At 36.2% G+C, this 56,885-nt stretch carries 65 protein-coding genes (2 of these 65 running past the window's edge); 25 read left to right on the forward strand and 40 right to left on the reverse strand.

From position 1 onward, the window contains the following. On the forward strand, positions 1–454 hold the 3' portion of the coding sequence (locus tag ACM9HF_RS11345; protein ID WP_473608046.1) for an LEA/WHy family protein. 26 nt of this gene lie to the left of the window's left edge; 454 of the gene's 480 nt are visible here — the last part of the coding sequence; the start codon falls outside the window, past its left edge; it ends in the stop codon at positions 452–454. Positions 455–472: 18 nt separating this feature from the next. Here the strand turns inward: ACM9HF_RS11345 and ACM9HF_RS11350 are convergent, their stop codons facing one another. Continuing rightward, positions 473–2,536, reverse strand: a complete 2,064-nt coding sequence (locus ACM9HF_RS11350) for an alkaline phosphatase D family protein (RefSeq protein WP_473608051.1) — start codon at positions 2,534–2,536, stop codon at positions 473–475. A 151-nt stretch (positions 2,537–2,687) separates the two neighbouring features. Between ACM9HF_RS11350 and ACM9HF_RS11355 the strand changes: the two genes are divergently transcribed. Together ACM9HF_RS11355 and rsd are read left to right on the forward strand one after the other, a co-directional pair. Further along, positions 2,688–3,593, forward strand: a complete 906-nt coding sequence (locus ACM9HF_RS11355; RefSeq protein ID WP_473608055.1) for a S1/P1 nuclease — start codon at positions 2,688–2,690, stop codon at positions 3,591–3,593. 106 nt (positions 3,594–3,699) lie between these two features. Then, positions 3,700–4,161: a sigma D regulator gene (rsd, locus tag ACM9HF_RS11360; protein ID WP_473608058.1), complete on the forward strand. Its 462-nt coding sequence runs from the start codon at positions 3,700–3,702 to the stop codon at positions 4,159–4,161. A gap of 126 nt (positions 4,162–4,287) precedes the next feature. On the opposite strand, the gene fkpA is transcribed toward rsd, so the two are convergent. After that, complete coding sequence (fkpA, locus tag ACM9HF_RS11365; protein WP_473608063.1) at positions 4,288–5,040, reverse strand: FKBP-type peptidyl-prolyl cis-trans isomerase; 753 nt, start codon at positions 5,038–5,040, stop codon at positions 4,288–4,290. A gap of 164 nt (positions 5,041–5,204) precedes the next feature. Here fkpA and ACM9HF_RS11370 point away from each other — a divergent pair, with 164 nt between their 5' ends. Next, positions 5,205–6,146 carry a WD40 repeat domain-containing protein gene (locus ACM9HF_RS11370; RefSeq protein ID WP_473608067.1) on the forward strand — a complete coding sequence of 314 codons (942 nt, stop codon included), beginning with the start codon at positions 5,205–5,207 and terminating at the stop codon, positions 6,144–6,146. Then, positions 6,131–6,370 (forward strand): SlyX family protein, encoded by a 240-nt coding sequence (locus ACM9HF_RS11375; protein WP_473608071.1) that lies wholly within the window; start codon positions 6,131–6,133, stop codon positions 6,368–6,370. Before ACM9HF_RS11370 ends, ACM9HF_RS11375 begins: the two co-directional genes overlap by 16 nt. A 6-nt stretch (positions 6,371–6,376) precedes the next feature. On the opposite strand, the gene ACM9HF_RS11380 is transcribed toward ACM9HF_RS11375, so the two are convergent. After that, a complete protein-coding gene (locus ACM9HF_RS11380; RefSeq protein ID WP_281253028.1) occupies positions 6,377–6,571 on the reverse strand; it encodes a YheV family putative zinc ribbon protein in 195 nt (64 codons plus the stop codon). 112 nt (positions 6,572–6,683) lie between these two features. Here ACM9HF_RS11380 and ACM9HF_RS11385 point away from each other — a divergent pair, with 112 nt between their 5' ends. From ACM9HF_RS11385 to ACM9HF_RS11405, 5 genes are all read left to right on the forward strand, one after another. After that, positions 6,684–8,603: an ATP-binding cassette domain-containing protein gene (locus ACM9HF_RS11385; RefSeq protein ID WP_473608077.1), complete on the forward strand. Its 1,920-nt coding sequence runs from the start codon at positions 6,684–6,686 to the stop codon at positions 8,601–8,603. A gap of 152 nt (positions 8,604–8,755) precedes the next feature. Continuing rightward, complete coding sequence (locus ACM9HF_RS11390; RefSeq protein WP_473608081.1) at positions 8,756–9,496, forward strand: tetratricopeptide repeat protein; 741 nt, start codon at positions 8,756–8,758, stop codon at positions 9,494–9,496. 142 nt (positions 9,497–9,638) lie between these two features. Continuing rightward, positions 9,639–9,767 (forward strand): DUF3149 domain-containing protein, encoded by a 129-nt coding sequence (locus tag ACM9HF_RS11395; RefSeq protein WP_076417271.1) that lies wholly within the window; start codon positions 9,639–9,641, stop codon positions 9,765–9,767. 393 nt (positions 9,768–10,160) lie between these two features. Continuing rightward, the gene (locus ACM9HF_RS11400; protein WP_473608088.1) at positions 10,161–11,141 is read left to right on the forward strand and encodes a hydrolase; all 981 of its coding nucleotides are present in this window, start codon (positions 10,161–10,163) and stop codon (positions 11,139–11,141) included. After that, positions 11,138–11,374, forward strand: coding sequence for a YheU family protein (locus tag ACM9HF_RS11405; protein WP_473608092.1), 237 nt, complete (start codon positions 11,138–11,140; stop codon positions 11,372–11,374). The genes ACM9HF_RS11400 and ACM9HF_RS11405 overlap by 4 nt, the downstream gene beginning before the upstream one ends. Before the next feature lie 28 nt (positions 11,375–11,402). On the opposite strand, the gene cysQ is transcribed toward ACM9HF_RS11405, so the two are convergent. Continuing rightward, entirely contained in the window at positions 11,403–12,224 is an 822-nt protein-coding gene (gene cysQ / locus ACM9HF_RS11410) for a 3'(2'),5'-bisphosphate nucleotidase CysQ (RefSeq protein ID WP_473608096.1), read from the reverse strand. Beyond that, a complete protein-coding gene (gene nudE / locus ACM9HF_RS11415; protein WP_473608100.1) occupies positions 12,217–12,771 on the reverse strand; it encodes an ADP compounds hydrolase NudE in 555 nt (184 codons plus the stop codon). Before nudE ends, cysQ begins: the two co-directional genes overlap by 8 nt. A 97-nt stretch (positions 12,772–12,868) precedes the next feature. Between nudE and yrfG the strand changes: the two genes are divergently transcribed. Next, a complete protein-coding gene (yrfG, locus tag ACM9HF_RS11420; protein ID WP_473608105.1) occupies positions 12,869–13,558 on the forward strand; it encodes a GMP/IMP nucleotidase in 690 nt (229 codons plus the stop codon). Here the strand turns inward: yrfG and ACM9HF_RS11425 are convergent. Genes ACM9HF_RS11425 through gspC form a run of 12 tightly spaced genes read right to left on the reverse strand, consistent with a single transcriptional unit; the run spans position 13,555 to position 25,131 of the window. Then, positions 13,555–14,298, reverse strand: a complete 744-nt coding sequence (locus ACM9HF_RS11425) for a type II secretion system protein N (protein WP_473608109.1) — start codon at positions 14,296–14,298, stop codon at positions 13,555–13,557. The genes yrfG and ACM9HF_RS11425 overlap by 4 nt on opposite strands. Continuing rightward, the gene (locus ACM9HF_RS11430; RefSeq protein WP_473608112.1) at positions 14,298–14,768 is read right to left on the reverse strand and encodes a type II secretion system protein M; all 471 of its coding nucleotides are present in this window, start codon (positions 14,766–14,768) and stop codon (positions 14,298–14,300) included. Before ACM9HF_RS11430 ends, ACM9HF_RS11425 begins: the two co-directional genes overlap by 1 nt. Further along, entirely contained in the window at positions 14,768–16,048 is a 1,281-nt protein-coding gene (gene gspL, locus ACM9HF_RS11435) for a type II secretion system protein GspL (RefSeq protein WP_473608116.1), read from the reverse strand. The genes ACM9HF_RS11430 and gspL overlap by 1 nt, the downstream gene beginning before the upstream one ends. Then, positions 16,048–17,058: a type II secretion system minor pseudopilin GspK gene (gspK, locus tag ACM9HF_RS11440; protein ID WP_473608119.1), complete on the reverse strand. Its 1,011-nt coding sequence runs from the start codon at positions 17,056–17,058 to the stop codon at positions 16,048–16,050. Before gspK ends, gspL begins: the two co-directional genes overlap by 1 nt. A gap of 7 nt (positions 17,059–17,065) precedes the next feature. Beyond that, the gene (gspJ, locus tag ACM9HF_RS11445) at positions 17,066–17,698 is read right to left on the reverse strand and encodes a type II secretion system minor pseudopilin GspJ (RefSeq protein ID WP_473608123.1); all 633 of its coding nucleotides are present in this window, start codon (positions 17,696–17,698) and stop codon (positions 17,066–17,068) included. Continuing rightward, the gene (gspI, locus tag ACM9HF_RS11450; protein ID WP_473608127.1) at positions 17,698–18,102 is read right to left on the reverse strand and encodes a type II secretion system minor pseudopilin GspI; all 405 of its coding nucleotides are present in this window, start codon (positions 18,100–18,102) and stop codon (positions 17,698–17,700) included. Before gspI ends, gspJ begins: the two co-directional genes overlap by 1 nt. Continuing rightward, a complete protein-coding gene (gene gspH / locus ACM9HF_RS11455) occupies positions 18,095–18,715 on the reverse strand; it encodes a type II secretion system minor pseudopilin GspH (RefSeq protein WP_473608131.1) in 621 nt (206 codons plus the stop codon). The genes gspI and gspH overlap by 8 nt, the downstream gene beginning before the upstream one ends. 22 nt (positions 18,716–18,737) lie before the next feature. Continuing rightward, complete coding sequence (gspG, locus tag ACM9HF_RS11460) at positions 18,738–19,193, reverse strand: type II secretion system major pseudopilin GspG (protein ID WP_473608135.1); 456 nt, start codon at positions 19,191–19,193, stop codon at positions 18,738–18,740. A gap of 55 nt (positions 19,194–19,248) precedes the next feature. Then, positions 19,249–20,472: a type II secretion system inner membrane protein GspF gene (gene gspF / locus ACM9HF_RS11465; RefSeq protein ID WP_473608139.1), complete on the reverse strand. Its 1,224-nt coding sequence runs from the start codon at positions 20,470–20,472 to the stop codon at positions 19,249–19,251. A gap of 14 nt (positions 20,473–20,486) precedes the next feature. Further along, entirely contained in the window at positions 20,487–22,016 is a 1,530-nt protein-coding gene (gene gspE, locus ACM9HF_RS11470; RefSeq protein ID WP_473608141.1) for a type II secretion system ATPase GspE, read from the reverse strand. 2 nt (positions 22,017–22,018) lie between these two features. Continuing rightward, positions 22,019–24,127, reverse strand: a complete 2,109-nt coding sequence (gene gspD / locus ACM9HF_RS11475; protein WP_473608144.1) for a type II secretion system secretin GspD — start codon at positions 24,125–24,127, stop codon at positions 22,019–22,021. Between the two features lie 44 nt (positions 24,128–24,171). Beyond that, on the reverse strand, positions 24,172–25,131 hold the full coding sequence (gene gspC, locus ACM9HF_RS11480) for a type II secretion system protein GspC (RefSeq protein ID WP_473608148.1): 960 nt from the start codon (positions 25,129–25,131) through the stop codon (positions 24,172–24,174). 203 nt (positions 25,132–25,334) lie between these two features. Between gspC and hslR the strand changes: the two genes are divergently transcribed. Further along, complete coding sequence (gene hslR, locus ACM9HF_RS11485; RefSeq protein WP_473608151.1) at positions 25,335–25,742, forward strand: ribosome-associated heat shock protein Hsp15; 408 nt, start codon at positions 25,335–25,337, stop codon at positions 25,740–25,742. 3 nt (positions 25,743–25,745) lie between these two features. Further along, positions 25,746–26,615, forward strand: a complete 870-nt coding sequence (gene hslO / locus ACM9HF_RS11490; RefSeq protein WP_473608155.1) for an Hsp33 family molecular chaperone HslO — start codon at positions 25,746–25,748, stop codon at positions 26,613–26,615. A gap of 71 nt (positions 26,616–26,686) precedes the next feature. Here the strand turns inward: hslO and ACM9HF_RS11495 are convergent, their stop codons facing one another. Next, the gene (locus ACM9HF_RS11495; RefSeq protein ID WP_077342532.1) at positions 26,687–27,427 is read right to left on the reverse strand and encodes a TIGR04219 family outer membrane beta-barrel protein; all 741 of its coding nucleotides are present in this window, start codon (positions 27,425–27,427) and stop codon (positions 26,687–26,689) included. 11 nt (positions 27,428–27,438) lie between these two features. After that, positions 27,439–28,431, reverse strand: coding sequence for a DUF2333 family protein (locus ACM9HF_RS11500; RefSeq protein WP_473608162.1), 993 nt, complete (start codon positions 28,429–28,431; stop codon positions 27,439–27,441). 167 nt (positions 28,432–28,598) lie between these two features. Here ACM9HF_RS11500 and ACM9HF_RS11505 point away from each other — a divergent pair, with 167 nt between their 5' ends. Further along, positions 28,599–29,327: an enoyl-CoA hydratase-related protein gene (locus ACM9HF_RS11505; RefSeq protein WP_473608165.1), complete on the forward strand. Its 729-nt coding sequence runs from the start codon at positions 28,599–28,601 to the stop codon at positions 29,325–29,327. Positions 29,328–29,393: 66 nt separating this feature from the next. Here the strand turns inward: ACM9HF_RS11505 and ACM9HF_RS11510 are convergent, their stop codons facing one another. The 4 genes from ACM9HF_RS11510 to dusA form a co-directional block, all read right to left on the reverse strand. Continuing rightward, positions 29,394–29,741, reverse strand: coding sequence for a hypothetical protein (locus ACM9HF_RS11510; protein WP_473608170.1), 348 nt, complete (start codon positions 29,739–29,741; stop codon positions 29,394–29,396). Positions 29,742–29,788: 47 nt separating this feature from the next. Then, on the reverse strand, positions 29,789–29,998 hold the full coding sequence (locus tag ACM9HF_RS11515; protein ID WP_077342524.1) for a PspC domain-containing protein: 210 nt from the start codon (positions 29,996–29,998) through the stop codon (positions 29,789–29,791). Positions 29,999–30,152: 154 nt separating this feature from the next. Next, positions 30,153–30,815, reverse strand: coding sequence for a phage shock protein PspA (pspA, locus tag ACM9HF_RS11520; protein ID WP_473608176.1), 663 nt, complete (start codon positions 30,813–30,815; stop codon positions 30,153–30,155). Positions 30,816–31,219: 404 nt separating this feature from the next. Further along, on the reverse strand, positions 31,220–32,236 hold the full coding sequence (gene dusA, locus ACM9HF_RS11525) for a tRNA dihydrouridine(20/20a) synthase DusA (RefSeq protein WP_473608180.1): 1,017 nt from the start codon (positions 32,234–32,236) through the stop codon (positions 31,220–31,222). A gap of 110 nt (positions 32,237–32,346) precedes the next feature. Here dusA and ACM9HF_RS11530 point away from each other — a divergent pair, with 110 nt between their 5' ends. Together ACM9HF_RS11530 and ACM9HF_RS11535 are read left to right on the forward strand one after the other, a co-directional pair. Next, positions 32,347–33,414 carry a tyrosine-type recombinase/integrase gene (locus ACM9HF_RS11530; protein WP_473608184.1) on the forward strand — a complete coding sequence of 356 codons (1,068 nt, stop codon included), beginning with the start codon at positions 32,347–32,349 and terminating at the stop codon, positions 33,412–33,414. Between the two features lie 47 nt (positions 33,415–33,461). Then, the gene (locus ACM9HF_RS11535; RefSeq protein WP_473608188.1) at positions 33,462–33,908 is read left to right on the forward strand and encodes a hypothetical protein; all 447 of its coding nucleotides are present in this window, start codon (positions 33,462–33,464) and stop codon (positions 33,906–33,908) included. Between the two features lie 251 nt (positions 33,909–34,159). Here ACM9HF_RS11535 and ACM9HF_RS11540 read toward each other — a convergent pair whose 3' ends face one another. The 10 genes from ACM9HF_RS11540 to ACM9HF_RS11585 all read right to left on the reverse strand — a co-directional run bounded on the left by ACM9HF_RS11540 (position 34,160) and on the right by ACM9HF_RS11585 (position 40,685). After that, a complete protein-coding gene (locus tag ACM9HF_RS11540) occupies positions 34,160–35,527 on the reverse strand; it encodes a zonular occludens toxin family protein (protein WP_473608192.1) in 1,368 nt (455 codons plus the stop codon). After that, the gene (locus ACM9HF_RS11545) at positions 35,527–35,943 is read right to left on the reverse strand and encodes a DUF2523 family protein (RefSeq protein WP_473608195.1); all 417 of its coding nucleotides are present in this window, start codon (positions 35,941–35,943) and stop codon (positions 35,527–35,529) included. The genes ACM9HF_RS11540 and ACM9HF_RS11545 overlap by 1 nt, the downstream gene beginning before the upstream one ends. Beyond that, positions 35,940–37,559 carry a collagen-like domain-containing protein gene (locus tag ACM9HF_RS11550; protein WP_473608198.1) on the reverse strand — a complete coding sequence of 540 codons (1,620 nt, stop codon included), beginning with the start codon at positions 37,557–37,559 and terminating at the stop codon, positions 35,940–35,942. Before ACM9HF_RS11550 ends, ACM9HF_RS11545 begins: the two co-directional genes overlap by 4 nt. A gap of 138 nt (positions 37,560–37,697) precedes the next feature. Further along, positions 37,698–37,922 (reverse strand): hypothetical protein, encoded by a 225-nt coding sequence (locus tag ACM9HF_RS11555; RefSeq protein ID WP_473608203.1) that lies wholly within the window; start codon positions 37,920–37,922, stop codon positions 37,698–37,700. Between the two features lie 30 nt (positions 37,923–37,952). Continuing rightward, entirely contained in the window at positions 37,953–38,312 is a 360-nt protein-coding gene (locus ACM9HF_RS11560) for a hypothetical protein (RefSeq protein WP_473608206.1), read from the reverse strand. After that, the gene (locus ACM9HF_RS11565; protein WP_473608210.1) at positions 38,309–38,509 is read right to left on the reverse strand and encodes a hypothetical protein; all 201 of its coding nucleotides are present in this window, start codon (positions 38,507–38,509) and stop codon (positions 38,309–38,311) included. Before ACM9HF_RS11565 ends, ACM9HF_RS11560 begins: the two co-directional genes overlap by 4 nt. A 3-nt stretch (positions 38,510–38,512) precedes the next feature. Then, positions 38,513–38,842, reverse strand: a complete 330-nt coding sequence (locus tag ACM9HF_RS11570; RefSeq protein WP_473608214.1) for a DNA-binding protein — start codon at positions 38,840–38,842, stop codon at positions 38,513–38,515. A 16-nt stretch (positions 38,843–38,858) separates the two neighbouring features. Further along, positions 38,859–40,232: a replication initiation factor domain-containing protein gene (locus tag ACM9HF_RS11575; RefSeq protein WP_473608217.1), complete on the reverse strand. Its 1,374-nt coding sequence runs from the start codon at positions 40,230–40,232 to the stop codon at positions 38,859–38,861. Beyond that, a complete protein-coding gene (locus tag ACM9HF_RS11580) occupies positions 40,222–40,425 on the reverse strand; it encodes a hypothetical protein (protein WP_473608220.1) in 204 nt (67 codons plus the stop codon). The genes ACM9HF_RS11575 and ACM9HF_RS11580 overlap by 11 nt, the downstream gene beginning before the upstream one ends. A 2-nt stretch (positions 40,426–40,427) precedes the next feature. Then, the gene (locus ACM9HF_RS11585; RefSeq protein WP_473608224.1) at positions 40,428–40,685 is read right to left on the reverse strand and encodes a pyocin activator PrtN family protein; all 258 of its coding nucleotides are present in this window, start codon (positions 40,683–40,685) and stop codon (positions 40,428–40,430) included. A gap of 69 nt (positions 40,686–40,754) precedes the next feature. Between ACM9HF_RS11585 and ACM9HF_RS11590 the strand changes: the two genes are divergently transcribed. Further along, positions 40,755–41,459 carry an XRE family transcriptional regulator gene (locus tag ACM9HF_RS11590; RefSeq protein WP_473608227.1) on the forward strand — a complete coding sequence of 235 codons (705 nt, stop codon included), beginning with the start codon at positions 40,755–40,757 and terminating at the stop codon, positions 41,457–41,459. A 118-nt stretch (positions 41,460–41,577) separates the two neighbouring features. After that, positions 41,578–42,297, forward strand: coding sequence for a DNA-methyltransferase (locus ACM9HF_RS11595; protein WP_473608231.1), 720 nt, complete (start codon positions 41,578–41,580; stop codon positions 42,295–42,297). Here ACM9HF_RS11595 and ACM9HF_RS11600 read toward each other — a convergent pair. From ACM9HF_RS11600 to ACM9HF_RS11610, 3 genes are all read right to left on the reverse strand, one after another. Beyond that, on the reverse strand, positions 42,290–43,549 hold the full coding sequence (locus tag ACM9HF_RS11600; RefSeq protein ID WP_473608235.1) for a DUF6575 domain-containing protein: 1,260 nt from the start codon (positions 43,547–43,549) through the stop codon (positions 42,290–42,292). The two genes, ACM9HF_RS11595 and ACM9HF_RS11600, sit on opposite strands and share 8 nt — an antisense overlap. Continuing rightward, a complete protein-coding gene (locus ACM9HF_RS11605; RefSeq protein ID WP_473608238.1) occupies positions 43,546–43,938 on the reverse strand; it encodes a hypothetical protein in 393 nt (130 codons plus the stop codon). Before ACM9HF_RS11605 ends, ACM9HF_RS11600 begins: the two co-directional genes overlap by 4 nt. A 463-nt stretch (positions 43,939–44,401) precedes the next feature. Next, positions 44,402–44,824 carry a rhodanese-like domain-containing protein gene (locus tag ACM9HF_RS11610; protein ID WP_473608243.1) on the reverse strand — a complete coding sequence of 141 codons (423 nt, stop codon included), beginning with the start codon at positions 44,822–44,824 and terminating at the stop codon, positions 44,402–44,404. Between the two features lie 278 nt (positions 44,825–45,102). Between ACM9HF_RS11610 and ACM9HF_RS11615 the strand changes: the two genes are divergently transcribed. Then, a complete protein-coding gene (locus ACM9HF_RS11615) occupies positions 45,103–45,972 on the forward strand; it encodes a LysR family transcriptional regulator (RefSeq protein ID WP_473608247.1) in 870 nt (289 codons plus the stop codon). A 138-nt stretch (positions 45,973–46,110) separates the two neighbouring features. On the opposite strand, the gene ACM9HF_RS11620 is transcribed toward ACM9HF_RS11615, so the two are convergent. Next, positions 46,111–46,818: a PEP-CTERM sorting domain-containing protein gene (locus tag ACM9HF_RS11620; RefSeq protein WP_473608252.1), complete on the reverse strand. Its 708-nt coding sequence runs from the start codon at positions 46,816–46,818 to the stop codon at positions 46,111–46,113. Between the two features lie 553 nt (positions 46,819–47,371). Between ACM9HF_RS11620 and zur the strand changes: the two genes are divergently transcribed. From zur to ACM9HF_RS11645, 5 genes are all read left to right on the forward strand, one after another. Further along, positions 47,372–47,806, forward strand: a complete 435-nt coding sequence (zur, locus tag ACM9HF_RS11625; RefSeq protein WP_473608256.1) for a zinc uptake transcriptional repressor Zur — start codon at positions 47,372–47,374, stop codon at positions 47,804–47,806. A 172-nt stretch (positions 47,807–47,978) separates the two neighbouring features. After that, positions 47,979–50,348: a M1 family metallopeptidase gene (locus ACM9HF_RS11630; RefSeq protein ID WP_473608259.1), complete on the forward strand. Its 2,370-nt coding sequence runs from the start codon at positions 47,979–47,981 to the stop codon at positions 50,346–50,348. A gap of 3 nt (positions 50,349–50,351) precedes the next feature. After that, positions 50,352–50,852, forward strand: coding sequence for a DUF6702 family protein (locus ACM9HF_RS11635; protein ID WP_473608262.1), 501 nt, complete (start codon positions 50,352–50,354; stop codon positions 50,850–50,852). 77 nt (positions 50,853–50,929) lie between these two features. Continuing rightward, positions 50,930–51,394 (forward strand): chemotaxis protein CheX, encoded by a 465-nt coding sequence (locus ACM9HF_RS11640; protein ID WP_473608266.1) that lies wholly within the window; start codon positions 50,930–50,932, stop codon positions 51,392–51,394. Positions 51,395–51,479: 85 nt separating this feature from the next. Then, complete coding sequence (locus ACM9HF_RS11645; protein WP_473608270.1) at positions 51,480–51,899, forward strand: secondary thiamine-phosphate synthase enzyme YjbQ; 420 nt, start codon at positions 51,480–51,482, stop codon at positions 51,897–51,899. A 30-nt stretch (positions 51,900–51,929) separates the two neighbouring features. Here the strand turns inward: ACM9HF_RS11645 and alr are convergent, their stop codons facing one another. From alr to rpmE, 3 genes are all read right to left on the reverse strand, one after another. Beyond that, on the reverse strand, positions 51,930–53,015 hold the full coding sequence (gene alr / locus ACM9HF_RS11650; protein WP_473618292.1) for an alanine racemase: 1,086 nt from the start codon (positions 53,013–53,015) through the stop codon (positions 51,930–51,932). Positions 53,016–53,045: 30 nt separating this feature from the next. Beyond that, positions 53,046–54,464 (reverse strand): replicative DNA helicase, encoded by a 1,419-nt coding sequence (gene dnaB, locus ACM9HF_RS11655; protein WP_473608273.1) that lies wholly within the window; start codon positions 54,462–54,464, stop codon positions 53,046–53,048. Positions 54,465–54,658: 194 nt separating this feature from the next. Next, positions 54,659–54,871, reverse strand: coding sequence for a 50S ribosomal protein L31 (gene rpmE / locus ACM9HF_RS11660; protein ID WP_077342498.1), 213 nt, complete (start codon positions 54,869–54,871; stop codon positions 54,659–54,661). A gap of 253 nt (positions 54,872–55,124) precedes the next feature. Between rpmE and priA the strand changes: the two genes are divergently transcribed. Further along, positions 55,125–56,885: the 5' portion of a primosomal protein N' gene (gene priA, locus ACM9HF_RS11665; protein ID WP_473608278.1), read on the forward strand. 456 nt of this gene lie beyond the right edge of the window; the window shows 1,761 of its 2,217 coding nt (coding positions 1–1,761); it begins with the start codon at positions 55,125–55,127; the stop codon falls past the right edge of the window.

The following is a 56,885-nucleotide window of genomic DNA, read 5'->3' on the forward strand; positions in this document are numbered from 1 at the left end:
TTTATTTTGTATATTGCTTACCAGTTGCGCCAGCATTAGCCCTATTAAAACCCCTGAAGTAAGCTTGCTGAGTATTGAACCGTCTAAAACAAAAGGGTTTTCTCAATACTTTACGTTAAAGTTATTAGTGACTAACCCTAACAGTTTTGATTTAGCGATTGATGACGTGATGTTTAACTTAACTGTGGCAGATAAAAAGGTGATGACGGGTTCGTCTAGCTCAGTACCTTTATTAAAAGCCAATAGTGAAACAGCTGTTGCGTTAAGTGCCAATGTCGGTTTATTTGATTTACTCAAGTTGCTGGCTTATTTTAGCGAACATCATCAGCAAGAAATACGCTACAACTTAGCGACTACAATCGACCCAAGTGGTTTTATTCCGTTAACAGTGAATCGTGAAGGCGTGTTAAGCGATGAGTTGTTGTCAGGCATTAAACGAGCTAAAAAAAGATAGGTAAGCTTTGTTTAACCGCTAATCTTCATCTGAATCGTATTCGATAAACTCGATAGTTCTACCTTGCGAAGTGATAAATTCTGTTATCACTTCGTCATTTTCTTTATTCAACCTTAATACACCAATACCACTACCGTTAAATAAATGCCTATTAGTTTTGGTGTTTGGTTTTCGGACACGTATTTTCATGCGTCTACGTTTAGTAAACCAGTTAAGTGGCGAGTAAGTTGAATACAGTACTTTGTTTAGTTTTTCTAATACCGTGAGTAAAGTATCAGGAAAAGTATTTTTAATGCCGCTGCAGGTTACTTGTATTATTTTAGCGCTGTTTTTTCTGAATCGGTGAGTTACTTCGTATACAAACGAATAATGTACATCGCCTGATAAAATAATAAAGTTAGGTGGTGTTTTAGGGTTTCGGAATATGTTTAATATTACATTGGCAGTACCTGAGTGGGCCATCCAGTTTTCAGCATCAACCGCTAGTGGCTTGCCACATAAGGTAAATATACGTTGTACGGTTTCAATAAGCTTTACGCCGTAAATAGGCGCAGGAGAAACTACAATAACACTCGGTTCTTTTATAAGTTCTTGCTGAAAGTCTGACAGTGTTTCCCAATCCATTAATCCTGAAGGTTTGTTCTCATTACTTTCTGATCGCCAGCGTTGTGTGCGTGTGTCTAACACTACAATTTTAGGTGTGGTGTTTAGGTTGTAGTTCCACTGTTCAAAATCAAATAAAGCGTCTATTAATTCGGTTTTATGCTCACGTTTTTTAGAGCTAAAGTATTGCGTTTGATTTGTCAGCAGGTCTGTAAATTTATCGGGCGCGTTGCCCCAACCTTGGCATAACCAATAGCCGATAAGGGCGTTCCCAATAATTTGTTTAGCAAATGGGTTAGTGTAAGCGGCCTCTTCCCAGCCACGCGTTAGGTTCCAATCATCGGTAATGTCGTGATCATCAAATATCATATATACCGGTACATGCGCCATTGCCCTTCTTACTTCGTACAGTCCTTGATGAAAATCTGTGATCACCTCAAGCTCTTTGCTATAAACCGCTTGTAGTGCTTGCGATAAATTAGGCGGCGGTGTGGCTAACTTTACTTTTTCCCATAGTTCTGGCGACCACGTTAACAAATACATCGCCATAACTTCTGATAAGGTCATTAAATGATTGTTTACATGTACTGAAGTAAAAATGAGCTGTATTTTTTCACCAAACAGTGTGCGCTTTGTATATGTGGGTAAAAGATGTTGTCGTTGATAATAACAATGCTGATGTTTAAACAATGATTCGCTATTAGTTACTGTGCCCTTATTTAGCTCGGCATCTAACTCAAACTCTTCGTTGTACAAACCTAACATCTCGATAACTTGATGAATAGCGTTAAGTGTTGGCCCAGCCACATCGTCGGCATAGATTTGATCGCCCGACATAATGAGCATTGAAGGTCTATTATCAACGTCAGACGCTTGTAAAACACAATCAACTTGTTTTAAACCGTCTTCACTTTTGTAATGGGGTTTTCTACAAGAACCATGTAAAAGGTTTTCAATGCTTGGCTTAATAACCAAGTGAGGCAGCTTTTGATCTGGGTATAACAAATGAGATAACTCGGTAATACTTTCTGTTTTACCGTTAAGTGCCGAAGTTATAATGTCGTACGATAACAAGGTGTTTTCTGGAAAAGCATATTCAGAACAATGTTCTTCAGCCACTATAGTAATTAAGTTAATAAATGCTGATTCACCTATTTGGATTTGCTGTAACTGGCTAGCATTTACTTTTTTATTGGGGGTTGTACTCGTTGATTCTGTTTTAGATGAATCTGTTTTTGAAGCGCTTAGTTTAGTTTCAAGTAATAACTGGTGTGAGTGTTCACTTACACCTTCAACATTCTCTGTTTTTACTTCATTACTACGATACAGCTTAAACTTAAAATCGTAAGCTTGCGTGGTTACCAACCAAAAGTTAAGCTGCGATACATTACAATGTCGTACAACAGGGCCAGCGATAATTGAAGAGTTCAATTGCGTAGGTTCAGTAGTTAAAGGTTCTGGTATAGAAGAAGCAGCCAAGTTATTCACTTTGTAAAATTTAGTTCATCATATAAGGTTAACTTTAGCTATATTACGTTCGATATAAATTTTGTCTACGTAAGCTAACGGTTTTCTTGTAATATTTAATCCATTAACTGTTCTCAATTAAGATCGTAAAGGAATATACCCCATGCAAGTTCGTTCAAAAATCAACTTACCTGTAACACTAGTATTAAGTTTTTTCTTATTATTTACTCAACAGGCTTTTGCGTTAGGTAAAGTTGGCCATAAAGTTATTTGTCAGGTGGCTTTCGATCATTTGTCGCCTAGTACACAGGGTAGAGTTAATGCTTTATTAGAAGAACTACCCAAGCATGATCAAAAGCTGATTAATAAGTACAATTATAAAAGTGCAAATTCTGCTATTTCATTTGCAGACACATGTACTTGGGCTGATGCGATTAAAAAAGACAAGTCTTACGACAAATACAAAAAATGGCATTACGTGAATGTGGCCCGAAATCAAACCAAGGTTACGCCTGAAACTTGCCAAACAAACTGTGTTACTTCAGCCGTAACACTACATACAAAACAGTTAAAAGAACTACCTACCTCGTGGAGAAAGCTACAAGCCCTTATGTTTTTAGGCCATTGGCTTGGCGATATTCATCAGCCTATGCATGTTAACTTTGCGAGTGATATGGGCGGTAATCGCACTAAAATTTCAATCGAACATGCTAAATGTAATAACATGCATTGGTTATGGGATGAATGTTTACTGTATCCAAAATCAAAGGCAAATAATGCAGCGCTATTTACGCGCTTACATAATAGCTTGTCTAACCAATGGGAAAAGTCGCCTATTGCTACATGGCAAAAAGATTCGGTTTATACATGGGCAACTGAATCGTTAACCATTACTCGTTTACCGAGTGTTTTATATTGCGCCATAGATGAAAATAACTATTGTACAGCGACAACTAAAGGCACTATAAAGTTACCTAATAATTATCAACAAAAGCATAAAATAATATTAGAAACTAGAATGTTACAAGCCTCTGCTCGCTTAGTGAATGTATTAGAACAATCTTTGTAATAAAGATTGTTCCTCTATTCACTCATCTGATCAGATGTTATTTTGTTGCTTTTTTCAACTATGTGAACAATGCTTACTTTTCTATGGCAATAGTTAAGGACGAAGTATGCAAATTAAAACAGAGATTATTAATCAGGTTTTGGAGCTAAATGAGCAAACAATTAATAACTGGCTATTAGAAAGACATAAAGTACTAATAGCATATTGTGACCTCGCTGGACTTACTCCTAATGAACAAAATGAGGGCGCGTTACCACAAAGCTTTTACATTAAACATTTTTGTCAAATATTGATGGACTACATTTCAGCGGGCCATTTTGATATTTTTGAGAAAATAATAAGCGCGTATCAGTATTCCGCTTACGACAGCTCTCCTTATTTACATGAAATTTATCCTAAAATACTTGTATCAACTGATTTAGCCTTACAGTTTAACGATAAATACGCCGAAACCATTCTAGAAGAACACCTGAATGCGTTTGACGACAATTTATCACTTTTAGGTAAACATTTAGAACAACGGTTTGAATTAGAAGACAGTCTTTTACAAAGTGCTTCAAGAAGCTAAATATCAATAAAGCATGTATTAATGCATTTGGTATAAAATAAGTAAAAGCGCACAAAAAAACGAGCTATTAAAGCTCGTTTTTTATTGTAGAACATAATCTTAAAGCATTATGTTTACACTACAGAATTACTCACCTACTTGCGCTGGAGCTTCTGCTTTTTGAATTTCTAATAATTCAATTTCAAATTCTAATACTGAGTTACCAGGAATACGTGGAGGGCTACCTGCTGGTCCGTATGCTAAGTCTGACGGAATAGTAAATTTGTATTTAGAACCTACAGTCATTAATTGTACGCCTTCAGTCCAACCTGGAATTACACGGTTTAATGGGAATACAGCTGGTTCGCCACGGTCGTATGAACTATCAAACTGTTCGCCATTAATTAACGTACCTTTGTAATGAACTTTTACAGTATCTGTAGCTGCTGGCTTATCGCCTTCACCTTCAGTGATTACGCTGTATTGAATACCTGATTCAGTAACCATTACGCCTTCTTTTTTAGCGTTGGCTTCTAAGTAAGCCACACCTTCAGCTTTGCTTGCTTCAGCTTCTTTAGTTGCAAGTTCTTGCTGTTTAGCTTTCATCTGTTGATCTAAGCCCATCAAAATAGTTTGAATTTCTTCTTTTTCTATTTGAGATTTACCCGCTAAGCTATCAGTAAAACCTTTTAAGATAATTTCTTGGTCTAACGTAACACCCATTTTAGTTTGTTCTTCAAGGTTACGATCCATGTACATACCAATTGAAGCACCTAAGCTGTACGCTTGTTTTTGTACATCAGTATCAAGTACTAATTCTTTTTCTACAGGTGCCTTTTCTTGACAACCCATTACAGCAACAAGTGCAACAGCGACTAAAGTCGGTTTAAAAAATCTCATGTATTTCTCCATATACTTGTCCAGTGGGGATTAATCCTTCAAGACAACGTTTTTAGTTATGTATTGTTAATCATTGCGGCTTATACTAACCATAAATACCGACAGTGAAAAGTATTAATATTTTGTATAAATGTAACAGATGGTATCTATCGACGATATTGATAATGATATTGAGTGCCTGCCAACCAAATTCAAGTACACCTATTGAACGTTGGCAACATTCAGTTGAAGGTGCTTATGCGGCAAATATTTCAAATAATGGTCAATATAGCGCGGTATCTTCTATTCATCATGGTATTAGTTTATGGGACTTAGAAAAAAACGCATTAAAGTTTAACTGGTCTCAGCAACAAGACAGTGCCGACAATTTAGTACTGGCTATCGATATTGCAAACGACAATCGCTATGTATTAACAGCAAGTAGCAAAAACTTTGCTTTATGGAATATAACTAATGGTCAGTCTGAAGGTTATTGGCAAGTACGAGACTCCACCATAAGAGATATCGCCCTATCAAATAACGGTGAACACGTACTTGTAGGAAAAACTAACGGTACAGTTTTACATGTAACGATTGATTCAGGTAGACGATTAGAATTTTTAGGCCATACAGAAAAAGTAAACTCTGTTGATATGCTACCCAATGGCAGAATAGCACTTTCGGGCGCGAACGATTTTGTTGCTTATGTATGGGACACTTTGTCAGGCCAAGTTATTTATCGTTTTAATCACCCAAGTAGAGTCACCAAAGTGGCTTTAGATCCTAAAGGTAGATATGCCTTTACTGCAGACAGTAAAAAAGACGCTAATATTTGGGATTTAAAAACAGGGAAGCTCATCAGTCAATTACAATATACCAATAGACAAGAAGTATTTAGCTCCATTCAGTTTTCTGACGATGGCACTCAATTACTCACCGGAGCACCTTCGCGTAAAGTCAGTTTATGGGATATAAAAACCGGTAAACGTAAAGAAAGTTGGCATGTAACACCAAGAGATGACATTAGACCTGCCGGCGCAGTTGTTTACAGCGTCGCTTTTCGGGATAATAGCCACATTATTACTGAAAGCTCTTCTGGATATGCCGAATTATGGCAAATAAAATAATTATGCCTGAAACAAATTTAGAACAACGTATTGAAGCATTAGAATCACGTAACGCTTTTCAAGACGACGTAATTGAACAACTCAATGACGAGATAACCGTTCATCAATCACAAATAGCTGAATTACAGCACCAATTAACCTTAATTGCTGCTCGTATTAAAGATTCTTCTGCTCCTCAACAATCTGGCGAACAAGACATTGAGCCACCGCCACCTCATTATTAGTAGAGCTTAATCTTGCTTGAACACACCTATAACCTGTTCATAAGGTCTAACTTCTTTGGCAACTTGCTCTTCTGGTTGTGTCATGGTTTCGCCACAAGTAACACACGTTACTTTTTCAACACCTTGTTCTTTCGTTAAAGACAAGGTGTCCATAGCTTTACACTTTGGACAAATTGCACCCGCAATAAAACGTTTTTTCAAAATAGAAACTCTTTTATTAAATTAAGTTTATTCAAGACACGTATTTTACCTTGAATAACACCTATAGGAAAAGCGACAATACCCATCTTAACTTTAAAGAAGGAATAATACATTGATTACTGCCAACGATTTGGGCTTAGACCGAGGTACAAAAAACCTCATTGCAGGGTCTAGCTTTACTATTCATCCTAATCATAAAGTAGGATTAGTTGGTGCGAATGGATGTGGTAAGTCTTCTTTATTTGCAGCATTGCTTGGCGATCTTCAACCGGATACTGGTGATTTGTCTATGCCAAGTAGTTGGAGCATAGCTACCGTAAAACAAGACACGCCTGCTTTAGAACAGTCTGCCCTTGATTACGTAATGGATGGCGATAAAGAATTTCGTCAGCTTGAAGCAAAATTAGAACAAGCACGAGCAGACGATAACGGTGCACTTGAAGCTACCATTATTAACCAAATAGATACCATTAACGGTTACAGCTTACCCGCAAGAGCTGGGGAGTTATTACACGGTTTAGGTTTTTTACAGCCACAACTGGCAAACCCAGTAAAAGCCTTTTCAGGTGGTTGGCGAATGCGTTTAAACTTAGCGCAAGCCTTGATCAGCCGAGCGGATCTGTTATTACTTGATGAACCCACTAACCATTTAGATTTAGACGCAGTCATTTGGTTACAGCGTTGGCTAAAACGTTTTACTGGCACCTTAGTACTTATTTCTCATGATCGTGATTTTCTTGATGATGTTATTGGCCAAATACTTCATATAGAACACAAACAAGCTAAACTATACGCTGGTAACTACACCGCTTTTGAAAGACAACGTGCCGAGCATTTAGCCCAGCAAGATGCTCAATACCAAAAGCAACAAAAAGAAGTGGCTCACCTTACCTCGTTTGTAGATCGCTTTAGAGCAAAAGCCAGTAAAGCCAAACAAGCACAAAGTCGCTTAAAACGATTACAAAAATTACCTGATTTAGCGCCAGCACATGTAGACAGCCAATTTACGTTTAGCTTCGAAAAGCCTGATAGCTTGCCTTACCCGTTACTTTCATTAACAGATAGTGACTGTGGTTATAATCAAGAAACCATTATTTTAAGCTCAGTAAATATGACCTTAGTACCAGGTAGCCGTATAGGATTATTAGGGCGAAACGGTGCAGGTAAGTCAACGTTAATCAAATCTTTAGCAGGCGAACTTGCGCTAATGCAAGGCGAACGTTACTGCGCACAAGAACTTAAAGTCGGTTATTTTTCGCAGCATCAGCTTGAACAATTACATATGGCTAGCTCGGCTATCGATCACATATTACGTGCTAAACCTGAAAAAACATTATTAGAAGCTCGCTCGTTTTTAGGACGTTTTGGTTTTAGTGGCGATCAAGCTTTGGATTCTGTTGGTACTATGTCAGGCGGTGAAAAAGCACGCTTAGTGTTAGCGCTTATCGTATTAGAAAAGCCACAATTACTATTACTTGATGAACCCACCAACCATTTAGATTTAGAAATGCGTCAAGCCTTAGTGCTTGCACTGCAAGACTTTGATGGCGCTATTATATTAATTGCCCATGACAGGTATTTGCTTGAGTCGTGTGTTGACGAATTTTATATCGTTGCCAATAATGCTGTGCAAGATTTTGACGGCGATATTGATGATTACCAACAATGGCTAAACGACGAAAAAAAGCTCACCCTTAAAAATGCTAAAACAAACACAAGTAACAGTGATAACGATTCAAGCGTTGATAAAAAACAACAGCGCAGAGAACAAGCTGAACTAAGAAAAAAAGCAGCACCACTAAAAAAACAAGCCGATAAATTTGAAAAAAAGGTTACACAGTTTCAAGCTGAATTAGACGAGGTTGAAGCCATATTAGCCGACCCTGATATTTACCAAGCTGAACATAAAGCACGTTTAAATGAACTCATTAAAAAACAAGCCCATTTAAAATCTGAAATTGAAGAAAACGAAATGCAATGGCTTGACTTAGAAGAACAAATTGAAGCAGTTATGTCAGATATACCGGAATAGATGACTTAAAAAATGTCACAAGATTAATGTCAATATTGTTGCTACACTGTAATTAATACGTAAAATCAATAATACATTAACCATAATGGTTCATTTAACTATTTATTGTATATAAACTTTATAAGTATATGCACATAAATAAGGAGTAAATAATGAAAACGCGCTCACTACTATGTATCTTTTTCAGTTTAGCCACCAGTTTTTCAGCTTTTAGTTATGATGGCGATTTAGAATTAGGTATTTTTCAATTAAACCGCGGAGAATTTAAAGCGGCAATAAAAGAATTTGAACCTCTTGTAAAAGAAGGTTACTCGCCTGCACAGTATCAAATGGCATTAATTTACCAAAACGGTTACGGCGTTCAAAAAAACGCAACCAAAGCATTTGAATTATTTTCGTTAGCGGCTTCACAAAACTACCCTGATGCGCTATTTAGCCTTGCTCTTATGTATTCAGCAGGTGAAGGTGTAACTAAAGATTTAAAAACCGCATTTACGTTAACTGAAAAAGCCGCGAATAAAGATCTAGCAAGAGCTCAGTTTAATTTAGGCGTTATGTATTACAACGGCGAAGGTGTAAGCCGCGATTACTTAAAAGCTTCTCGTTGGTATGAAAAAGCCGCAGACCAGAACTATGCTTTAGCACAATTTAACTTAGCATTAATGTACTTTGAAGGTAAAGGCGTACCTAAAAGTAACGAAAAATCATATCTTTGGAATATTATCGCTTATCGAAATGGTTATGCTTTAGCGAAAAAAAGCTTAGAAATGGATGAACGTAATTTAGGTTCAGACGCAATTAAAGAAATAAGAGAAGAAGCCGAAACTATACGTGCACAAATTGTGAGACGTGAAGAAATAAAAGCTAAAATAGCCAATCAAAAAGCTTATTAAAGATTCGTTTTATTACCCGTAACCATTCATACGCATATTGATTGGTTACGAGTATAATTAAAAGACTCTTGATCTACATCATCATATAAACCAGTTGCGTTAGTTAAAATGTGTTTAAGCTTTTAACTAACGAGAGGTTCTTATGAACGTTTTCAGCCTATTATTGAGTGACCCTGTTGCCGTATATTCACTTGTTGGCCTACTGATTTTATTCGGTATTTGTGGATTTTATGTTTTCTATTTCATGAAAAAAATTCATGATAATGGATGAATTTACACTAACTCTATTAATCAACAAGCAAACTACACGAATCAATTGAGGAGAGCTTAACTTCTCTCCTTAGTTTAAATGACCTCAAATCTATTGCGTAAATTCATTCCCTCTTACATATCATAAAAACTAAATAACCTAAACTCGGTTTAATAAATACTTCTCTAGCAGCTATTTTTCCTAACTTCTGCGTTAAATTTACTTGCAATAGACTACTATTGACGCGAAATTTGCCTTAAATTAAGAAAAACTAGCAAGCTAGAGGCTCAATAAAACTATTTTTTCTTGTATTTCAATACATTAAGAGTCTCTTAAACCAAGTTTAGGTTAAATACAGTTTTCGCTGCTGTTTTTCATTACAATAACGTAACTTTGTTCAACCCGTGCTATTTCATGTTTCAATCGAGTAACTTCAAACCTGCTAAATGGTTATCAAACCCTCATGTACAAACGATGCTGGCTAAATATCTTAATCGTAAAGAGATGACCTCAACGGTTAATGAAGTACTTGAGTTACCTGATGGCGACTTCGTTGATTTAGCATGGACAGAAATACCACAGGCCAATAACACTAAGCCTATTATTGTTTTATTACATGGCTTGCAGGGCTCGCAGCACAGTCATTATATAAAAAGTATGTTTAAGGCAATTAAACAACAAGGCTGGATTGCGGTGTTAATTCATTTTCGGGGTTGTGGTAGCAAACCTAACCGATTAGCACATTCGTATCACTCGGGTTATACCTGCGATATTCATTATTTTTCTGAACAACTAAGAACACGTTATCAACAATGTAAATTAGCTATTGTTGGTTATTCATTAGGAGGTAATGTATTAACTAAATATTTAGCTGAAGCTGAAAACTCTCCTTATGTTTGCGCTACCGTTATTTGTGCACCATTACATTTAGCGAGTTGCAGCGCAAAAATCAATAAAGGCTCTTCTAAAATATATCAAAAGTATTTGATTGATATGTTAAAACACAGCACCGAAGAAAAAATTAAACTAGGTCTCATTAAACATATTTCGTTAAACGCGCTAAAACAACTAAAAACAATGCGTGACTTTGATAATAGCGTAACAGCCCCATTAAATGGCTTTACCAGCGCAGAACATTACTACAATGAGTCGAGCGGCATTAACGTACTCAGTGCGATAACTCAACCTTGTTTAATTATTCACGCAGAAGACGATCCTTTTTTATCTCATGAACATATTACCCATATAGACTCTTTGCCAGAAAACATAACATTCGAAGTTTCAACTCATGGCGGACATGTTGGTTTTCTTTCAAGTAACACAGCTCACAAAGGCTTTAAACCTATATATTGGTTAGAGACTAGAGTTCCCAAATTTTTACAGGACTATTTATGATTATTCCCTTTAAAGACTTAAATTCAGAAACATTATTTAGCATTATTAAAGAATTTGTTTTACGAGAAGGTACAGAGTACGGCGCTGAAGATGTTTCTATTGAAGAAAAAGTAGAACAAGTACGTAAACAGTTAACATTAGGCACTGCAGTTTTGGTGTATTCAGAGCTTCATGAAACAGTGAATATAATACCTGCAGATCAATTTGAAGAAGAAAAAGAAGAGTTAGAGTAGCTCTTCTTCATTATTAGGGGGATAGTAATTAATCGCGACGAGCCGAATGAGGTTTTACTATTTTATCCCAAGGAATATCAGCAGAGCCTAATGACATAAAGTCAGGATTAAGTAGACTGTCTCTTTTGTTATAACTTAATGGAATAAATTCACTGTCGATAATTGAGCCACCCGCTTGCTCTAAAATGCAATGGCTTGCCCCCGTATCCCATTCACCAGTTGGTCCAATGCGTAAATAACAATCGGCTAAACCTTCTGCTATTAATGCATTTTTTAACGAACAACTTCCTAATGGCACATACTCATAGTCAAATTCATTATTAAGGTATTGCCCCATTAAATTTAACTTTTGTCTTCGGCTAACCGCAACCTTTATCGGACGGTTATCGTCGTATTCAGCCACCTGAATTTTAGTGGTACCTTCCGATGTTTCTTTAAACGCACCTACACCACTTTGTGCGTAGTAGGTCATATTATGATCGGGCGCATGTATAACACCAATACTTGGCCAACCATTTTCAACTAAAGCCACATTTACCGCAAAATCGCCACTGGCTAAAATAAATTCGCCAGTGCCATCAATAGGATCTAACAACCAATATTGTTTCCACTGACTACGCTGCTCAAGTGTTAACGCACCTATTTCTTCAGAAATAATAGGAATATTAGGGGTACGTTTTTGCAACTCAGCCATTAACACATCGTTAGCGGCTATATCAGCGCTAGTTACGGGGCTATTATCTTCCTTAATTTCAGAGGTGTAATCTCCGTTTTGGTAATGTTTAGTTACTTCTACACCTGCTTTTTTCGCGCTTTCTATTGCGATAGAAAGAAGTTCTTCGTTATTCATGGGATCCACTTAAATAATCTTTTACTAACATAAGTGCTGCGATGCTTCGTGCCTCGTTAAAATCGGGTTGAGCAAGTAACGACTTATATTCACTGAGTTTCCAAGGTACTACGTCTAGTTCTTCTGGTTCATCACCTTCTAAACGTTCTTCATAAAGGTGAGTTGCGATAAAAATGTTCATACTTGCTGCAAAAAAACCGGGTGCCATTGCAACTTTTTTAATTTCGGTAAGATCTTCACTGCCAAAACCTATTTCTTCTTTTAGCTCTCGGTTTGCAGCTACTTCAGGGCTTTCTCCTGGGTCAATCAACCCTTTAGGAAAACCAAGCTCATAAGTATGTGTACCTGCACAATACTCACGTACCAACAATACGGTATCTTCATCTTGCATAGCGACTATCATAACAGCCCCTCTGCCAGCACCTTGCATGCGCTCGTACTGTCTTTTGACACCATTACTAAAGGTAAGTTCTAGCTGTTCAATTGAGAATAATCGACTTTTTGCGACCAATTTTCGGTCATCAATAGTGGGGAGCTTTTTTCCCATTGTAATAAGTACCTTACTCGATAGCGCTAATTCATTTAGAATAGCATGATAACTTTATATATAATCCTATAATAAACGGGTTATTAGGAAAAAATCTATGCTTGATTGGTCAAATATTTCAACTGTTTTACTGGATATGGATGGCACCATACTCGATCTTCATTTTGACAATCATTTTTGGCTTCATCATTTACCGCTTCGATATAGCGAATCGGCTCAAATAAGTATAGACGAAGCTAAGCATAAATTAACCTGCCATTATAAAAAAGTTGAAGGAACAATAGATTGGTATTGTTTAGACTACTGGGCTGAACAAACACAATTATCTATTACTGACTTAAAAAAAGAGGTTCAACACCTTATAAAATTACGCGAGGATGCTCATCACTTTTTAGTTGCTTTAAAAGAAACCGGCAGAAACGTTGTACTTGTAACAAATGCTCATCCAGATAGCTTAGCGCTTAAAATAGAACGCACTCAATTAGATAAGTACTTTAATACCTTATATTCAACTCATGAGTTTGGTGTAACAAAAGAGTCGCAATTATTATGGCAAAGGTTACAAGCTAAAGAAGGCTTTGAATTAAGTAACACTTTATTTGTTGACGATAGTTTACCTATATTAAAATCGGCCCAACAATATGGTATTCAACATCTATTGGCGATTGCCAATCCTGATAGTAAACAACCTGAAAAAGTGATCACTGAGTTTCCTGCTATCACAAACTATGATGTACTTTTACATGATATAAAAGCACATCCATTTTTGAATAAACCTAATAACTAAAAGTTAAGCTTATACCTACCTCTATTATCAGGTGAACCAAGGAAAGGTAAAGCTTCATTTAATACAGTAGGAAACTTACTACCCGGCTCTAAATAACCACTCCCCGAAATACGTTCAGGCGAATGAATATAAGCGCTAAAAGTTAAGCCTAAATTATTTTTAGGATCAATGGTGAATTTAGCGATCCCCTTTTCACATTCAAGTTTACCGCTTAACGTACCAAAATTAATTTTTTCATCTAATGCTTTTATACTTGCTGTATCCCACGTAACGGTACCATTTAATTGCTGACAAAGTGGTTTACCCATTACAAAGGTTTCAATATTTACATCAATAAATTTTTGTGCGGTTAATGGAATAGGTAATGTTAATTGTTGAGCAATGTCATTCGCTGCAACTAAAGCATGTCCATTACTTACTTCAATATCACCAAATAAATGACTTAAGCTTACTTTACCTTCAGGCCCGTTAACTAAAGCTCCACCAAAAGTTGCATCAACACTTGGGTTAAACATTAAGAGTGAAAGCAAGCTAACTTCAATATTTACGTCATTAATACTATAACCGTCTACAATAATACGTTTGATACTTCCTTGCCAAATAGAGCCTTTAACACCTTGCAAGGCAATGTTTTTAGGCAATGATATTTGATTAACAACCCACTGAGCCGGCGTTTGCGACACCATAAAAAATAGGTAAACTAAAATAAAAACTGCCGTACCTATAAACCATTTTTTCATTAACTTCTTCCTAATTGCAATCGTCTTACTTTAACAACGCCTGCTTTTTGTGCGTGAGTAATATCTATAGATTTTACTGTTACACCTTCTTTATCTGATAGTTTTTCTAACCATGTAAGTAAGTTGTTAAAGGGAACTTCATCAATCCATACTTGTAAATCGTCACCTTGTGGCTGCATACGAGCTATCGTAATTTGGCTGCGCCCTGCTGTTTTATTAACAATACTTGATAAACTTGCATTACGATTGTGCGACTTTCCTGCACCTACTGCACTTTTGTATTTAGCTGTGCCTTCGTGCACTAAGGTTAATAGTTTTTGTTGACGCTCTACTTTCTTAGTCGCTAAATCAATATTTTTATTTAAAGGGGCCCAAATAGCGCTATATAAAATAAAAAATAATACAACGCTCGCCATAGCAATAACTAATCTTTGCTCGCGAATATTCAGTTGTAACCAACGTTCTTTCATTATCGACTCCCTTTAGCAGAAATAGTAAATGAACCAGAAACTTGATCATCTAAGTTATTCTGCGCACCTTGAGATACACTCAAGTCTTGTTTTTCTAAAGCAAGTTTAAACTTTTCAAATGACTGATAATTAGTCGATACCGCTTGAACTCTTAATTCATTTCTTTTCGCGTCAAACTTCATTGACTCTGGTTTTAATACAGTAACTTCGCTAAATGCAGGCTCTACTTTATTAAGCATAACTAAAAAATCACCTTGAGATGATGCTGTTCCACCTACTTCAGATAATTTACGATTAAGCTGGGATTTAATGGTTGAGATACGCACTTTTTTTGTTAAAGGAAAAGCGTCTTTATATACCTGTATAATTTCTTTTTCTATCGCTGCCGTTTGATTATTTAATTTAATTAACTCAGCACCTTTTAAAGCAACATTGGTTACTAAAGCGATAGCTGCAATTCCTGCTACCCATAACCAAGTACTGTAGTTAGCTGAACGCTTTTCTTTAACTTGAAATTCGCCTTGTAGCAAATTAACTAATTTAGTATCAACATGCTGAGCAAGTAAAGCTAACGGAAGCTCTTCAGGCATGGCGTTAACGTCAATATTTAACGTTTCAGGTAAAGTAGCATAAGCGTTAATAGATATGTTTATTGGATCTTCGTTCTCATCATCAACTTGCTCTAATTCGCTTGCATCTAACTCTTTTGTTTTGGTATTAACCCATTGCTGACTTATGAGCGCCCAGACGTTAGCTTCAACCACTAAACCTTGCCATATCCCTTGTCTAAGAAGGATTTGGTTGTTTAACGTGATTGCACTCCATTGACCCTCAGTAAATGGCATAGCGAGTACGTCAGGAATTAAGGTTTTACATTTGATGTCGGCTTGGCTTAACCATGTTTTCCAACGTATAAGCTGTTCACGATCAACTGCAGCCGTAAAACAATTATTATCGTCTTTATCTTTGCTGACGTTGCCATAAGCAAAAAACAGCGACTCTACATCTTGCGCAAGATCATCTTCAAGCATATAAGGAGCAGCTGCTTGCATTGCTCGTGTCGATTTAGCCGGTACTTTTAAACGTTTTAGAGCAATAGCACTGGCAGGCACAAAACCAACAACTTTACGTTGTTCTGCTTTTTCCGTTAAATGTGTTAAGTCGCTAGCATGATGTAAATCACCACTGGCAATAACTTCGTGTTGTTGATCCGACCATATCAACCATTGAATGGGATCATGCTCTTGGCTACCCAGTCGAATAAATAGAGTTTCTGACATTAGTCACGTCCTATGGTGCGGCTAATAATATTAATTTGATTATTTTTTTCAACTTTCATAATACTGTTTAAAAAGAAATAACTATCGTTAAAGGTTGTTTTAGTTTTCAGTTTAAAATATTCGCTATCAACAACCAGCTGATCTTTTTGTTCTTGGGTTAACTTATGTTTAGCTATTTGCGGTAATAAAAACACATCGTCAACTTTTTTATACCCTTCATCACCACGCCCTGAAATAATTTCTTCAGCTTCGCTACTCGATATATCAAATAAAGCTGACAGTATTTCAGAATGATCGGCGTTTATCGTATTCACATTAATTTTATGTAAGTTAGAGTTAGGTATTACACATACATAAGGCTTCAATTCTTCTATTGCCTCTAAGGTAAAATGCTCAACTACACGTAGCTCGTTAAAACTACCTAAAAAGTTATTAGCAGACAAATAAGGATACTCTTTTGATGAGTATTCGCTGTCTTCAGCTCCACCACTATTTGTAACTATGCCATTCTCGTCTACCCAATCGGTTAAGGCAGACACCATATCTTTAGCTTCAAAACTACTTACGTTTTCAATGCCAATAGCCAATATAAGCCTTTCAAGTGCTTCAGCAGGCAAGTTTTTACCACTACTAACATTGGTTGGTGAAGGCGATGTTGCAACACTATCCGTTATGCGTAACGCATTTAAATTGAAACAAGACTGTAGATCTGTAATTTCACCCGTTATTTCGCCATATTCTACTGGGTAGGTATTTTCACCTTGTGCCCATAGTTGCCCTAAATGAGTAACGCTTTCGTCACCATCAAACGACATAATAAGTACGCGTTTTGCAAAAGCTTCAGCTCCCATAGCTAACCAATAAGCTTGTTGGTTAGCTTCTATATTGGCGCTACGTTGAAGCTGGAGTTGGAGTTTGGCTGTCATTTGCGTAGCAAGTATTGCCGCAAGAGCAACCACTAGCATAACCGTAATAAGCGCCACACCTCGATGACACGATATTTTTTTCATGTCATTCTCAATTAACTTTTTCTTTCTGTAGAACACCAGCGACTAAAAACTTACGTTTGATTAACCCAAACTCTTTGGTATCAAGTTCTACCGCTATTGCCAAAGGTAAGTCGCTGCCTTCGTATGTTTTTTTCCATTGTTTACCGTCATAAAACTCGAAACTAATATCGTTAACACCTGTTAATAATTTTCTTATTTTAGGTTCTTCACCTAAGGTTGCGTCAACAAAGTTAAAATGAACACGCTCTAATGTTTCTTCATTGACTTGGTAGGCCACTGATTGCATATCACCACGAGGTAATAGTAAACCGGGATTTGACCAACCACCTCGAACAAAACCAATTGCTTGCGATGTAGATTCAAATGCATTGCTGTCGGTATGAATAAAATCTTTTAATGGTTCGTCACCATCCATTCGTACACTACGCCTTGATATTTGTAAAAAATCACGTTCTATCAAAAGAAAAGCTCGTTGAATGTCGTTCATGTTATTTAATCTAACGGTAGATTTTTCTTCACTGGTAATAACGGTGTCAAACAGGCTAAAACTGGCTAAGCTAATAATAGCGAAAATAGAGATAGCAATTAATACTTCAAGTAAGGTAAAGCCTTTTTGCTTGGTATTGCTATATCTAGTCACTATTTACGTTCCTTAGCGACATAAGTTGTTAAGCTTGAAAGTGAAAATTTATCTGCTTGGTTTAGTCGAACTTCAATAGAGACTTCACTCATATTTTGGTCGGTAGTTTTAGCGACTTTTTGTATCCAAAACCATTCGCGACCAGCAAGTTCAACTTTACCTTTTTTGTTATTTCTTAATGGCCAACTTGTGTCTAACCTTGCTTCAACCAGCTGATTTGATGCTACCCAACTTGCCATCATTTTAGTTTCTAAGTGACTCAAGTTTCTAAAATGTGTTTCGGTACTTGACACTAAAGCAACTCCTGCAATAGCAAAAACAGCCATTGCAAGCATCACTTCTATTAAAGTAAATCCTTTATTTTTCAGTTTTGTATATTGTTGAAAATTCCATTCTTTACTCATCAAAGATTGGTCCTTCAATGGTTAATGGTGTGCTATACAAGCCACTAACCAGATAGCTTGTTGCTATGTAAGCATCGTAAGTTTCTGTAAATTTAAAACGAAGTGTAAAAGGCGTTAAGTCTCCACCTGACAAAATATACACCTGCGGAAGTAGTTTCTTTTCTTCTTCAAGTTCAGATCCTGAAAAAGACAAATCACTCTCTTCTTCTTCACGTAAAACATTGATAAGAGCAGGTTCATCTAAAGGTAGGTCATCTAACTCCAAAACTAATTCCATGTCTTCAGGTAAAGCGTGAGGTGCTAGTAATTTATTTCCTGATGCTGGGGCCCATTTTTCACCGTCAAAGCCTAAGAATTGATAAGTGTTATCTTCTGTATCAATAACAAGACCCAATTCAACATTATTTAACATTGAATATTCAGCAGCCATGTTGAATATTGCACTAAATCGCTGACTTTCTTTTTCTAGTAATTTTTCGGGTTCATTACCACCAAAACTAAATTGTACAACAGAAGCCATTAAGCCAATTAAAACAATAACAACCATAACTTCAATTAACGTAAAGCCTTTTAACAAAGGCTTATTCGGTAATTTTTTAGTATGCTGGCACATAGGCAAAATGACTTGGGTTAGTTTATTGGTAATCAGCTAAGTTCCAGTTACCAATATCATCTTCAGTACCGGCTTCACCGTCTGGTCCCATTGAAAATATATCGTACTTACCATTTTCACCTGGATTTAATAATTGATACTCGTTGCCCCACGGATCTTTTGGAAGACGTTTGATATAACCTTCTTCTGGAAAACGGCGCGGTAAAGGCTCAATATCAGTTTCAGTTGTTAAAGCTTCTAGGCCTTGTTCTGTTGTTGGGAAATTGTAATTATCTAATTTGTACATGCTTAAAGACGTTTCCAGTGCATTAACGTCTGATACTGCTTTTTGCATATTAGCTCGGTCTTGGCTGCCAATTAAGTTAGGTACAACCATGCTGGCTAATACGCCCAATATTACAATAACAACCATAACTTCTAATAACGTAAAGCCTTTGGTTTTAGTGATAACTTTTGATGAATTTTGAAACGTTTTCATTTGATCTTTCCTGATTTAAGTCTGTAATAATTCGATTAAATAAGAGCTACTTAGTTCAACTACCTATTAAAGTATTTAACTGTAATATGGGTTGTAATATCGCCATAACAATGAACAAAACAACACCTGCCATTGTTATCATTAATATAGGCTCGAAAGCTTTAAGTGAAATACTCATTAAGGCTTCAAACTCTCTATCTTGGTTATCTGCGGCTCTGCCTAGCATATGTTCTAGCTGACCACTTTTTTCTCCACTGGCGATCATATGAAGCATCATAGGCGGAAATAATTTTGTTTGCTCTAAAGAAACCCGTAAACTGGTGCCTTCTCTTACTTTGTCTGCGGCTTCTTTAACTTTTTGTTTAATGTATAAGTTATCAAGTACTTCCCCCGAAATGGTCATACTTTCTAATAAGGGTACGGCACTTGCGGTTAAAATACTTAACGTTCGCGCAAATCGTGCAGTATTTACCCCTTTAGCAACTTTACCTATACCGGGAATTTTAATAAGCCGTTCATGGGTATTAAACCTAAACTTAGGTTTTTGCATTAATCGTGAAAAACCAACAATAAGCCCCATAATTAGCAACACAATAAACAAACCATAAGATTTTAAAAAGTCGCTACTAGCAATCAAAAATTGTGTTGTTGCTGGTAAATTAGCGCCCATGTGTTCAAATTGCCCGACAATTTTAGGTACTACGGCAGTCAGTAAAATCGCCACAACACCTACAGCAACTACCGTCATAATAACGGGATAAACCAGTGCTTGGATCATTTCTGAACGTAATTTTTGACGTTGCTCGGTGTAATCAGCTAATCGATTAAGTACTTTGTCTAAATGTCCTGATTTTTCACCTGCAGCAACCATAGCACGGAATAAATGATTAAATATGTGAGGGTATTCAGACATACTTTCGGCTAAACCATAACCTTCGGTGACCTTGGTTCGTACCGCCATGATCATACTTTTCAAGCTGTTTTTGTCACACTGTTCAGCTACGGCAATCAAAGACTCTTCTAACGGAAGGCCTGATTCAACCAGTGTAGCAAGTTGACGCGTTATTAAGGCAAGTTCTGACGCTGAGACCTTTTTACTAGCGCCAAACTTACCTTTGCTTGACGACTTTTTGTTTCTTTGTAAGCTAGGGCTAACCTCTGTGGGCATTAAACCTTGATCACGTAATAAACTTCTAACGTGTCTTGCGGTATCGCCTTCTATAACACCTTTTTTAGTTTTACCTCGGCTATCAACGGCTTGATAATCAAATGCTGCCATATACTATGTTTACCTTATCCTTCTCTGGTAACACGTAAAACTTCTTCAAGTGTTGTTATACCTAACATCACTTTATTAAAGCCGTCGCGTCTTATGCTTCGAGTGCTTTTACGGATAAATTTCTCAATAGCCTGCTCTCCTTGGCCATTATGAATAAGTTCTCTTACGGTATCGTCTACGTATAACAATTCGTGAATACCTGTTCGGCCTTTATAGCCTTTAAAATTACACTCACCACAGCCTTTTGCTCTATAAATAGGTTGAGTATTGTTATCAGGTAGATCAAGTAATTTTTGTTCTTCGATGTCAGGTAAATGACTTTCACGACAATGCGGACATAAGGTACGCACTAATCGTTGCGCTAATACACCCAATAAACTTGAAGATAAAAGGAAAGGTTCAACCCCCATATCTTCCATACGCGTAACAGCACCTGCGGCTGTATTGGTATGCAGTGTAGATAAAACAAGGTGACCGGTTAAACTGGCTTGTACTGATATTTGCGCGGTTTCTAAGTCGCGAATTTCACCTACCATAACTACATCAGGATCTTGTCTTAAAATAGCTCGTAAACCTCGGGCGAAGGTCATGTCTACTTTAGTATTAACTTGTGTTTGCCCTATTCCTTCAATGGCAAATTCAATAGGATCTTCAACCGTTAGAATATTACGTTCTTTACTGTCAATTTGTGATAAACCAGCATAAAGCGTGGTACTTTTACCTGAACCCGTAGGGCCGGTAACTAGGATAATACCGTGTGGTTTTTCAATTATTTTTGAAAAGCTCTCGCGCGTATCTTCTGCCATCCCTAAATCTTTTAGGTTTAAGCGAGCTGCATTTTTATCTAACAAACGTAAAACTACACGTTCTCCATGTCCCGTAGGCATAGTAGATACACGTACATCTACCGCACGACCACCAATTCTTAATGAAATACGGCCATCTTGCGGAATACGTTTTTCTGCGATATCAAGCTTCGCCATAACTTTAATACGAGAAACTAGCAGAGAAGCGAGTTTTTTATTAGGTTTTAAAACTTCGCGTAAAACGCCATCAACTCTAAAGCGAATTAACAAAGCATTTTCAAACGTTTCGATATGAATATCTGACGCACTTTCTTTGATCGCTTCACTTAACATAGCGTTGATCAGCTTGATGATTGGTGCATCATCTTCGTTTTCAAGTAAATCTTCACTTTCCGTCATTTCATCAGCAAGAGAATATAAGTTAACTTCGTTACCTATATCTTCCATCATCTGTTTTGCTTCCGATGAATCTCTTTGGTATGCGACAGTTAACGCTAATTCAAACTGACTAGAGCTTTCTACTTGAATGCTAAAAGGCGCTTTAAGTACTCGGCGTACTTCTAATAAAATTTCGGCATCGACATTTTCTAAACAATGTAAAACATAGCCTTTTTCTTTTTGAGAAATAAGTACGCTATGTCGTTTAGCAAAGCCAAAGGGAAGCTGGTGTTGCTCAAGAATATGCTCAACATCAGCTTCATCTGCAATTAACGCAGCTTGTGTATCAAGTTCGCTCATTACTATTGTTCTTGCTTTGTGTTAGATGTATCTATGATATCGATAGGACCAACTTCTTTATTATTCATGTATTCATCAAAAGAAGGTGGTAATTCAAGTTCGTCATTCCACTTAGGTAGTAAAGGTAATTTAGAGTCATCCATTAGTTCTAAACCTTCTTCTTGCTTACGCATTTCATCAGCACGAATATAGTTATATTTATCTTTACTAATTTTACTCATCGACTCGCCATCACGAATAATGGTGGCCTTTAAAAACACCATTAAATTACGTTTACGCTTAGTATTACTGGTTGATTTAAATAATGCTCCTATAATAGGAATATCACCTAACAGTGGTACTTTTTGTTCGCTTTCTTGCACATCTTCATCAATCAAACCACCAAGTACGATAGTGCTGCCACTATCCGCCATTATGGTTGTTTTAATTTCACGTTTGTTAATAGCAATATCGACACCTGTTGCACCACTTACTGATGATACTTCTTGCTCTATAGTAAGCTGTACTGCATTACCTTCATTAACTTGTGGGGTTACTTTTAGTTTTATACCTACTTCTTGACGGTCAACCGTTTGAAATGGATTAGCATTATTACTACCTGTTGCAGAACCAGTAATAATTGGAATTTCTTGTCCCACTAAAAAGTAAGCTTCTTCGTTATCCAGCGTGGTTATACTGGGTGTTGACAATATGTTTGAGTTGGTATCAGAGCTTACCGCTTGTAACACGGCTCCAATGTCACCTCTTAAAAAGCCTGTAACTAAACCACTGGCTGAACCTAAGACTTGGCCAAGAACGCTGTAATCCCCAACAATATCAGGTTGATCAGGATTAACGGTGGTAGTGCCATCACTGTTAGTAACAGTTGAACCTTTCTCTCCGTCTGTTGGTTCAGCAGCCAATATACCTGCAGCAACTTGCCCTAAAGGTGCTGGACCATTAGTAAACTGCGTAAAGCCAGCTTGAGGTGAAAACCATTGAATACCTAAATTAATACCGTCAGCTTCAAATACCTCAACAATAATAGCTTCAACATGTACTTGTGCTCGGCGTATATCTAGTTGACGAATAACGGCTTCTAACGAGCGAAGCATATCGGGTTCTGCGGTAATAACAAGCGTGTTTGTATCATCATGAGCATCAATACTGACTTCACGACTTTGACTACCACGGGAAGACGTTTTAGACGTGGTTTTTGTTTCAGATTCTATTGACTTACTAACACCTTGAAGTACTTTAACTAGGTCTTCAGCTTTAGCATATTTCAAATAATAAACACGGGTATTACCATTAGATTCAAGTTCGCTATCTAAGCGTGATATAAGTTTTGCAATACGTTTACGTGCTTGAGACTCACCACTAACAATGACACTATTGGTTCTATCGTCAGCAACAATTTTAGGAATTAAAAACGTGGGTGTACCTGGCTTACCCTGTTCGTTTTTATTCATGGCTTCAATAATACGTACCATTTCACCTGCTGAAGCATATTGAAGTTTAATAATTTGTACATCTTGATCACCGGCTCTATCAACACGCTCAATAACTTGTACTAAACGATTAACGGTAGCAGCAGTACCGGTTAATAAAATAACATTGGCTGGATCGTAGTTAACTACGTTACCACCACCTGACTGATCAGATAATTGGCGTAATAAAGGTACTAACTCACGAACGGTTACGTTTTTTACTTCAACAACCCGTGTAACCATAATATCGCCAACACCTGGATTTTCATCACCAACAACCGGTATAGATGCTGTTTTAGCGTCTTTATTACGAATAATCTTTATTATATTGTTTTCCATTTCAACCGCTGAAAAACCATAAACTTCTATAACATTAAGGAAAACCTGATAATACTGTTCTTCCGTTAACGAATCGTAACTGCGAAGGTTAACCTTTCCCCTAACATTAGGATCTACGATCATGGTTTTATTGAGGTTTTTACCAACAATATTAATAAACTCTGTTATTTCAGTATTTTTAAAATTTGGTGAGTACTTAGCGGCTTGCACTTGCGAGCAAAAAAGTAAAATATTGAATAAAATAGCAGTAGTAAATAAAGTGATAACTCTTTTATACCAAGGCGCAGTAGAAGTCTTGCGCATGAAAAATACCTCATTTGTCATTTATATATCGTCCATTAATACTATTAGTCAATACTATTATCAATACTGAAAAGAATTTCTGTTATGTCACCGTTTCTATCAAGTAGAAGCGATACTTCCCGTTCTTGTTTTAACGCTCTTAGTGCCTGAGCAGCCTCAGATGGCTGGCTTAAGTCGTAACCATTCATTTGAATAGCAACATCACCACTTTTTAAACCTGAAGATTTAAAAAACTCAGGATTTTTTCCTGGCATTAACTGATAACCCACAATTTGTCCATTAGCTCGTTTAGGGCCAATCTTTAAATAGTCGGTAATTTTCCCTGGGTCTTCACTAATGTCATCTCTTAGTGCTTGTGCCTGTTTAGTTAACTCAGCGTTGTCACGTTGGTCTACACGTTGTGGACTATTACTTGGCAGTAAAGGACCACTAATAGTGGTTTTTTCTTTTCTTTTACTTACCTTTATTGGTTTTTTTGATTCGTTATAATCAAAACCATCAAGCATTAAGGTTTCTAATCGACCAGAATGCCTTATATGAACTCTGTCGTTAAAAACACCTTTTAGAACGGCTCGCGTGCCATTAATGGTTTCATCAATCACGTAAATTTCTTGAGCGCCATTATTTTCAATAATTGCCGCAGATCTATCTTCTTGGCTACTAGGAACAACTCCTGTTAGAGTTAAATTTAAACTCGTTTCAGGTGCATCTTCTACCTCTTCAGCTTCTTCAACAGTGGTTGATTCATTATAAAGACCAAATAAATTAAGAGAATGAATACCTGACAAGCTGATGCTTCGAGTAGCGGACTTACTTTGAGTGACATTTCCATTACCGACACTTTGATTATTTTGAGGTAAGTCATCCAAAAATAACCAAGTGATTTTAGCTAATAAATAGGCAATATAAATGAATAAGACTAAACTTATAAGTTTAGCTATTTTAGCGTGAGGTAGCTTTAAAAGTGTTTCCGCGATAGGCGAAAAACGTTGGGATAACTGCATTATATTTTTACGTTATTGGTAACTTCAATTAGCATGCACACGATAATACGTCAGCAAAGCGCTTGCAACAAGCCATCTACACACATTGTAACGATTATTTAATAGCAACATGAACAAAATAAGGTGTTCAATACGCAAAAAGTAGCGAAAAAATTAGCGTTATGATACCTTGCGCGCATTAAAAATAGGGGGTCTATATTATTATGAATAAAAATAATAAAACACAAGAAAATTTATCCGCTCGATTAGATAAATGGCTGTGGGCAGCCCGATTTTATAAAACACGAGCAATAGCTAAACAAATGATTGATGGTGGTAAGGTTTTCTATAACGGCCAAAGAACAAAATCGAGTAAAGCCGTAAATATTGGTGATATTATTAGAGTAAGACAAGGCCATGAAGAAAAAGAAGTACTCGTTATTGCTATTGCAGAAACAAGAAAAGACGCAACTTTTGCTCAAACCCTCTATAACGAAACGAAAGAAAGTATAGAAGTAAGAGAAAAAAATAGCTTAGCTCGACAACAAGGTATTTTATTAAGTCCTGCCAGCGATACTAAGCCAGATAAAAAGCAGCGCCGTAAGTTAAGAGAATTTAAAGAGAGGATATAAACAATGACCATAAATGCAGATGTTCTAAATCGTTACTTATTTGATGACATGCATGTTCGTGGCGAACTTGTGCAACTAAGTAAAACATATCAAGACATTGTTGCCCTCCACGACTATCCAAAAGGTGTAAGTGAGTTATTAGGTGAGCTTGTTGCTGCGACTTGTTTACTAACGGCCACCTTAAAATTTGATGGAGAAATAGCCGTTCAACTGCAAGGCAATGGCCCCGTTGGTTACTTAGCAGTAAACGGTAATCATAATCAAGAAATGCGCGCAATTGCTCGCTCGTTCGACGACGCTACAGGATCAGGCCTAAAAGAACTTATTGGTAAAGGTACGATGGTAATTACCATTCGCCCTACTGATGGTGAACCTTATCAAGGTGTGGTTGCTTTAGAAAAAGATACTTTAGCGGAGTGTTTAGCTCATTATTTTGAAGTGTCTGAACAAATACCAACAAAAATCTGGTTATTTATCGACGAAGTCAATAAACAGATTGCTGGTAGCTTAGTTCAGCTATTACCTGATGCTGACACCAAAGAAAATCAATTAGCTGATTTCGAACATTTATGCCAGCTAACCAATACGATTAAGTCTGAAGAAATATTTACACTCAATGCCGAAGATTTATTGTATCGTTTATATCATCAAGAAAACGTAAGATTATTTGAACCACAAGCGGTTACATATAAGTGCACTTGCTCAGAAGAAAAATGCTTAAATGCTATTGCTCAAGTTGAACCAGTAGAGCTTAAAAGTATTATTGAAGAGCAAGGCAAAGTATCGATGACCTGTGATTACTGCCGAACCACTTACGATTTTGATGAAAAAAAATTAGCCTTGTTTTTAAGTGATGAGCAACAAAGTCATTAATTTGCATTTATTAAAACAAAAACGGGCTGAATATTATCCAGCCCGTTTTTTATATTTATTAGTAGTTATTATTAGAAATGTATCACTGCACCAGCAAATACACCTTTAAAATCAAGCGCTGAATGTAAATCGTCTAAGTCTTCTATTTCAAGTTGAACCGCTCGGTAACCTAAAGTTAAGTTTACATCTACAGCTAAGTTTTCTATCAACTCATAGCTTATACCGACTTGAAAATCGTAAAGAGAGTTGTCATCAAAAGACAAAAAGTTACCTTCACCAAACACGTTAAATCCCGTCCAAGGTAAACCAACATTAGTGTATGCATAAAGCATTGGAACAATACCTGACGCACCTAACCTAGATGAACTTGAACCTTGGCTTAATACAATATCGGTATCAAAGTCTCGGCCAGTTAAACCAAAATCAATAGAGATTAAATCATTATCAAATATTTCATAATATAGCGTGTAATCTGTATAGGTTAAATCAAACGTAGTACTTACTTCGCCATTATAATTTACATCTTGAAACTCAAAGTTAGATAATGTTGTAGCACCATCAGTATCAAGGGTTGTACGAGCTATTTTAATATTGGGTATAAGTGGTAATGGATGTTCAAAAGCAGCATAAAAACTGCCTTGTTCTTGATCAGCTAAATTAAAATCTGCTTGGCTATTATCATTATCACCAAAAGTACCTGATGCTTCGGTTGCCCAAATTTGCCCACCAACGTATAAACCTAATAATGTATCTGCTTGAGCTGACGTTGATAGCACAGCAGAAATAGCTGTCGCTAAAAGTATTTTTTTCATGTTATCCCTTATTATCCTTGGCTTAATAAATCGTTTAAATCAATGAGTGCAGCATTCGCTCGAGAAATGTAGTTAGCCATAACTAATGAGTGATTAGCTAAAACACCAAAGCCACTACCGTTTAATACCATAGGGCTCCAAATAGCTTCTTGGCTAGCCTCTAATTCTCTTATTATTTGTTGTAAACTAACACGAGCATTTTTCTTTTCGAGCACATCGTTAAAATCAATTTCTACCGCTTTTAAAAAATGAAGTAGTGCCCAACAAGCACCTCGAGCTTCGTAAAATTCATTATCAATCGTCCACCAACTTGTTTTTAATTCAACATTAGACGCTGAAAAAGTTGACTGTTGCGCTACACTATCTCCGGCTAAATCAACATTTACTTGCTCACGGCCAACACTTGCACTTAAACGTTGTGAATAACTGCCTAAACGCTTGGTTACTTCACTTATCCAATCGCGCAAGTTATCTGCTCTTGCATAAAATTGAGCTGACTGACTATTTACTTCAGTTAATGCTGTACGATATTTATATAACTCAACCAATGCTTTACCGTACTCGCCTTCTGCACTTGGCATAGCCCAACTTTTGCTGTCTATATTAAATTGTGGTTGAGCGACTTTCAAATATTCATTTTCAATAGATTGAGATTGAGAGCGACTAAACTCTTGGCGCATAACTAACGCCATATCACGTACCATTTCTAATGCACCAAACTCCCAAGACGGAATATTGTCTAAAAATACTGATGGCGGAAGTGCATCGTTTGATAAGTAACCACCAGGTTTTGTTAATAAGGTTTCTGTTACTTTAATTAAAGCAGTTGTGGTTGTATAACCTACGACCGGTGCAACGTTTTCAGCTTTAGCTGCTTTGGTTACTTCTTCTTTAATGTCAAAAGTATCTGGTTCAAAACTCCAGTACACCCCTAATAAATATAAAACGAAAGCAACACCTAAAAACAACGCTATAAACGTTTTGCTAGAAAACTTGGTTATCATGAACAGCTCCTGATACTGGTGATGAATCATAACGATATACCACTAAAAATAGAGTATACACTGGTTAAATAATGATTATTGAATATACACCTCTGTATTTCAGGTATACATTTTCCATATAAAATACTAAGGTTATTGTACTCTAATTTTTACTAAGCTAGAACAAAATGGATAACTTAATTATAACGAACGAAAACCGTAATATTTTAACTATTACAATGAATCGTTTCGACAAAAAAAATGCATTAACCTCTAACATGTATCGCCAACTTGCTACAGCGTTATCTCATTCAAATACAACAAAGAGTATTCATTGTGTAGTAATACAAGGAGATGAAAACTGCTTTTGCGCTGGCAACGATTTACAAGACTTTTTAGAACACCCCGATGATTTTGCTGCCCTTGATTTTATAGCGGCTTTAAATGCACTGAACAAACCTTTAATTGCTGCTGTGGCAGGCCATGCTGTGGGTATTGGTACAACCTTGTTACTACATTGTGACATGGTATTTGCGGCTAACAATAGTAAATTCAAGCTTCCTTTCACCCAATTAGGTTTATGTCCTGAAGCGGGTTCAAGTTCATTGCTGCCAGCTAAAATTGGTCATGTACGTGCATTTGAATTACTGGTTTTAGGTAAAACATTTAACGCTGAACAAGCTTATGATTACGGCCTAATTAATGAAATATGTGATCCACAAGTATTACTTTCTTTAGCTCAAGAAGCTGCACATGCTATTTCAGCCTTACCTACCGATGCGGTTTTAACCAGTAAAAGGCTCATCAAAAAAGAACATTCTTCATTAGAAAACGCAATAATAGAAGAAGGTGATGAATTTAAACGACTTATGAAAAGTGAAGATTGTAAGAACATACTGTCACAATTTTTTAAGTAATCGCCCTTTATTTAAAACACTAAAAAGAAAGGCCATATTAAATGATATGGCTTATCTCCACTCACATTAAGAATGTACTTCTCTATCACCTTTGTTGTCTCTTGCCATTAACCAAACCACAAATGCAACCAATAAAATAGGCCAAAACACGCCCACCATAAACATTACAGCAGCACCTACCCCTAATAAAACAATAAATATAATGGTTCCAAAAACACTCAAAATAATAGCTAAAGCTGCTACAACTAATAAAACAATAACTAATGCAGATACACTTATCGCTTGTATAGGTTCTATTAATTTATCGTGCATATAAATATCGACATCGAGCAACTCTACAAGACTAGTACCCAGCACATAAGTTAAAAATAATGTGGCAACGATAGCTAATAATAGTGATTTAAAAAAAGACATGACAAACTCCCTAATTTCAATAAAAGCATAACTTAACTATTAATAGCTTAACGATTAGGAATAAGTAACGCCGCTACAACATAAGCAACACCCACTACCACAGGAAAAACAAACATAGAAACAACCGCGGCTAACCGCACACCAAAGCGAGGCAAACCATAGTATCTTGCTAAACCACCACATACACCTGACAATTTTTTATGTACGTTATCTTTATAAAGTGTTCTTTTAATTAAATATTCTTGTTCGTATTTCATTATTATCTCCTACAGGCCACTTAACGTAAGCCGATCACCTTGTTAAACGTATACATCAGCCCTGCACTTATAAAAAAGATCATTGCAGGACCAAAACAAATAACAAAAAACATATTCCCAAACATCACAAGCTTCCTTTAAATCAAGTTCAGTTTTAGCCGTTAACTACCTTCTTTTTAAGTTGATCTAATTCATCTTCTATGCGAGCTTGTGCTTCTAGTTCTCTGAACTCGCTTTCTAAGTTTTTAGGTTGAGATAAATCGTAGGCTTCTACTTGTGCTTCAACGCGATCTATTTTTTGTTGGAAGCGTTCAAAACGTGTAATGGCTTCATCAATATTGTGTACAACAGCTTGTGTACGAACTTTTAACCTCACTTCTGCAGACTGCTGACGTAACACATAAGACTGTTGCTTACGTTTGGCTTCAGTTAGTTTTTCTTGTAAGCGATTACCATCATCTTGCACCGCCAGCAAAAACTCATCTAATTTAGCCATATCATCCGTTAAATGAGTTAATTGCTCAGTCGCTTTATGTTTTTCTTTCAAAGCTAATTTGGCTAAATCTTCTCGGTCTTTTTGAATCGCAATTTCAGCTTTGTTATTCCAACCAGCGATACTTTTTTCAACAGTAATAATGTTACGTTGAACTACTTTTTTCTCTGCAATATATTTTGCCGCATTTGCTCGAACTTCACCTAAAGTTTCGTCCATTTCTTGAATGATAAGTTTGATCATTTTTTCTGGATCTTCAGCCTTATCTAACATGCTATTAATATTTGCATTAATAATATCGGTAAACCTTGTAAATAAACCCATGCTTTTATCTCCTATTGTATAAATATGCATTAAATAATTAGCTAAAACCACAACACATTGCGTTGCGCTTCGTTATTACTACAAAGTGTTATTACAAGGTATGTGCCAACTTACAAAAAACACATAACCAACTATTTATTAAAGATTTATTTAAAAAATCAAAACACAAACCATAAAGACATATTATGTCTAAAATTATTTTTTAGTTAAAATAACCATAAAATTAGTTAAATTGACCACAGAGTAAAATCATAAAAGGGAGAGACTAAAGTAATTTAAAAAAGGAAGGTAAAAACAAAAAAGGCCACAATAATTGCAGCCTCATATATACCCGTTATCACTCAAGACGCGTATTTCAGAGCATCTTGAATGGTAACGGGTATAAACAACATCACGAATAAAAATTAGTTACCCACATCACTATCAATAGACACATAGGAATAAGCTTCAAACAACGATTTACTATCAGCTCCTTGCTTACCCGAACAATCACTTAAATGACGCCTAAACTGCCTAGCCCCCGGTAAACCGTTACATAACCCCAACATATGTCGAATTACATGCCATGCTCTACCACCTTCAGCAACATAACGGTCTATATACTCAGCCATATTTTCGAGTACTTCAAGTCTGCTCAATATAGGTGTTTGAGATTGCCATAGCGTTTGATCTACATTACTCAAAAAATAAGGCGATTGATAAATTTCGCGCCCGATCATAACGCCATCAACATGTTCTAAATGAGTTTGAGCTTCTTCTAACGACTTAATACCGCCATTAATAGAAATGGCTACGTTAGAAAAGTCAGACTTAATTTGATAGACACGCTCGTAATCTAATGGCGGTACATCTCTATTTTGTTTAGGGCTTAAACCACTTAACCAAGCTTTACGGGCATGAATAATAAAATGCTCGCATCCCGCTTGCGAAACCGTATCAATAAATTGATGCAAAAACTCGTAACTGTCTTGATCGTCAATACCAATACGAGATTTAACCGTAACAGGAATGTTTACTTGAGCTTGCATGCTTGAAACACACTCAGCAACTAAAGCAGGTTCTCCCATTAAACAGGCACCAAAACGGCCATTTTGAACACGGTCTGACGGACAACCTACGTTAATGTTAATTTCATCGTAACCTAACTGCTCAGCTTTAATAGCACACTCAACCATAGCTTTAGGATCGCTACCACCCAACTGTAGCACAACAGGGTGTTCCGCATCGTTATACGAAAGGTAGTCACCTTTTCCGAAGATAATCGCCCCAGTAGTCACCATTTCGGTATACAAAACCGTATGTTTTGACATAACACGATAAAAATAACGGCAGTGACGATCAGTCCAATCGAGCATGGGTGCAACAGATAAACGATGACTTATTGAATTAACTGGTTTTGTTGGGTTTGCTGGGCTAGACACTTAAAAACACCTTAAACAAATACTGTATAAATAAACATGAATTACCTTCAATTACCCTGAGTTTCAATATACAGTACACCATATGTACACCATAAAAAGTAGGATTAGAGATGGCCTCATTTACAATTACAAAAAGAGCTAAAGTAAACGGCGACTTTAGTTATCGTTGTGCGATTGTAGTTAAAAAAAACAGCGCGATTATACACCGAGAATCAAAAACATTCCGTAAAAAAGAATTAGCGCGTACTTATGGTAAGAGACGTATAGAAGAAATTGAAAATAATGAACTAGGTATTAGAAAAACAGTGTCATTAAGTACGTTACTTGATCTCTATATTGAAGATATTCATTTATGGGATAAAACAGGACGAACAAAACGATACGTTATTCAAATGCTAAGAGATTGTGAAATAGCAAAGATTCAAAGTAACAGACTAAAAACTAGTGATTTAATACAACATTGTAAGTTACGACTGAATGCAGGAGCCAAACCAGCAACAATTTATCATGATGTTTGTTATTTACGTGCAGTTATGAAAAAAGCACAGCCAGTATTTGATATTGATGCTAACGAAATTATATTCAATGAAGCTATACCTACTCTAATTGATATGGGATTAATCGGTAAGAGTGACCGACGAACTAGACGACCTACACTTATAGAACTAGACAAACTTAAAGAAGGTTTAGCGCTTAGACAAAATCAAAAACCTAACGGTAATGTAAGAATCCCATACTTAGACATTTTAGAATTTAGTATATTAACTTGTATGCGTATTGGTGAAGTATGTAAATTAAAATGGGTAGATTTAAACGAAGAACATAAAACAATTATTGTTCGTGATAGAAAAGATCCAAGGAAGAAAGAAGGTAATCATATGATCGCACCTTTGCTTGGTGGTTCATTCGATATAGTAATAAAGCAAAATAAAGCAAATGAATTAATATTTCCGTACAATTCAAGAAGCGTCACCGCTGGATTTCAACGTGTAAGAAATGAATTAGGTATAGAAGATTTAAGGTATCATGATTTAAGGCGAGAAGGTGCAAGTCGTTTATTTGAACAAGGCTACTCCATCGAAGAAGTAGCCCAAGTTACTGGCCACAGAAATTTGAATGTTTTATGGCAAGTTTATACTCAATTATTTCCGCATAAGCTACATTATAAATTTAAATAACAAAAAAGGTTACACTAAAACCTTCACTACCATTAAAAGGATAATAAATGGAAAAATCTACAGAAAAAAATAAAAAATGCATACAAATATTACTAGTAATTAGAAGCGTAACATTTCTAATAGCATCTTCTACATTAGTTATAGCACACCTTGCATGGTGTATACTTTATTTTAAAGACCTAGGTAACCTTACACTTGAAATACCAAAATTCTTAATTTTTATAAATCCAACTTTATATGTACTACTAATAGTATTTATAAATTTAATGTGCCTGTTATTTACTTTCTACGAACTATCTTATTTTCTCCACCTCGCAGACAACAAAATAAAGTCAAAAGTAAAAATGATAGTAGCTGCAGGAATAGTAATAATTTCTGTTTTAGGAGGCTTATTAGCTTACGCATTACCAACGGTAGGTATATTACTTACCCTACTAGCATTGGTTCTATCATATATACTCGATATAAAAATAAAAAAAAGTGAGTCTAAATAAAACCTTTACCCCCGTATTACTAAACGGGGGCCTATTAAAATCAAAGACTTACTAACGCACTTCGTTTGTTCAACAACGTTCTTTAACGACGAAGAGAAATCGTTAAAGCTGCGATTGTTCTCTATTTAATCTTATTAATAGGTATAAAAAAAACGAGCAGACGGTAAACCGCTTGCTCGCTTTCGTTGTCGTTGCTCAGGCTTCGCCCTCCGCCTCAGTGCTCTCGCGCTGGTTTACTTTGACTTTATTATTTAAATCAAACTTACATTAGGTGCAGCAGTCTGTTGAAGCCCATCATCATGTGTTTCAATCTTATTAGGTTCACAAAAAATATAGTTACTTACAGACTCGTACCGAAGCTCTAAGAGACATTCACTTTTATAAAAAATCTTATATCCCATCTTTTTAAAGAAATCAGAATCAACCGTAAATTGTTGCTCACCTGAATACATAGTAAATACATAATCACGCTCTACCCTATTATGGTCATATATAACGGTACTAATGCCATTCACATAAATAGAAGTAACACCGAAATGCTTTATTAAAGAACGGCTAGACGTAAACATAGTCTCAAAACTATCATGACGGAAAGAAATAGGATCACGTTTATCAGGAACTTCTTTACCAGATTTAGCAACTTGCTTTTGACTCTCAGGTACTTTCGATAACGCTTTCTTATCTTTGACCTCTTGAACAGATGAATTTTTAAGAGTCTCTTTAGGAGCGTCAGCGCTTGTTTTATCGAGTATAAAATAAAATAGATAAACAAAAACGGCGAGAACAGCAATAAAGCCGAATATAACAGTACTCGTAAAAGGCGATTGACCAGCGCCAGACTTAGTGCTTTTTCCAGTTGCGGTTGATTTATAAAGTTTAAAGACATCGAGAGGAACCTTTTTATATGAAGTTATATCGTTTTTTCCAACCGTAATACCGTTAGATTTTGGTGAATGCTCTAGTATTCTAGGTCGTCGTTTAAAGTACGGTAACGGCATTGCATCTTTGCTCACATGCGCATAAGCCACTTCGCACACAGAGCGAACAAACGTAGACACCTCTTTAATATCAGGCGTAGCGATTAAAATATCCCAGTTGTAATGACGGTGACGCATAAAACATTCACGTAATGTTCTTGGATAACGTAAATAATCACGTTCATCAAAAAGGGATTCGCCTATATCATCAAGATAGTCTTCAATGTTAATAGAACCTTTTATGGCCCTTTGTTCTTGGTGGTATATCTCTTTAAATTCATTTGGTAAATGCTCATCAAAAGCCCCTTCCTGAACATAATCATAATCTGATGCTTTGAACGATTTATCGTTTGGATAGATGTCTTGTATTTCATCTAAGAAAATTAACGCCCCAATCGGTAACCAATGATAAAAATTACGCATTAACGTCATACCTAAATCATTACCTATTGAGATACGTAATAATCTAGCGGTATTAGGAAAAATCTCATCTAATTCCTTTTGTATAACCTCAAGTGTTTTTATACCTTGTAAATTGGTAACAACAACACGGCCAGCACGTAAAGCCGGTACTATTTCAAACCACATGGCCGTTGATGATTTATAAGAACCTGGAGCACCATGAAATATTTTAGTCGCCATTAGTTAAACCCCGAGTAAACAAGTCGTGTAACCCAAGCTTCAACTACTAAGGTTAATGCTTCAAAAAATCGTAAATCAACGGCCAGTTGTTTCATATCCTGAGGCAATGCAGAAATCGCGCTATTAATAAAAGATGAAATATCTATCATGCTTAAAAAAGTTAACGCGACCTCATGAGAGAACTTCAAAGATTCATACATAGCAAAAAACTGAAGTTTTAAGTAAAACGAAGTCACCCAAACAAAGAAGTTATTTATAAGCTCAGGTATTGTTACAAAGATAAAATTATTAATATCGGCAAGGATATTCGAGACAAACGTAAAGAAGCCTGACAGGCCATCAACTGAGCCGCTTGTAACCTCTTGAGCCAATACAGAAAACGAAAAAAGACAACAAACTACAATGATTAATCTCATACTTTAATCCCCGACAGCACTATCGTTAAAGCCATTAAAGATGCTAAAAAATAAATAATATTAGCGAGTCCGCCAAAATGTTGAGTAATACGCGAAATAGAAATGTCATGTTGCCCCCATTGACCTAAATCAAGATTACGAGACTCATAACCGCTAGAAGAAGCATTAAACGTAAATTTCCCTTTTATAACGTCATGAAAAGTTGAGTTTTCACGTTTAATAAGCTCTTTATAATTACCGACCGCTATATCATTGTTTAAAATCGATTCAGCAGTAAAGAAGCCGTTATAAGCTTCAGAATTAGAAACACTCGAAGAAAAATTATAAGGTGATTTAATATAACCAAAACCGTCATTAATAGAGTCAGCAACCGCTTGCAGATTCAACACAGAGCCATCTTGTCCATTAACACCAACAGCCCCATCTTTACCGTCTACACCATCACGGCCATTTTCAATCGAGCTACTAGATTCACCGCAAATAACTTGTGTTACGTGACTGGTTGATGTTGTTGTATAACAACCTTCTCCATCTGCCCCATCTACACCGTCTTTTCCGTCAACGCCATCAACACCATCTTTTCCATCAACTCCGTCAATTCCATCTGTCCCATCTACACCGTCTGAAGTATCAACGGCCTGTATAGCAACCTCTAACATTGAAATTTGTTGGTCCTGTAACGTGTTATCCTGAGTTAATAAACTTATCTCCTGATTGTTACGAACCACATCATTAACAACCATATTCATGGATTGGTCTAAAAAAGAAAGATCATCAAATAAATCTGAAATGTTATTTTCATTAGACTGCACTTGTTGAAGAACAAGGGGATCAACAACACCATCTTTACCGTCTTTTCCATCTGTGCCATTAATTCCATCGACACCATTTATTCCATCTGTTCCATCAACACCATTGGTTCCATTTGTTCCATCAACACCGTCTTTTCCATTTATTCCATTAGCGCCATTGAGACCATTCAAACCATCAGTCCCATTTACACCATCAGTACCATCAGTACCATTAGTACCGTTTTCTCCATCTTCACCATCGATTCCATCAATACCGTCTTTTCCATCAGCACCATCTTGACCCGCTTGTCCTTGTAACCCCCTATCACCTTTCAAGGTAGATGTTAATATTGCTTCATCAGGTAACTGACTGATATCAGAAATAGACCCCGTATCTTCAAAGCTACCGCAGGAATGGACCCAATTAGCAACATTGGTAAACTCAAATTGACTGACATATCCAGAGGGGCATCCCTGAGAAGCAAAAGCAAGACAAGAATCAGAAGAGTTGCAATCTAAACCACAAACCATACCTATCTCTGAAGACATATAACAATCAGAAGATATATTAAAAGAAGCAGAGAAAACCCTTAAATCTCCATTAGGTCGACGATACGTCGCTTTAACTAAATCTGGATAACTTATTTGAAATTCCCCCGTTAACACATAACCATCTAAGTTATGAAATAAACCTGCACATGATTCAAAATCAGTACAAGTTGCCCCTGTAGGGATTTGAGGTTGAAGACCACTTCTTACACTAAAAGCCGCATAACTAGAAAATGAAGCGGTAAAAAAGATAATAATAAAAATTAATGATTTCATAGGAAAAACCTTAAAAAAAAGGAGGCTTAAAAAGCCCCCTATTTTGATAACAACTATATTACGAGGCTCTAATACCCGATGTGAATCCCTCGAACATTGCGTAATACAACGCACAAGCTAAAAATATAGTTGTCACCATTACTTTTTAAACCAGCCCGTTAAGGCGTTAACACCAAAACCAAGAATTGCTATACCGATAACCGCTAAAATTACCGCTGTTACGTTTGCTGAACCTTCAGTCGAAGCCGTTGCAATTTCAGTTGTATAATCAGCCGCAAAAGCACCACCAGAAACAAGAGCAGTAGTAACTGCTGAGGCAACAAAAGTGCGACCTTTTTTAATCATATTGATAGTTTTTGACATAATAATTTCCCCTTCAGGAATGATTTTAAATTAAGATTTACCGAACCAGCGAACAATACGTCCGCCAAAGTGTGACGTTAAAAAAGCCATAATTAGCGCTAATTCAACTATTGCAAATAACTCTGCATCAAAAGCAAAAAGCTTATTGAGAGTTACTTCCAAATTTCCAGACGAGGCGCTTGCCCCGCCAATTAATGCTTCAAAATCGGGCTTTGTGAGTATTATCATTCCAGTACATTGCTCTACTGAAGTGCTTGTTAATCCCACTGTCCCATCGTTAAGTTCTCTTGCACAAAATGCTGCATTTGCGGTTTGCGAAATAACGAGCAAAAGAAAGATAATGATTAAAAAATACAACGCCCTAAATTGAATTAATTTAAATCCGTTCATGACGTAATACTCAGTAATTTATCTTTAACCCGTACATCATATTCATGGCATATAGGGCAACATGAAAAATCGTTCAAAATAGCCAGAAATTCAGGAAAACCAACCCAGTTACATGAGGTACATTCAAAAGCCACATTGTCTAAAACGCGCTCTGTTATGTTCATTGGTTTGTTATGAATAACGACTATTTGAACCATGCGTTAAGCGACCTTTGATTGTTCTAATACAGATAAAACGGCGTTTCTATCGGTATAGATACTTTGAAAGTTACCTAACTGAACGGGTAGCTCTACAATGGCAAAATGATTGTCGTTAAGTGATTTCATAAAGGCAGAATCTTTTTCTTTTTCTGCTGATATACGAACGTTATTTACAAACGGTCTAACACCGCCGTAACCATCACTTCCGTATGTTTCAATACCTATTTCAGTAAAGTTAGTTGTCTTTTCTTCACCGTTAGCATTTGTATATTTGCGAACGGTAGGTCGAACGCCTAGTAACTTGCCACGTAAAATAATTCCAGTTTCCATTTGATTAACCTCTCATTTAAATTGATTGTGTTTGTTCTAAAAATTGTTGTTCTGTTATGGGTATAAGTAGCCGTTTAGGGAAAGCTTCCTTGCTCAATGGATTTTTGATACCAACTAAAAATTTATCGACTATTTCACTGTCAGACATATCGCATAAATGGCGCATCATGTTGATAGCTTTACGCGTTGAAACAACTTGATTCTCAATGATTTTTTCAACCGTCATAAGTGCTTTTTTAACCACTGTTTTTATGACTGATTGCTCTTCATTTAAAAAATGAAGGGCTGGATAAGCACCTGCTAAAAATTCACTGGGTTTAATCATTGTTTCTAATGGGATCACACGTTGACTTGAATGCAGTTCAAGTTCCCAGCGAACCCATTTATCTTTTGGGTCCCCCATCTGTATGCCTTTTTCATATACACGAAGAAGTTTTCCAGATTCACGACTGCCTACATATAAGGTTCTTCCCTTGTCAGGAACGAATGCAAATTGGCGTTTGTATGTTTGTTTCATGGCTTTGCATAAGTGGCCTGATTCAACATACATGTAAGAAGAAGGACGTCCGCCACAATTAAAAGCGCCTTGTTCAGCTAATCTTTTAGCTGATTTAATAGAACGAGTACCTGAAAAATCGTCATAGGCTAAATCGATACGGGTAATTTTGATTTCTGGAATATGCTGTATTTCTTGATACAGTCTTTGAAAGTCTATGGCTTCACAGCCCGTTCCCATGAATGACACGTAACAGCCGAGGTTTTTACCGCCCCAACAAATAACACCCGCTTGTTCTCCTTCAGCAAATATATTGGCTGAGTAGGTGTAATTAAAACGACCTGATGGATTGTTTTTGATGGTCCACATGTAGTTGTTTTTTGAAAAGACTTTGTTAAGTAAACAAACGAAACGTTCTGACTCTCCACAACACAGTGTGTCGAGCATGTTAACGCCAATGTTCTCTAATAAATTGTTTAATCGGTCACCGTATTTTTTTGAGGTATCGACTTCGAGTTCGCCTTTAAACATTTGGCGCAGTTCGTAACGTGCAGCGACTTCATTTTCTGCTAGTCTAAAACTTTCAGAACTCAGCCCTTTAAATTTACGCTCGTTGTATTCACGCGTAATACCTTCAGCGGTTTCTTTGTAGCTTTCTAGAATGTCGTTATATGCAACATGGTTAAATGTTTCAGCCGCAGCTAAGTCGATGTTCTTTTTTATTTCTAAATTAGACAGTTTACGTAGTAGTGCATTACCTTGAATTTCTTCTATGTCGCTCTTTTTGATGCAAGCGCCAACTTTAGCGAGTTGTTTTATATGGAGAAGTTCTTGCGGTGACCAGGTAAGTGATAACGCATCAACTTTACAAAAAAGTGCTTTTTTATTGTTCATCAAACACCCCTTGTTCATAAAGTTGTTGCCAATTTTCATCTGTTACTTCAATTAAGTTGAAGTCTTCACCGTAGATAGGTTGAAGAAATGAGATTAATGACATTAGATTTGTAAAGTGGTGCACTTGGCCTTTGTGTTGAATACACACATCGCCCCATTGCTCTACTTGAAAATAAATGTCTTTGATTGTCATAGTTAGGCCAAGTTAACTCGTTGCCATTGGTGACTAGCTTCTGCATATTGCTTGTCGATATAATTTGCTAAGTCTTCTACTTTTATAAATACTGGTGAACGCTCTGACTTAATTAGGCTAAAAGTAGGCACGGGGAAATCTTCACCTTTGATTTTTTGTTTAGCTGTTTTAACCGTGATACCAAAGAATTCTTGGCATACATCTTTTAGCTCAATCACAGGAGATTCAAAGCGTGCCAAAAGTGCAAAATTTGTATTCATATGTCACCTATGTGATTATTCAGGGTTAAAGCAATTCAAAGCGATTAGAGTCGACACAAGGTTCGATAAATGGAACCTGTGACAATCATAAATCCATATATGGAACCATGTCAAATGAATTATGGCAAAAAAATAAAAATCCTCCGTGAATCAATGAATAAAACTCAAGCCGAATTTTCAGAAATTACTGGCATATCATTGAGTACATTGAAAAAAATCGAAGGAGGGTTCTCTAACGTTGGTGTTTCAGTAATTGATAAAATAATTACCACACCAACCCTTGAAGAACATGTTTTATGGTTTATGACTGGAAAAGGAAATCTAGAGGTGGAACCAACAAAAAATGTCATAGAAGGCCATATAAAATTACCTTTTTATGAAGTAAAAGCATCAGCTGGTGAAGGATTATTAGTTGAAGCTGAAGAACAAACACACTTAATAAGCTTTGAGCCAAAATGGCTAAATAAAGAAATAGGTGTAAACCCAAATGATGTATTTTTGATGTTAGTTGACGGTGACAGCATGTACCCAACATTAAAGAACGGTGCCATGATAATGGTAAATAAACACTTTAATGGCTTGAATGATGGGATTTATGTAATAAGACATGACAATAATTTACTAGTCAAAAGATTACAGGTCTTACCTAAAGGTATTATAAAGGTGAAATCAGATAACCATATGTACGAGCCTTGGGAAATAAATAAAGAAGACATTAATGGAACAGATATAGAGTTAATTGGCCGAGTTGTTTGGTCAGGTCAAAGAATGTAGGAAGTGCCTAAGTGTTATACAACGGTATTGTTATTATATAAATTCCAATTCATTGCATTGCTAGGATAAAACATGACACAATACACTGTATAAATTAACATAACTTTTAGAGAGTAAAATGGACGCTTCAAAAGAAGATATAATTAATAAAAATATCGAAACGGAATTTGACATAAGTAATAAAGATGCTATTGATTGGTTAAAATCTCAAGATGATAACTCTATAAACCTCTTTATAACCGACCCTCCTTATGAATCTCTAGAAAAGCACAGAAAAATTGGAACTACAACAAGATTAAAAAAAAGTAAATCATCAAGCAACCAATGGTTTGAGATATTTCCAAACTCTAGATTTGAAGAACTTTTCAAAGAAGTCTATCGTGTTTTAGCTAAAAATAGCCACTTCTATCTCTTTTGCGATCAAGAAACAGCATTTATAGCAAAACCAATTGCTGAAAACGCTGGTTTTAAATTTTGGAAACCAATTATTTGGGACAAAATGGCTATTGGGATGGGTTATCATTATAGAGCAAGATATGAATTTATTTTATTTTTTGAAAAAGGAAAGCGTAAGTTAAATGACTTATCGATACCGGACATACTTCAAGAAAAAAGAATTTGGCGTGGTTATCCAACAGAAAAACCGACAAACCTAGCTAAGACATTAATAATACAAAGCTCTGAAGAAGGCGATGTTGTAGCTGATGCTTTTTGTGGAGCGGGATTTGTAGGTTGTGCTTCAGCCGAATTAAAACGAAATTTTAAAGGTAACGATTTAAGTGCTAAAGCTGTTGAAATAACTAACCAAAGATTAAATAAAATTAAAAATCCTATTTAAACTCCTTAAAGTTTCTAACCCAAGACTTTAAGGTTTGAGCTCTTCTTTTAGCTGTTCCTTCACTCAAACCATTACAAAATTGAATAAGGAAATCAGTGGCTGATTCCCCATTTATATCTAACAAGTCTTTAACTCCCTGATTAAGCATCCAAATACTTCCACACTCTGTATGCATAAATTGGGTTTTGATTATACTTACAAAATCCTTATTTGACGAACTTACAGCATCTAAACCAAGTGGTGTTAACTTTGAATAATCATGCACTAAAGCAAGTAACTCACATGCATCTCGATAATAACTGACTTGTCTTTGATGGACTCCGAGATCGCTAGCAGTAACAAAACCTTTATTCTTTGTTAAAGTTAAAAAAAGCCTGAGAGTTTCAAAATTATCAGCTTGAGGCACCATGCTACTATCTAGATAAGTACCAAGCCTATCATCAACAATATCAATGAGCTCATATACATATGCCTCAGTTAATTCAATAATAATGTCTGTAGATTCTTCATCAATTAATTGAATAGTTAATCTATGCGAGAGAACCTCGTCAAACAATCTTTTTACTAACCTTAAATCAAGCTCTTTTTCATCAATAGCATGAATGAAATCATCTTTATTGGAAAGCCTATTTAGTATCTCATGAACCTCTTCTTTATCAGTATCTTTATTTTGAACCTCAACACGGTATATAAAAGAACCTGGGATAGCATCGTGTAGCAATATTTTTGAAGGAATATCATGTTTTTTCCAAACATTTTTACAAAAATAACCAAAACTATCATTTGCCCCGTTAAGAATAGACGAATCAATTGCTTTACTATTTGGCTTATTAATTCTTATTTTATGAGTATGCTTTCGTCTATTATCATAATTAATATTTTCATGTATAAAAACATCCAGATTCGGCCACTGATAAGGTAAATCTTTCACTAAACATAAAGATTCTTTTGCTGGAGAGTCATCAAATGGCTCCATATACAAAATCGCTTTATAATTTTTATTTTGAATAAGTGCGCTGACAATTGGAATATCTTTATTTTCCAATTTCCTTACTTTTTCTTCAGAAATAGGGGCAAAAATCCACAATTCATTACTTTCATCAACACCTAAGTCATAACAAAAGAATAATTGATCATTCTCATTATATGCAGTAAAAATTAAAGGCTGTTCATAGAAACTATATACATTGTGATAGTACAAATCTCCATAAATTGAAGACGTTTTGAAAAGTAAATCAGATTTCTTACTCATAATACTTCAAACCCATCAGGGAAAACATTTTGATAAAACCAAACAGTAACATGAGTTTTAGAGTCTTTTTCTCCAACTCCCATATCTCTAGTTATAGCTCCTTTAGCCACTTTTTTCGAACCAAATTTATTTGGATTACCTTTAATAACACTAACCAGTTTAGATTTATCCAAAGAAAATGAAGTGCCGTAATAACCCGCGGAATCTCTAAATTTAGACTGTTTGATCATATGAGATTGTAAAGGGTCTTTATTGCTAGGCACGAAATCATCTCTTAAAGGAGGATTATTTCCTACCATTCTATAAAGTTCTATATTTATAGGTGCCGCTTTTTCACTAGGAACTTGAATATGAGTAGGGTAATCACTGGGGAATTTTTTATTTACCACTTAATATCTTCCATGACAATTTTACTTCTTTGATAACCGCGATTCTAATGAAAAAATGTCCAAATTTCAATAAAATGATTAAATAGTATAAAGTTTAAACAATTAAAGCTTGACTCAGCAGGTAAAAAATAGAGGAAGTACGCCTATTGTACACCTAGCAGTGCATCAAGCCTTTGTTTTCAAATAAGTCAGTCCAATCGAGCATGGGTGCAACGGAAAGTTTATGAGAAATCATAAAGCATTAAAACCTTTCAAATACGCAATAAGTTAGTTATTAGTGATAACTGCTAAAATTTGCGCGAATTATACGGGGTTTATATACGCCACACAAAATAAATGAAAATTTAATACACATTTATTCATTTGTACTTTACTCATTTAGTTCAGCTGTTAGTGATTGACTCTTCATCCTGTTAAAAACTTACGATCTAAAGTAATAACTTAAATCAATATTTTAGAAAAATCACACTTGGGCATTAGCTTGATATCTATTTACTGGGTAACGTTCAAAATCTTCCCAGTAATGTATGCCGCCAATCATCTCCTTAACAGCAAAGCCTAGAGCAGATATTTTTTTAGCCGCTTTTGTTGCTCCGTTACAACCAGGTCCCCAGCAATAAACAACAAATATCGTATTTTTAGGATACTTCGCGAAAGATTCAGCTGTTATCTGTGCATGAGGCATACTGATGGCTGTAATAGCATGGCTTTTATCAAAAGCTTCTTTAGAACGCACATCAAGTAATAAATAGTCATTAGCGCCTGCTTTTATATCTGCGTACACATCAGAGCAATCAGTTTCAAAACTTAATTTGTTAGAAAAAAATGTATTAGCAACTTTGCTATTCGCGGGTGAAAATTCAAGCACATTAGATGATGAAGGCATAATTAATTTCCTTTATTTGTTACTTTAATAGGCGATTTAAAATCGTAAGTGGTTTTCGATATATACACGTAATCATTCAAGATGCGGGTTTCAGTGGGAACTTGATTGGTTACGGCTATAAAGTAAAACGATTCACAAAACTTCGCTATTCATAAAATATGAAGTGAGTATTCATGATTTATGAATGCTATTAAAAGTCTATTTTAGGTATAGTGCAAAGGTTAAAAAACAAGTTAATAGTTTAACTTTCTCGCTTTTATTAATACGAAGAGACATGCATGGAATTTTATCATTTACGCTCATTTGTTGTTGTTGCAAAAACAGGTAATCTTACCGCCGCAGCTAAACAGTTATGTACAACACCGCCAGCAATTAGTGCTCATATTAAAAGTCTTGAAGAAGAATTAAAAACACCTTTATTTGATCGTTCAAGTAAAGGTATGGCCCTTACCGAGAAAGGTAAACTACTATTACCTAAAGCTGAAAAAACTTTAAATTCGGCTATTGATATGGTTAATTTAGCGGTAGAAAATCAAAGTGAAATAATAGGCGAATTTAAACTCTCGATTAATCAATCACCTAATCTGCTCAATTTACCCCTTTTATTAGAAAACATAACGGAAAACTGCCAAGGCATTCATTTAAATATTGAAACGCTTTCTAGCGGAGCTGCTTTATCCGCATTGCAAAGCAATATCATTGACGGTGCATATATTTATGGTGAAGTTCCTAATGAGCTATTTGCATTGCCTATCAAACAGCAAAATATTACAACTATTGCTCCGGCTACCACGCTTTTAACTCATGAAAGCTTGATCACTGATTTAGCACAAGCCCCTTGGATAACGATGGGAAAATACTGTCCCTTTGATGACAAATTAAAATCTACACTAAAACAGTTTACTACCGCAAATATAAATACAAGTAGCGACGAAACAAGATTACAACTAGTAAAAGCAGGTTATGGTCTGAGCTTTTTAGAATACGATGAAGCACAAGAAGCTGAAAGGTTACAATACGTAAAACGACTCCCGCAATTAGATTTTGAGATCCCGTTATTTTTTGCGATTAATAAAAACAGATCAGATGAACCCGTTATTAAAGCTGTATTACAAGAAATAAAAATACTTTGGAATATTAAACTGTAAACACTGACAACAATAAACAACATACTTCCCAGCGAGTGTCAGAATATTTTACACAATAAAAAAGCACCATAAATATGGTGCTTTTATTAGAGATATTTATTTAAAATTAAATAAACATTAATTTATTAACATAATAAATTAAGCAGATTTTTTAGCTTTACGGCTTAAAGCAAAACCAGCAAGACCTAAACCAAAAATAGCTAAAGAACCAGTTTCTGGAACAGAAGTTGTTACTTTATCAGTGAAGTTATATGTAACATTTAAAATAGCAGAAGCCGAAGTATTAACGTTAACATCAACATTACCGCCACCACCAGCTACAGCATAACCACCGAAAGTACCTAAACCTACTGTAGAAACAGTACCAGCACCGATAAAGTTTAAGAAATCAGCATTTGAAGCGTCGATAGTAATGTTCATCATATCAGAACCAGTTAAACCTAAACCGGCATACTCATCTGCACCACCAGCTCCTGGGATATCTGTATCACCTGAATCATCAGCAGCTAAAGCTTGAAACCCTGTATCAGCTGATAAAGCAATGTTAAGTGCGCCTAAGCCTAAAAATGAACCAATAGTATCAACAGATACAGTACCACGTGCTGTAGTTGCTGAAACATTGTCATTATCTAAAATCATGTCTGATAACATAGCTGCAGAAAAAGAGATATCTACGGTATTAAGTGTACCCATGCTGCTGTCGAATTGTGATACTGTTAATGTATCAAACCAATCGGTAGTTGAAGAAATGTGGTTATCTGAATAAGAAATTACACCAGCTTGTGCTAATGGAGATAATGCGACAACAGCAACAGCCGATAATAATTTTTTCTTAAAATTTTTCATTTTTATTCCTTTCGTTTTAATAAAAGCTGTTCTTATTATGAACAGCCATACTGAATTAATTTAGTTTGTTCGACTCGTTACTCAAACAACACACAAAGAGTTAACAAAATGTTAATACAACTAACATTTCCGAACACAAACGCAGTCAGCAAGCTAAATGCCAACTTTATAACACATTGAATTAAAACAAATAAAACAACTTGTTAATATAATGTTAAATAAACCTGTAAATTTTAATGACACAAAAACCTTTAAGAAACAACATATTGAATACATTATTTAATATATACGATCACCATCCTCATTAATATTAACAAATATTTAACATAATTCTAGCGACATAGCTGCAACAATTCCTCCTGATCGCTTTTTGATAAATATTTACCTAGCAATTCTATTGAAAACATCGAAATTTCGATGTTCATTTATTAAAAATTCATACATTTTGTATGACTAAGGTTATAAATTGAATTGCAATAGTGGCGAATTCATCTAGACGCATAGGATCACTATGATAAACTTGAAGAGTCATTTACCCTGAATAATGAAAAATATGCTTACTGAAAAACTATTAGAACAAGCGAAACACGTTTGCCAAACTCGTGGAGCTAGATTTACCCCAGCGCGTGAACAAGTATTTAAAATTCTTGCTCAACATGATGGCGCAATAGGTGCTTATGATTTATTAGATCAATTAAAGAAAGTTGACGCTTCAGCTAAACCCGCCACTATATATAGAGCATTAGATTTTTTGGGTAAACAAGGCTTTGTTCATAAAATTGAATCTATTAATTCATTTGTTATGTGTCATCACTTCAGTGAATGTAGTCACCCAGTTCAGTTACTTATTTGTGACATTTGTGGATACGTTGAAGAAATTCAATCAAATGACTTAGACTCGTCACTAAGAATAATGGCCGATACGCATGGATTTTCAATTAGCCATCAAATTGTTGAAGCACACGGTACCTGTAAAAATTGTCAATAATGGCTCCCAATTAATCACTTTGTAACTCCAATTTGACAATTGATCTGCTATTAATCTTATCTTTATGTATTCTTATCGCATACTTATAGCTACCCCTTAACGGACTGAAGCAGGTTATGTTATAAAGCTATGAAGAATAAAAAACATATTAAAAATGCATAATGGGAATATTATGAAATACACGCTAAAACTTATACTCAGCTCTGCGGTAGTTTGTTTATGTATCGCAACATCAAATACTGTATTAGCTAAGAGTACAATTAACGATGACAAATTTCGTCAATTAGAAGAAATCCTGCCTACCCCAAACATTTATCGAACAGCTTCTGGCGCTCCAGGCCATAAATATTGGCAACAAGAAGTTGATTATGAAATAGAAATAAAATTAGATGATAAAACGCAGCAATTAACAGGCAGCGAAACACTAAACTACAAAAACAACTCTCCCGACACGCTACGCTATATTTGGTTACAACTCGATCAAAATAGAATGGGAAGAGCCTCAGATTTTAAGTTAACGCGTACCGCCCCCGCTAAAAAAATAACTTACAGTGGCTTCCGAAATGTCATTGAAACGGAAACGTTTGATGGCGGAAACCGTATTTTAAAAGTAACGGACAAAAGCAATAAAGCATTACCGTATACTATTAGCGGCACCATGATGCGTATTGACCTAGACAAGCCACTCAGAACAGGCGCAAATATAGAATTTAATATTGAATGGACATACACCTTACAAGAACAAAAAGTATTGGGTGGCCGTTCAGGCTATGAGTATTTTAAAGAAGACGATAACTACCTATACGAAGTGGCAAGCTGGTTTCCTAGAGCTGTAGCATATTACGATGCAGTCGGTTGGCAAAATAAGCAATTTTTAGGTAACGGCGAATTTACTTTAGAATTTGGTGATTATGATGTGAAAATCACCGTACCTGCCGATCATATTGTTGCTTCAACAGGTGAACTACAAAACCCTAAAAATGTTTTAACCAAAACACAACGCCAACGTTTAGACAAAGCAAAAACAGCCAAAAAACCTGTTTTAATCGTAACGCCAGATGAAGCCTTAGAGAATGAGAAATCTCGTTCTAGCAAAGAAAAAACATGGCACTTCAAAGCTGAAAATGTAAGAGATTTTGCATTTGCGTCAAGCCGTAAATTTATTTGGGACGCACAAGGATATAAAAAAGGTGCTACTGACACTATGGCCATGTCTTTCTACCCAAATGAAGGTAACCCTTTATGGGAAAGATATTCTACTGAAGCCATTATCCATACGATGGAGCAATACAATAAATATACTTTTGCATATCCTTACCCTGTTTCTATCTCAGTAAACGGCCCTGTAGGTGGTATGGAGTATCCGATGATCACCTTCAATGGCCCTCGCCCAACACTTGACAAAAAAACAGGTGAAAAAACCTATTCACGCCGAACTAAGTACGGCTTAATTGGTGTAATTATCCATGAAGTGGGTCATAACTACTTTCCTATGATCATTAACTCTGACGAACGCCAATGGACATGGATGGATGAAGGTTTAAATACTTTCGTACAATTTTTAGCTGAACAATCATGGGAAGAAAACTATCCTTCGCGTCGAGGTCACGCTGCAGATATTACTGAGTATATGAAAAGTAACAACCAAGTACCGATTATGACCAACTCAGAGTCTATTTTACAGTTTGGTAATAATGCTTACGGTAAGCCTGCTACAGCATTAAATATATTACGTGAAACTATTATGGGCCGTGAATTATTTGACTTTGCATTCAGAGAATATGCTCAACGTTGGATGTTTAAACGCCCTACCCCAGCCGATTTTTTCAGAACAATGGAAGATGCTTCAGCCGTTGATTTAGATTGGTTCTGGCGTGGTTGGTTTTACACTACAGATCATGTTGATATTGCGTTAGGCGACATTCATTTATACCGTCCAAATAGCCAAAATCCAGATACTGAAGAAGCATGGGAACGTGCATTAGAAAACGAAAAACCCGAGTTTATTTCAAACTTACGTAATAAAGGTCAGTGGTTACGTACTCAAGATAAACCTGAGCTATTAGATTTTTATAACGAACATGACAAATTTACCGCAACAAATGCTGATCGTAATAAATATAATAGTGCTAATAAAAAACTAGAAGATTGGGAAAAAACCTTATTAACCAATGAAAGTAACTTCTACATTATCGATTTTAATAATATTGGCGGTTTAGTTATGCCGATATTATTAGAAGTCACTTATGCTGATAACAGCAAAGAAAACATTAGAATTCCGGCTGAAATTTGGCGTAAAAATAGCAGTAAAGTATCAAAGTTACTGATTAGAGATAAAGAGATAACAGCCATTGCCGTTGATCCAAACTGGGAAACAGCAGATGTAAATGTAAATAACAATTACTGGCCTGCACGCCCTATAAAATCTCGCTTTGATTTATACAAACGCAAAAAAGAAGACATGATGCGTGACTATAATAAAAAACTAAAGTCTCTTGACGAAAAAGAGTCAGATACCGATGCGGCTGATGAAGATAAGTAATTAATGATTAAGCACTTATTTAAATCAATTATTATATTACTGTTTTGGGGAGTAGCAGCAACCGCTGCTGCTCATAGTTATTTTTTTGGAATTACAGATTTAACACTAAATGAATCGTCTAAAAAAATCGAAATAATTCATCAGTTTACTGCTCACGATTTTGAAAATGCTATTTCAGAACTTAAACAAATAAATTTTTCTCCTGAACATAAACAGTACGAAGCCTTTATACAAGAATATGTAGAAAAACACTTCACCTTGAGCTTTGCAAACCAAGAACTTAAATTAAATTTTATTGGCATTGAAGTTAAACGAGGAAATATATTTATCTACCAAGAAGTTGGTTTTAAAAATTATTTACCCGGATTATTGGTAAAAAATGACTTACTCGTTAATACTTATCCTAAACAAATAAATACTTTAAATTTTCAAGATAGTACAATAGAAGGAAGTTTAACTTTTACCGCCTCACAAACAATCGTGAAAATTGATGGTATTAAATAGCAAGTACTGATTTACATTTATGCGTTTTCCATGCAAAATCAGTACTAGAGAATTCAATTAAGGCCTTGGAAACATTCATGAATGTAGAGTTTATCAACCCGTTTTTGTCATCAATGCTTAACGTTATGTCAACAATGGCACAAATGGATTTAACCCCAGAAAAGCCCATTTTAAAGAAAAGCAACATCGCTATGGGTGATGTTTCTGGATTAATCGGCATGGTGAGTGAGCAAACTAAAGGCTCTCTCTCAATAACTTTTCAAGCTGGATTAGCCCTCGCTACTATGAAAAACATGGTGGGCGAAGCACCTGACGAAATTAATGACGAAATTACTGATTTGGTCGGTGAAATTACCAATATGGTTACTGGCGGCGCTAAACGCATGCTGAGTGAAAAAGGCTTCGAGTTTGATATGGCTACACCAGTAGTAGTTTCAGGTAAAGATCATACTATCAGCCATAAAGCTGACGGACCTATTGTGATCATTCCATTATCATCTCCTTTAGGTAAAGCTTTTATAGAATTCAGTTTCGATAAATAATCTTTGCTAAATCCAAAAACCTCATTTTTCAATGGGGTTTTTTAATACCTAAAATTTAGCAATGCCAACAGAAAGGTTTTATATCATGTGGCAACAAATTGAGTTTTCATTAAAAGCTAGAAAACGTGGGTTTCATTTAATAACAGACGAAGTTATTACCCACTTACCTGAAATTTCAGCAATTGATATTGGTGTTATCCACTTATTTATTAAACACTCTTCCGCTTCTTTAACATTAAACGAAAATGCAGATCCGACAGTACGATCTGATATGGAAAAACACTTTAATGTTATGGTGCCGGAAAATGCTCCGTACTATCAGCATACTTATGAGGGTAGCGACGATATGCCTGCTCATATAAAAACGAGTCTTCTGGGAAATAACATTACGATCCCTATTACTGCTGGAAGGCTTAACATGGGAATATGGCAAGGAATATATTTAGGCGAGCACAGAAACTATGCAAGCTCTAGAGAGGTAGTAGCGACTATTCAAGGTGAATAAACATAATAATGACCTTAAAAAATAGTACGGCTATTTTTTGATAGTGATATGTACTCTTCTACTGATATTACACAAAAGCTCGTAAGGAATGGTAGTCGCATATTTAGCAACTCGTTCAATAGGTAAATCAGCTCCCCATAGCGTGGCTTCATCACCGACTTTATCTTTTAAGTCTCCGCCTAAATCTACCGTGATCATATCCATAGACACTCTTCCTACTAAAGGTACTATTCTGCCGTTTACATAGACAGGCGTACCATTTTCAGCATGACGAGGATAACCATCACCATAACCTATAGCGATAACAGCAATATGAGTTGGTTGATTGCTTGTCCAAGTACTTCCGTAACCTACAGAGTCGCCTTTGGCTATTTTTCGAATAGAGATAATACTCGATTTTAGTGTCATAACTGGCTGTAGCGCTTTTTTTTCATTACTTAAGGTTAGCATAGGCGATACACCATACAACATTAAACCAGGCCTAACCCAATCAAAATGCGTTTCAGGCCACGCGCATATACCTGCAGAGTTAGCTAAAGAACATTCATTTTTATTTTCACGGCCGAGTCTAGTAAGCTGCTGAAATAAGTTAAGCTGAATGGCGGTTGTTTTATCATTTACATCATCAGCACAGCCTAAATGACTCATTAAAACAATGCCTTTTTGAACATTTTTACATTGCTCTAATGTTTGATAAAAAGTCGTTAAGTCATTAGGGGCAATACCTAATCGATGCATTCCTGTATCAATTTTCAGCCAAACCTTAATAGGAGTATCAATACTGGCGTGTGTTATTGCATTAAGCTGTTCTTTATTATGAATAATAGTGTCTAGGTTATATTCAGATAATAAAAAAAGCTCATCCGGTGAAAAGAAACCTTCTAATAAAACGATTGGCTGAACTATTCCTGCTTTACGCAAGGCAATAGCTTCGCCAATACGTGCAACACCAAAGGCATCAGCTTGCGGCAAAGCTTGTGCTATGCGCTCTAAACCATGTCCATAGGCATTCGCCTTTAATACAGCTAACACTTTACTGTTAGGCGCATAGGATTTAATGGTTTGATAGTTATTAGCAAGCGCTTGGAAATCAATAATCGCCGTCGCGGTACGTATACTCATTAATTATTCACTACACAAAAAGAGTTAATCTTCTTCAAGTACATGAGAACCCGCATAGTTATCAAAACGAGAGAATTGACCTTGGAAAGTCAGCGGTACACGGCCAATTGGGCCGTTACGTTGCTTACCAATAATAATTTCTGCCATACCTTTAAATTCAGAATCGTCGTGATATACCTCGTCACGATAAATAAACATGATCAAATCGGCATCTTGCTCTATTGAACCTGATTCACGTAAATCGGAGTTGATCGGGCGTTTATCTGAACGCTGCTCCAAGCTACGGTTTAGCTGAGATAGTGCAACAACCGGTACTTCTAATTCTTTCGCTAGTGCTTTTAGCGAGCGTGAAATTTCAGCAATTTCTAAAGTACGATTATCTGAAAACTGAGGTGCGCGCATCAACTGAAGGTAATCAATCATGATCATACTAATACCACCATGATCACGATGAATACGTCTTGCTCTTGAACGAACTTCAGTAGGTGTTAAACCTGCGGCGTCATCAATGTACATTTTACCTTTTTCCATGAGTAATCCCATGGTAGAAGAAAGTCGAGCCCAATCTTCATCTTGTAATTGACCGGTACGAATTTTAGTTTGGTCAATACGGCCTAAAGACGCCAGCATCCTCATCATTATTTGATCAGCAGGCATCTCTAAACTAAATATAAGTGCAGGCTTGTCTGATGTCATTGCTGCATTTTCGGCCAAGTTCATCGCGAAGGTTGTTTTACCCATAGATGGACGTGCCGCAATAATGATCAAATCTGATTTTTGTAAGCCAGCAGTCATTTTATCTAAATCGGCAAAACCTGTAGAAACACCTGTAACACCATTCGTTGGCGATGAACACAACTTCTCAATACGATCTACCGTTTTCTCTAGTACAGAATTAAGTGATGCAGGACCTTCAGATTTATTGGTTCTTTTCTCTGCAATAGCAAATACTTTGGTTTCAGCAAAATCAAGTAAGTCAGCACTTGTACGACCTTGAGTGTCATAACCAGCTTCAGCGATTTCATTGGCAACGCTGATCATCTCACGCGTTACGGCTCGCTCTCTTACAATTTCAGCGTAAGCAACAATGTTGGCAGCACTTGGCGTGTTTTTCATCATTTCAGCAAGATAAACAAAACCGCCAGCAGCATCTAATTTTTGATCGTTTTCTAAGCTTTCAGACAGGGTAATTAAATCTACAGGTTCGCCTAGCTCAATCAACACGGCAATACATTCAAAAACAATACGATGAGAGCGGCTATAAAAATCTTCGGCAACCACCTTTTCACTCACTCTATCCCAAGTATCATTGTCTAGTAACAAACCACCTAAAACAGACTGCTCCGCTTCTAACGAATGAGGGGGAACCTTTAGCTCGTCCATTTGAGTATCAGTTTTAAATTTTCTGTCTTTAAAAAATTTATCGGGCTTACGATCGGCCATTTACGTACCTTGCTGAATGAGGGAATGGGTAAAATTGAATGGGGACTAATGTAGCAGAAATAGATAAAAAGAAGAATAAAAGAAAGCCAACATTAACGAAAATATAGCCTATATTTTAAAAGCTAAACTTAAATTGCGAACATAAAAAAAGCGCACAAGGCGCTTTTTTCAATAATGTTATCTTTAAAGAAGATTTACTTCTTAGAAAGAGCACCAAAACGTTTGTTGAATTTATCAACACGACCACCAGTTTCAGCAGCTTTTTGCTTACCAGTGTAGAATGGGTGACACTCTGAACATACGTCTAAGTAAAGATCTTTACCTACTGTTGAACGAGTTGTAATAACATTACCACAAGAACAAGTTGCCTTGAACTCTGCATAATTAGGATGAATACCGTCTTTCATGGGGGTTACCTCTGTAAGGCCGTATCGCCACTTGATCAGTCAAATTGCTGCCAAGCACCATACGAGTTAAATAATTTGGAGGCGCATAGTAATTTAATTAATGCTATTAAGCAATATATATTGGCGTAAAAACCACCAAATTTAATGAGTTTTTACTTATTTTATCTTTAATCACTTTTATCGTGTTTTCAAACTTGGCAAGTTAACGTTTAAACGTCAAAATAAGTCATCATTCATTTATAAGTTGTAACAAGTGACGCAATCAGGAAATCCTCTTTTTGTACAAATAGCTATTCCCGTTCCTTTGCGACAATTGTTTACTTATGTTGTTCCACCTAACTTATTAGACAAACCGCTTAAAATTGGTGAACGTGTGGCGGTTTCCTTTGGACCAAGACAAGTTATTGGCGTTGTATTGTCAGTGAGCGAACAAACCGAACTACCACTGAACAAGCTCAAAAACATTACCAGCCGAGTCGTTGATAATTTTCATTTTGATGCGCCACTATTACAATTTTTACAGCGCTGTGCTGACTACTATCACCACCCTATAGGTGATGTTTTGCAACAAGCCCTACCGGTACTTTTACGACAAGTAAAACAACCTGACGTATCACTTCCTCTCATTTGGGTATCGGCTAAAAATATCGATCGCACTTTATTAGAAAAGTTGAAAACTAAAGCGGCTAAACAATACGCTTTACATCAATTAATTGATAAACACTTGTCAATTACATGGGCAGAGTTACGTACCTTAGGTTATACAAAGTCGCAGTTAACCGCATTAGAAACAAAAGGTTTTATTGAACAAGAAGAGAGACAGCCAACCCTATTTAAATGGACTGAATCTTCATTAAATAGCGAGAACAAACTTACTTTGTCTACTGAGCAAGCGGTTGTATTGTCAGCCATTGAACAAACCAACGAGTGTTTTTCTTGCCACTTAATTGATGGTATTACAGGTAGTGGTAAAACCGAAGTTTACTTACAAGCCATGGAAACAATATTGGCAGCCAATAAACAAGTACTTGTGCTTGTACCTGAAATAGGCCTAACTCCGCAAACCCTTAACCGTTTTGAACAGCGTTTTAATGTGCCGACTTGTTTGCATCATTCTGGCTTAAATAATAATGAAAGATTACAAACATGGCTTGAAGCGCAACGCGGTAGTTCAGCTATTGTAATAGGTACCCGCTCTGCTATTTTCACCCCCTTGCATCAACTCGGTATGATTATTATTGATGAAGAACACGACGGCTCGTTCAAGCAACAAGACAGCTTTAGATATAATGCTCGAGACATGGCTATTTTAAGAGCCCGCCAGCTAGACATTCCTATTATATTAGGCAGTGCGACACCTAGCCTAGAGTCTTTGCATAATGCACTTTCAGGTAAATATCATTACCATCAATTACTCAATCGGGCGGGTAATAGTAGTACATCGAAAATTCACTTGATCAACATTGCTCAACATCAAATGGAACATGGTTTATCCGACACTTTAAAAAGTGAAATTAAGAAAACCATTGAGCGAGGCGAACAAGTATTAATATTTTTAAACCGTAGAGGTTACGCGCCAGCCATTAATTGCCAAGAATGCCATTGGATCCCTGAATGCAAACGTTGTAATAAACCATATACCTTGCATCAAAGTAAACAACTACTCATGTGTCATCATTGCGGTAGTCAAAGACGTGTACCCGCGCAATGTGATAGTTGTGGTAGTGTTCGTATCAAACCTTTAGGACAAGGTACTGAACAGCTTGAACAACGCATTAGTGAGCTGTTTCCAGACGCAAGTAGTGTCAGAATAGATAGAGACAGCACACGAAAAAAAGGAGAGCTAGCCAAGTTACTGCAAGAGGTCACAGAAAAGAAACATCAAATATTATTAGGCACTCAAATGCTCGCTAAAGGACATCACTTTCCTGATGTTACCTTAGTTGCGATGCTGGATATTGATGGAGCACTGTTCAGTTTCGATTTCAGAGCTGCAGAACACATGGCCCAATTA

The sequence above is a fragment of the Colwellia sp. RE-S-Sl-9 genome (genome assembly GCF_048296855.1).
Taxonomy (GTDB): Bacteria; Pseudomonadota; Gammaproteobacteria; order Enterobacterales; family Alteromonadaceae; genus Pseudocolwellia.

What these genes read in the sequence shown, in the direction of transcription:
- ACM9HF_RS11400 (WP_473608088.1), top strand. Translation starts at nt 10,161, where the DNA reads ATGTTTCAATCGAGTAACTTCAAACCTGCTAAATGGTTATCAAACCCT.
- ACM9HF_RS11505 (WP_473608165.1), top strand. Translation starts at nt 28,599, where the DNA reads ATGGATAACTTAATTATAACGAACGAAAACCGTAATATTTTAACTATT.
- ACM9HF_RS11495 (WP_077342532.1), bottom strand. Translation starts at nt 27,427, where the DNA reads ATGAAAAAAATACTTTTAGCGACAGCTATTTCTGCTGTGCTATCAACG.
- dnaB (WP_473608273.1), bottom strand. Translation starts at nt 54,464, where the DNA reads ATGGCCGATCGTAAGCCCGATAAATTTTTTAAAGACAGAAAATTTAAA.
- ACM9HF_RS11370 (WP_473608067.1), top strand. Translation starts at nt 5,205, where the DNA reads ATGATATTGAGTGCCTGCCAACCAAATTCAAGTACACCTATTGAACGT.
- fkpA (WP_473608063.1), bottom strand. Translation starts at nt 5,040, where the DNA reads ATGAGATTTTTTAAACCGACTTTAGTCGCTGTTGCACTTGTTGCTGTA.
- ACM9HF_RS11395 (WP_076417271.1), top strand. Translation starts at nt 9,639, where the DNA reads ATGAACGTTTTCAGCCTATTATTGAGTGACCCTGTTGCCGTATATTCA.
- ACM9HF_RS11615 (WP_473608247.1), top strand. Translation starts at nt 45,103, where the DNA reads ATGGAATTTTATCATTTACGCTCATTTGTTGTTGTTGCAAAAACAGGT.
- ACM9HF_RS11610 (WP_473608243.1), bottom strand. Translation starts at nt 44,824, where the DNA reads ATGCCTTCATCATCTAATGTGCTTGAATTTTCACCCGCGAATAGCAAA.
- ACM9HF_RS11635 (WP_473608262.1), top strand. Translation starts at nt 50,352, where the DNA reads ATGATTAAGCACTTATTTAAATCAATTATTATATTACTGTTTTGGGGA.
- ACM9HF_RS11535 (WP_473608188.1), top strand. Translation starts at nt 33,462, where the DNA reads ATGGAAAAATCTACAGAAAAAAATAAAAAATGCATACAAATATTACTA.
- ACM9HF_RS11430 (WP_473608112.1), bottom strand. Translation starts at nt 14,768, where the DNA reads ATGAAAGAACGTTGGTTACAACTGAATATTCGCGAGCAAAGATTAGTT.
- ACM9HF_RS11510 (WP_473608170.1), bottom strand. Translation starts at nt 29,741, where the DNA reads ATGTCTTTTTTTAAATCACTATTATTAGCTATCGTTGCCACATTATTT.
- ACM9HF_RS11645 (WP_473608270.1), top strand. Translation starts at nt 51,480, where the DNA reads ATGTGGCAACAAATTGAGTTTTCATTAAAAGCTAGAAAACGTGGGTTT.
- ACM9HF_RS11640 (WP_473608266.1), top strand. Translation starts at nt 50,930, where the DNA reads ATGAATGTAGAGTTTATCAACCCGTTTTTGTCATCAATGCTTAACGTT.
- ACM9HF_RS11500 (WP_473608162.1), bottom strand. Translation starts at nt 28,431, where the DNA reads ATGATAACCAAGTTTTCTAGCAAAACGTTTATAGCGTTGTTTTTAGGT.
- ACM9HF_RS11355 (WP_473608055.1), top strand. Translation starts at nt 2,688, where the DNA reads ATGCAAGTTCGTTCAAAAATCAACTTACCTGTAACACTAGTATTAAGT.
- ACM9HF_RS11550 (WP_473608198.1), bottom strand. Translation starts at nt 37,559, where the DNA reads ATGAAATCATTAATTTTTATTATTATCTTTTTTACCGCTTCATTTTCT.
- ACM9HF_RS11570 (WP_473608214.1), bottom strand. Translation starts at nt 38,842, where the DNA reads ATGGAAACTGGAATTATTTTACGTGGCAAGTTACTAGGCGTTCGACCT.
- hslO (WP_473608155.1), top strand. Translation starts at nt 25,746, where the DNA reads ATGACCATAAATGCAGATGTTCTAAATCGTTACTTATTTGATGACATG.
- gspF (WP_473608139.1), bottom strand. Translation starts at nt 20,472, where the DNA reads ATGGCAGCATTTGATTATCAAGCCGTTGATAGCCGAGGTAAAACTAAA.
- ACM9HF_RS11555 (WP_473608203.1), bottom strand. Translation starts at nt 37,922, where the DNA reads ATGTCAAAAACTATCAATATGATTAAAAAAGGTCGCACTTTTGTTGCC.
- zur (WP_473608256.1), top strand. Translation starts at nt 47,372, where the DNA reads ATGCTTACTGAAAAACTATTAGAACAAGCGAAACACGTTTGCCAAACT.
- ACM9HF_RS11575 (WP_473608217.1), bottom strand. Translation starts at nt 40,232, where the DNA reads ATGAACAATAAAAAAGCACTTTTTTGTAAAGTTGATGCGTTATCACTT.
- gspE (WP_473608141.1), bottom strand. Translation starts at nt 22,016, where the DNA reads ATGAGCGAACTTGATACACAAGCTGCGTTAATTGCAGATGAAGCTGAT.
- ACM9HF_RS11565 (WP_473608210.1), bottom strand. Translation starts at nt 38,509, where the DNA reads ATGGTTCAAATAGTCGTTATTCATAACAAACCAATGAACATAACAGAG.
- gspH (WP_473608131.1), bottom strand. Translation starts at nt 18,715, where the DNA reads ATGTGCCAGCATACTAAAAAATTACCGAATAAGCCTTTGTTAAAAGGC.
- gspL (WP_473608116.1), bottom strand. Translation starts at nt 16,048, where the DNA reads ATGTCAGAAACTCTATTTATTCGACTGGGTAGCCAAGAGCATGATCCC.
- ACM9HF_RS11425 (WP_473608109.1), bottom strand. Translation starts at nt 14,298, where the DNA reads ATGAAAAAATGGTTTATAGGTACGGCAGTTTTTATTTTAGTTTACCTA.
- gspK (WP_473608119.1), bottom strand. Translation starts at nt 17,058, where the DNA reads ATGAAAAAAATATCGTGTCATCGAGGTGTGGCGCTTATTACGGTTATG.
- ACM9HF_RS11530 (WP_473608184.1), top strand. Translation starts at nt 32,347, where the DNA reads ATGGCCTCATTTACAATTACAAAAAGAGCTAAAGTAAACGGCGACTTT.
- ACM9HF_RS11545 (WP_473608195.1), bottom strand. Translation starts at nt 35,943, where the DNA reads ATGAGATTAATCATTGTAGTTTGTTGTCTTTTTTCGTTTTCTGTATTG.
- ACM9HF_RS11515 (WP_077342524.1), bottom strand. Translation starts at nt 29,998, where the DNA reads ATGAAATACGAACAAGAATATTTAATTAAAAGAACACTTTATAAAGAT.
- rsd (WP_473608058.1), top strand. Translation starts at nt 3,700, where the DNA reads ATGCAAATTAAAACAGAGATTATTAATCAGGTTTTGGAGCTAAATGAG.
- rpmE (WP_077342498.1), bottom strand. Translation starts at nt 54,871, where the DNA reads ATGAAAGACGGTATTCATCCTAATTATGCAGAGTTCAAGGCAACTTGT.
- gspC (WP_473608148.1), bottom strand. Translation starts at nt 25,131, where the DNA reads ATGCAGTTATCCCAACGTTTTTCGCCTATCGCGGAAACACTTTTAAAG.
- cysQ (WP_473608096.1), bottom strand. Translation starts at nt 12,224, where the DNA reads ATGAATAACGAAGAACTTCTTTCTATCGCAATAGAAAGCGCGAAAAAA.
- ACM9HF_RS11620 (WP_473608252.1), bottom strand. Translation starts at nt 46,818, where the DNA reads ATGAAAAATTTTAAGAAAAAATTATTATCGGCTGTTGCTGTTGTCGCA.
- ACM9HF_RS11600 (WP_473608235.1), bottom strand. Translation starts at nt 43,549, where the DNA reads ATGAGTAAGAAATCTGATTTACTTTTCAAAACGTCTTCAATTTATGGA.
- ACM9HF_RS11390 (WP_473608081.1), top strand. Translation starts at nt 8,756, where the DNA reads ATGAAAACGCGCTCACTACTATGTATCTTTTTCAGTTTAGCCACCAGT.
- pspA (WP_473608176.1), bottom strand. Translation starts at nt 30,815, where the DNA reads ATGGGTTTATTTACAAGGTTTACCGATATTATTAATGCAAATATTAAT.
- yrfG (WP_473608105.1), top strand. Translation starts at nt 12,869, where the DNA reads ATGCTTGATTGGTCAAATATTTCAACTGTTTTACTGGATATGGATGGC.
- gspG (WP_473608135.1), bottom strand. Translation starts at nt 19,193, where the DNA reads ATGAAAACGTTTCAAAATTCATCAAAAGTTATCACTAAAACCAAAGGC.
- hslR (WP_473608151.1), top strand. Translation starts at nt 25,335, where the DNA reads ATGAATAAAAATAATAAAACACAAGAAAATTTATCCGCTCGATTAGAT.
- ACM9HF_RS11590 (WP_473608227.1), top strand. Translation starts at nt 40,755, where the DNA reads ATGGAACCTGTGACAATCATAAATCCATATATGGAACCATGTCAAATG.
- ACM9HF_RS11630 (WP_473608259.1), top strand. Translation starts at nt 47,979, where the DNA reads ATGAAATACACGCTAAAACTTATACTCAGCTCTGCGGTAGTTTGTTTA.
- ACM9HF_RS11595 (WP_473608231.1), top strand. Translation starts at nt 41,578, where the DNA reads ATGGACGCTTCAAAAGAAGATATAATTAATAAAAATATCGAAACGGAA.
- ACM9HF_RS11375 (WP_473608071.1), top strand. Translation starts at nt 6,131, where the DNA reads ATGGCAAATAAAATAATTATGCCTGAAACAAATTTAGAACAACGTATT.
- gspI (WP_473608127.1), bottom strand. Translation starts at nt 18,102, where the DNA reads ATGAGTAAAGAATGGAATTTTCAACAATATACAAAACTGAAAAATAAA.
- ACM9HF_RS11560 (WP_473608206.1), bottom strand. Translation starts at nt 38,312, where the DNA reads ATGAACGGATTTAAATTAATTCAATTTAGGGCGTTGTATTTTTTAATC.
- nudE (WP_473608100.1), bottom strand. Translation starts at nt 12,771, where the DNA reads ATGGGAAAAAAGCTCCCCACTATTGATGACCGAAAATTGGTCGCAAAA.
- ACM9HF_RS11405 (WP_473608092.1), top strand. Translation starts at nt 11,138, where the DNA reads ATGATTATTCCCTTTAAAGACTTAAATTCAGAAACATTATTTAGCATT.
- ACM9HF_RS11540 (WP_473608192.1), bottom strand. Translation starts at nt 35,527, where the DNA reads ATGGCGACTAAAATATTTCATGGTGCTCCAGGTTCTTATAAATCATCA.
- ACM9HF_RS11585 (WP_473608224.1), bottom strand. Translation starts at nt 40,685, where the DNA reads ATGAATACAAATTTTGCACTTTTGGCACGCTTTGAATCTCCTGTGATT.
- gspD (WP_473608144.1), bottom strand. Translation starts at nt 24,127, where the DNA reads ATGCGCAAGACTTCTACTGCGCCTTGGTATAAAAGAGTTATCACTTTA.
- ACM9HF_RS11580 (WP_473608220.1), bottom strand. Translation starts at nt 40,425, where the DNA reads ATGACAATCAAAGACATTTATTTTCAAGTAGAGCAATGGGGCGATGTG.